This is a genomic window from Streptococcus sp. HMSC074B11, assembly GCF_001808705.1.
Classification (GTDB): domain Bacteria; phylum Bacillota; class Bacilli; order Lactobacillales; family Streptococcaceae; genus Streptococcus.
In genome coordinates, this window is the sequence record NZ_KV794225.1 from 1 (window position 1) to 46,740 (window position 46,740).

The 46,740-nt window shown below is 40.9% G+C and carries 45 protein-coding genes and 1 riboswitch; of the genes, 12 read left to right on the top strand and 33 right to left on the bottom strand.

Annotation, left to right across the window (positions count from 1 at the left end; all coding sequences use genetic code 11):
* Window positions 1-316 precede the first annotated feature (316 nt).
* The 8 genes from HMPREF2619_RS00820 to uvrA all read right to left on the bottom strand — a co-directional run bounded on the left by HMPREF2619_RS00820 (window position 317) and on the right by uvrA (window position 9,542).
* Window positions 317-622, bottom strand: a complete 306-nt coding sequence (locus HMPREF2619_RS00820) for a DUF1292 domain-containing protein (RefSeq protein WP_000017624.1) — start codon at window positions 620-622, stop codon at window positions 317-319.
* Window positions 623-637: 15 nt separating this feature from the next.
* Window positions 638-1,057, bottom strand: coding sequence for a Holliday junction resolvase RuvX (gene ruvX, locus HMPREF2619_RS00825; RefSeq protein ID WP_049502846.1), 420 nt, complete (start codon window positions 1,055-1,057; stop codon window positions 638-640).
* A 3-nt stretch (window positions 1,058-1,060) separates the two neighbouring features.
* Complete coding sequence (locus HMPREF2619_RS00830; protein ID WP_000507060.1) at window positions 1,061-1,327, bottom strand: IreB family regulatory phosphoprotein; 267 nt, start codon at window positions 1,325-1,327, stop codon at window positions 1,061-1,063.
* Window positions 1,328-1,423: 96 nt separating this feature from the next.
* The gene (locus HMPREF2619_RS00835) at window positions 1,424-1,996 is read right to left on the bottom strand and encodes an SP0191 family lipoprotein (RefSeq protein ID WP_000737513.1); all 573 of its coding nucleotides are present in this window, start codon (window positions 1,994-1,996) and stop codon (window positions 1,424-1,426) included.
* Window positions 1,997-2,062: 66 nt separating this feature from the next.
* The gene (spx, locus tag HMPREF2619_RS00840; protein WP_000591165.1) at window positions 2,063-2,461 is read right to left on the bottom strand and encodes a transcriptional regulator Spx; all 399 of its coding nucleotides are present in this window, start codon (window positions 2,459-2,461) and stop codon (window positions 2,063-2,065) included.
* A 135-nt stretch (window positions 2,462-2,596) separates the two neighbouring features.
* The gene (gene mgtA / locus HMPREF2619_RS00845; RefSeq protein ID WP_070458235.1) at window positions 2,597-5,257 is read right to left on the bottom strand and encodes a magnesium-translocating P-type ATPase; all 2,661 of its coding nucleotides are present in this window, start codon (window positions 5,255-5,257) and stop codon (window positions 2,597-2,599) included.
* A 192-nt stretch (window positions 5,258-5,449) separates the two neighbouring features.
* A riboswitch (M-box (ykoK) riboswitch) is annotated at window positions 5,450-5,603 on the bottom strand.
* A 53-nt stretch (window positions 5,604-5,656) separates the two neighbouring features.
* Complete coding sequence (locus HMPREF2619_RS00850; protein WP_070458236.1) at window positions 5,657-6,718, bottom strand: M24 family metallopeptidase; 1,062 nt, start codon at window positions 6,716-6,718, stop codon at window positions 5,657-5,659.
* The gene (gene uvrA / locus HMPREF2619_RS00855) at window positions 6,711-9,542 is read right to left on the bottom strand and encodes an excinuclease ABC subunit UvrA (protein WP_070458237.1); all 2,832 of its coding nucleotides are present in this window, start codon (window positions 9,540-9,542) and stop codon (window positions 6,711-6,713) included. The genes HMPREF2619_RS00850 and uvrA overlap by 8 nt, the downstream gene beginning before the upstream one ends.
* A gap of 142 nt (window positions 9,543-9,684) precedes the next feature.
* Here uvrA and HMPREF2619_RS00860 point away from each other — a divergent pair, with 142 nt between their 5' ends.
* The 4 genes from HMPREF2619_RS00860 to HMPREF2619_RS00875 all read left to right on the top strand — a co-directional run bounded on the left by HMPREF2619_RS00860 (window position 9,685) and on the right by HMPREF2619_RS00875 (window position 12,970).
* A complete protein-coding gene (locus tag HMPREF2619_RS00860) occupies window positions 9,685-10,629 on the top strand; it encodes a magnesium transporter CorA family protein (protein ID WP_070458240.1) in 945 nt (314 codons plus the stop codon).
* An 11-nt stretch (window positions 10,630-10,640) separates the two neighbouring features.
* The gene (locus HMPREF2619_RS00865) at window positions 10,641-11,315 is read left to right on the top strand and encodes a DUF1129 domain-containing protein (RefSeq protein ID WP_070458248.1); all 675 of its coding nucleotides are present in this window, start codon (window positions 10,641-10,643) and stop codon (window positions 11,313-11,315) included.
* Between the two features lie 200 nt (window positions 11,316-11,515).
* Complete coding sequence (locus HMPREF2619_RS00870) at window positions 11,516-11,779, top strand: SemiSWEET family transporter (protein ID WP_004250486.1); 264 nt, start codon at window positions 11,516-11,518, stop codon at window positions 11,777-11,779.
* A 153-nt stretch (window positions 11,780-11,932) separates the two neighbouring features.
* The gene (locus tag HMPREF2619_RS00875) at window positions 11,933-12,970 is read left to right on the top strand and encodes a S66 family peptidase (RefSeq protein ID WP_070458251.1); all 1,038 of its coding nucleotides are present in this window, start codon (window positions 11,933-11,935) and stop codon (window positions 12,968-12,970) included.
* Window positions 12,971-13,021: 51 nt separating this feature from the next.
* Here HMPREF2619_RS00875 and HMPREF2619_RS00880 read toward each other — a convergent pair whose 3' ends face one another.
* From HMPREF2619_RS00880 to mutL, 3 genes are all read right to left on the bottom strand, one after another.
* Window positions 13,022-13,588, bottom strand: coding sequence for a DNA-3-methyladenine glycosylase I (locus tag HMPREF2619_RS00880; protein WP_070458255.1), 567 nt, complete (start codon window positions 13,586-13,588; stop codon window positions 13,022-13,024).
* A gap of 9 nt (window positions 13,589-13,597) precedes the next feature.
* Window positions 13,598-14,191, bottom strand: coding sequence for a Holliday junction branch migration protein RuvA (ruvA, locus tag HMPREF2619_RS00885; RefSeq protein WP_000273405.1), 594 nt, complete (start codon window positions 14,189-14,191; stop codon window positions 13,598-13,600).
* 118 nt (window positions 14,192-14,309) lie between these two features.
* The gene (gene mutL, locus HMPREF2619_RS00890; RefSeq protein WP_000018153.1) at window positions 14,310-16,259 is read right to left on the bottom strand and encodes a DNA mismatch repair endonuclease MutL; all 1,950 of its coding nucleotides are present in this window, start codon (window positions 16,257-16,259) and stop codon (window positions 14,310-14,312) included.
* A 183-nt stretch (window positions 16,260-16,442) separates the two neighbouring features.
* Between mutL and tyrS the strand changes: the two genes are divergently transcribed.
* On the top strand, window positions 16,443-17,699 hold the full coding sequence (tyrS, locus tag HMPREF2619_RS00895; RefSeq protein ID WP_000546896.1) for a tyrosine--tRNA ligase: 1,257 nt from the start codon (window positions 16,443-16,445) through the stop codon (window positions 17,697-17,699).
* 77 nt (window positions 17,700-17,776) lie between these two features.
* Here tyrS and HMPREF2619_RS00900 read toward each other — a convergent pair whose 3' ends face one another.
* Both HMPREF2619_RS00900 and HMPREF2619_RS00905 read right to left on the bottom strand, forming a co-directional pair.
* The gene (locus tag HMPREF2619_RS00900; protein ID WP_000008777.1) at window positions 17,777-19,837 is read right to left on the bottom strand and encodes a heavy metal translocating P-type ATPase; all 2,061 of its coding nucleotides are present in this window, start codon (window positions 19,835-19,837) and stop codon (window positions 17,777-17,779) included.
* Between the two features lies 1 nt (window position 19,838).
* Window positions 19,839-20,117 (bottom strand): DUF6110 family protein, encoded by a 279-nt coding sequence (locus tag HMPREF2619_RS00905; RefSeq protein WP_000910910.1) that lies wholly within the window; start codon window positions 20,115-20,117, stop codon window positions 19,839-19,841.
* Between the two features lie 151 nt (window positions 20,118-20,268).
* On the opposite strand from HMPREF2619_RS00905, the gene HMPREF2619_RS00910 reads away from it, so the two are divergent.
* Entirely contained in the window at window positions 20,269-21,117 is an 849-nt protein-coding gene (locus HMPREF2619_RS00910; protein WP_001095499.1) for a putative RNA methyltransferase, read from the top strand.
* A gap of 108 nt (window positions 21,118-21,225) precedes the next feature.
* Here HMPREF2619_RS00910 and HMPREF2619_RS11730 read toward each other — a convergent pair whose 3' ends face one another.
* From HMPREF2619_RS11730 to malQ, 3 genes are all read right to left on the bottom strand, one after another.
* Window positions 21,226-21,432 carry a hypothetical protein gene (locus HMPREF2619_RS11730; RefSeq protein WP_033586337.1) on the bottom strand — a complete coding sequence of 69 codons (207 nt, stop codon included), beginning with the start codon at window positions 21,430-21,432 and terminating at the stop codon, window positions 21,226-21,228.
* Window positions 21,433-21,709: 277 nt separating this feature from the next.
* Window positions 21,710-23,968, bottom strand: a complete 2,259-nt coding sequence (glgP, locus tag HMPREF2619_RS00915) for a glycogen/starch/alpha-glucan family phosphorylase (protein ID WP_000937134.1) — start codon at window positions 23,966-23,968, stop codon at window positions 21,710-21,712.
* 22 nt (window positions 23,969-23,990) lie between these two features.
* Window positions 23,991-25,508 carry a 4-alpha-glucanotransferase gene (malQ, locus tag HMPREF2619_RS00920; protein WP_070458257.1) on the bottom strand — a complete coding sequence of 506 codons (1,518 nt, stop codon included), beginning with the start codon at window positions 25,506-25,508 and terminating at the stop codon, window positions 23,991-23,993.
* A gap of 418 nt (window positions 25,509-25,926) precedes the next feature.
* On the opposite strand from malQ, the gene HMPREF2619_RS00925 reads away from it, so the two are divergent.
* The 5 genes from HMPREF2619_RS00925 (at window position 25,927) to HMPREF2619_RS00945 (ending at window position 31,459) form a co-directional block, all read left to right on the top strand.
* A complete protein-coding gene (locus HMPREF2619_RS00925; RefSeq protein ID WP_070458259.1) occupies window positions 25,927-27,198 on the top strand; it encodes an extracellular solute-binding protein in 1,272 nt (423 codons plus the stop codon).
* Window positions 27,199-27,321: 123 nt separating this feature from the next.
* Window positions 27,322-28,611: a sugar ABC transporter permease gene (locus HMPREF2619_RS00930; RefSeq protein ID WP_315940620.1), complete on the top strand. Its 1,290-nt coding sequence runs from the start codon at window positions 27,322-27,324 to the stop codon at window positions 28,609-28,611.
* A 1-nt stretch (window position 28,612) separates the two neighbouring features.
* Window positions 28,613-29,455, top strand: a complete 843-nt coding sequence (locus HMPREF2619_RS00935; protein ID WP_049531176.1) for a sugar ABC transporter permease — start codon at window positions 28,613-28,615, stop codon at window positions 29,453-29,455.
* A 207-nt stretch (window positions 29,456-29,662) separates the two neighbouring features.
* Window positions 29,663-30,463, top strand: coding sequence for a DUF1189 domain-containing protein (locus tag HMPREF2619_RS00940; RefSeq protein WP_070458267.1), 801 nt, complete (start codon window positions 29,663-29,665; stop codon window positions 30,461-30,463).
* 9 nt (window positions 30,464-30,472) lie between these two features.
* A complete protein-coding gene (locus tag HMPREF2619_RS00945; RefSeq protein ID WP_070458271.1) occupies window positions 30,473-31,459 on the top strand; it encodes a LacI family DNA-binding transcriptional regulator in 987 nt (328 codons plus the stop codon).
* A gap of 62 nt (window positions 31,460-31,521) precedes the next feature.
* Here HMPREF2619_RS00945 and HMPREF2619_RS00950 read toward each other — a convergent pair whose 3' ends face one another.
* The 14 genes from HMPREF2619_RS00950 to HMPREF2619_RS01015 form a co-directional block, all read right to left on the bottom strand.
* Window positions 31,522-32,463, bottom strand: coding sequence for a YitT family protein (locus HMPREF2619_RS00950; protein ID WP_070458274.1), 942 nt, complete (start codon window positions 32,461-32,463; stop codon window positions 31,522-31,524).
* A complete protein-coding gene (gene aspS, locus HMPREF2619_RS00955) occupies window positions 32,441-34,204 on the bottom strand; it encodes an aspartate--tRNA ligase (protein WP_070458276.1) in 1,764 nt (587 codons plus the stop codon). The genes HMPREF2619_RS00950 and aspS overlap by 23 nt, the downstream gene beginning before the upstream one ends.
* A gap of 148 nt (window positions 34,205-34,352) precedes the next feature.
* Window positions 34,353-34,568: a hypothetical protein gene (locus HMPREF2619_RS00960; protein ID WP_060955102.1), complete on the bottom strand. Its 216-nt coding sequence runs from the start codon at window positions 34,566-34,568 to the stop codon at window positions 34,353-34,355.
* An 18-nt stretch (window positions 34,569-34,586) separates the two neighbouring features.
* A complete protein-coding gene (locus tag HMPREF2619_RS00965) occupies window positions 34,587-35,228 on the bottom strand; it encodes a CPBP family intramembrane glutamic endopeptidase (RefSeq protein WP_070458281.1) in 642 nt (213 codons plus the stop codon).
* A 9-nt stretch (window positions 35,229-35,237) separates the two neighbouring features.
* Window positions 35,238-35,936: an ABC transporter permease gene (locus HMPREF2619_RS00970; protein WP_070458284.1), complete on the bottom strand. Its 699-nt coding sequence runs from the start codon at window positions 35,934-35,936 to the stop codon at window positions 35,238-35,240.
* Window positions 35,929-36,753 carry an ABC transporter ATP-binding protein gene (locus tag HMPREF2619_RS00975; protein WP_070458292.1) on the bottom strand — a complete coding sequence of 275 codons (825 nt, stop codon included), beginning with the start codon at window positions 36,751-36,753 and terminating at the stop codon, window positions 35,929-35,931. The genes HMPREF2619_RS00970 and HMPREF2619_RS00975 overlap by 8 nt, the downstream gene beginning before the upstream one ends.
* A 10-nt stretch (window positions 36,754-36,763) precedes the next feature.
* Window positions 36,764-37,501, bottom strand: coding sequence for a DUF3169 family protein (locus tag HMPREF2619_RS00980; protein WP_070458296.1), 738 nt, complete (start codon window positions 37,499-37,501; stop codon window positions 36,764-36,766).
* 14 nt (window positions 37,502-37,515) lie between these two features.
* Entirely contained in the window at window positions 37,516-37,866 is a 351-nt protein-coding gene (locus tag HMPREF2619_RS00985; RefSeq protein ID WP_070458299.1) for a PspC domain-containing protein, read from the bottom strand.
* A complete protein-coding gene (locus tag HMPREF2619_RS00990; RefSeq protein ID WP_070458302.1) occupies window positions 37,863-38,066 on the bottom strand; it encodes a hypothetical protein in 204 nt (67 codons plus the stop codon). Before HMPREF2619_RS00990 ends, HMPREF2619_RS00985 begins: the two co-directional genes overlap by 4 nt.
* On the bottom strand, window positions 38,066-38,272 hold the full coding sequence (locus HMPREF2619_RS00995) for a helix-turn-helix transcriptional regulator (protein ID WP_049508780.1): 207 nt from the start codon (window positions 38,270-38,272) through the stop codon (window positions 38,066-38,068). The genes HMPREF2619_RS00990 and HMPREF2619_RS00995 overlap by 1 nt, the downstream gene beginning before the upstream one ends.
* A 9-nt stretch (window positions 38,273-38,281) precedes the next feature.
* On the bottom strand, window positions 38,282-38,746 hold the full coding sequence (locus tag HMPREF2619_RS01000; protein ID WP_070458305.1) for a hypothetical protein: 465 nt from the start codon (window positions 38,744-38,746) through the stop codon (window positions 38,282-38,284).
* Between the two features lie 96 nt (window positions 38,747-38,842).
* Window positions 38,843-40,132, bottom strand: coding sequence for a histidine--tRNA ligase (gene hisS / locus HMPREF2619_RS01005; protein ID WP_070458308.1), 1,290 nt, complete (start codon window positions 40,130-40,132; stop codon window positions 38,843-38,845).
* An 80-nt stretch (window positions 40,133-40,212) separates the two neighbouring features.
* The gene (locus HMPREF2619_RS01010) at window positions 40,213-41,460 is read right to left on the bottom strand and encodes an MFS transporter (protein ID WP_070458311.1); all 1,248 of its coding nucleotides are present in this window, start codon (window positions 41,458-41,460) and stop codon (window positions 40,213-40,215) included.
* Between the two features lie 189 nt (window positions 41,461-41,649).
* Window positions 41,650-42,501 carry an Rgg/GadR/MutR family transcriptional regulator gene (locus HMPREF2619_RS01015; RefSeq protein WP_070458314.1) on the bottom strand — a complete coding sequence of 284 codons (852 nt, stop codon included), beginning with the start codon at window positions 42,499-42,501 and terminating at the stop codon, window positions 41,650-41,652.
* A 131-nt stretch (window positions 42,502-42,632) separates the two neighbouring features.
* Here HMPREF2619_RS01015 and HMPREF2619_RS01020 point away from each other — a divergent pair, with 131 nt between their 5' ends.
* Window positions 42,633-43,205, top strand: coding sequence for an MptD family putative ECF transporter S component (locus tag HMPREF2619_RS01020; protein ID WP_070458317.1), 573 nt, complete (start codon window positions 42,633-42,635; stop codon window positions 43,203-43,205).
* A 307-nt stretch (window positions 43,206-43,512) separates the two neighbouring features.
* Here the strand turns inward: HMPREF2619_RS01020 and HMPREF2619_RS01025 are convergent, their stop codons facing one another.
* From HMPREF2619_RS01025 to HMPREF2619_RS01035, 3 genes are read right to left on the bottom strand one after another with little or no spacing between them, the layout of a single operon-like run.
* Entirely contained in the window at window positions 43,513-44,205 is a 693-nt protein-coding gene (locus HMPREF2619_RS01025) for a methionine ABC transporter permease (protein ID WP_070458320.1), read from the bottom strand.
* Between the two features lies 1 nt (window position 44,206).
* Complete coding sequence (locus HMPREF2619_RS01030) at window positions 44,207-45,268, bottom strand: methionine ABC transporter ATP-binding protein (RefSeq protein ID WP_070458324.1); 1,062 nt, start codon at window positions 45,266-45,268, stop codon at window positions 44,207-44,209.
* Window positions 45,261-46,634: a M20 family metallopeptidase gene (locus tag HMPREF2619_RS01035; protein ID WP_070458328.1), complete on the bottom strand. Its 1,374-nt coding sequence runs from the start codon at window positions 46,632-46,634 to the stop codon at window positions 45,261-45,263. The genes HMPREF2619_RS01030 and HMPREF2619_RS01035 overlap by 8 nt, the downstream gene beginning before the upstream one ends.
* Window positions 46,635-46,740 lie beyond the last annotated feature (106 nt).

Sequence of the window (46,740 nt, forward strand, 5' to 3'; positions counted from 1 at the left end):
ACGGAGCGAGACGGACTGAAAGTCGCATAACAAAAAAGCGAAGATTCTCTTCGCTTTTCACTGAATTAGCTAGTATTTAATTCTAGTATGGGAGAAAAATGCCCCCCGGAATTACCAGTTCTCTCTTATTTCAAGGAACTGGGCTGATACAGTCTCCCAGACTGCCTGCGTTTCCAATTTCTAGCGCAGAGCTAAAAACGTTCCCCGAACGTTCCTGCTTTTTCTTATTTCTAGAAGCAAGGGTAAAAACGTTCCCCGGATGATCCAACTCTCTCCAGTTTCTAGGAGTTGGGCTAAAAACATCCCCCGGATGTTTTTACTCCTCCATAAAGCTGTTGAAGACTTCTTCAATCATGTTCCATTCATCTTCTGAATCTTCAGGGATTGGTTGCAATTCGCCTTCTGTTCCATCTTCGTTTTCGATGAATGAGTATGCTTGGATTTCAACTTCGCCGTTTTCATCTTCTTCTGCATTAACTGGTACAAGAAGAACATAATTTTTACCAAATTCTTCTTTTCCGTCAATAGTCAAAAGGATTTCAAACAAGGTTTCGTTTCCTTGCTCATCTACAAGTGTAATAAGTTCACGTTCTTCGTGATCGTGGTTGTGATCGTGTGACATAGTTTCTCCTCTGTCTTAAAATTTTCTATCTAAATAATTTTGCAAAATCAATTGAGCAGCTAGTTTATCAATAACTTTTTTACGCTTATTACGACTAATATCCGCTTGCTCAATCAACATACGCTCTGCAGCGACCGTAGTTAGGCGTTCATCTTGATACTCTACCGGTAGACCAAAGAGTTCTTCCAGTTTGGCTCCATAGGCTTGACTGGCTTCCACGCGCGGTCCGCTGGTATTGTTCATGTTTTTAGGCAAACCAACAACAAAACGGTCTACCTTATAGGTTTCAACGAGTTCCTTGAGGCGTTCAAAACCAAACTGACCTTGATCTTCATTGATTTGGATGATTTCAAGTCCTTGTGCCGTAAAACCTAACGGATCGCTAATCGCTACTCCTACCGTTTTGGAACCAACGTCCAATCCCATAATTCTCATAGATTATAGATCGACTCCTTGTCCTTTAAGGTAGTAGCGAACCAGTTCTTCAACGATTTCATCTCGCTCATACTTACGGATTTGATTTCGTGCATTGTTATAACGAGGAACGTAAGCTGGGTCTCCACTGAGAACATAGCCCACGATCTGGTTAATAGGGTTATAGCCCTTTTCATTCAAAGAAGCATAGACATCTGTCAATGTTTCACTGATTTCTTTTTTATTGGAATCGTCCAATTTAAAACGTACGGTTTCTTCAGTAAATCCCATTCTAACACCCTCTTTCCTTAGAATAGTACTATTATAGCACATTCGCGGTCGTTCTACAAATCACACAGTCTGATTCTGCTGATTTTCTCTGACTTTTTACTGGACTGTTGCCCCATTTGCAACACGATTAGCAATATAGTCCTCTGGTTCGTTTTTCAATAGATTTTCCAGTCCAACATTCTTCAAGTATTCGTTTTCACTTGCTTTTTTGAGATCCAGTGTTTGGAAATCATAGCTAGTCTTGGTTTCCATTTCTTTCTCATTTAAAAGAGTCGTTTCAATGGTAAATCCTGAAATTTTTCGAGCCGCTTGAACAGACTCATCCTTATCCTCAGCTTCTTTAAGAGCTTTTTTAGCTTCATCTAATCCTCGCTCAGAAATATAATTTTTTAAATCTTCTGATACAGGACGCTTTTGCTGAATGGTCAAGCTCAAGAATTGATTGCCTTTGTAGGTAATGATTTGAGTTTGCTGTGCTCCACTCTCATCAGCTGGCAAAACCAAGGTCTTTGTAACAACTGTATTCTTGGTTGCATTTTCTAATACGGGCAAGGTAGACTGTAGAGCTTCTTGAGAACTCTCAGTAGTTGAAGCTGCTGTTTCTTTTTTCTGACCACATCCAACGAGCAAAAATAGTGCTGCGAATGTTCCAATGACTAACTTTTTCATAAATCCTCACATGTTATCCAATTTAAATATTAGAGAAGGCCAGGAGTCACTCCCAGCCTTGATGCTTTATAGAGCCGCACGTAAACGCGCCTCTGCATTTTCCACATTACGGACAGAGCGTGGCAAAAAGGCACGGATATCGTCTTCTTTATAGCCGACTTGTAGGCGTTTCTCATCTACAAGAATCGGACTTTTCAAGATACGTGGTGTTTCCATGATTAGGTTGAGTACTTCATTGACACTCAAATCTTCGATATCAACACCAAGGGCCTTTGCATAACGATTTTTCGATGATACGATACTTGCAATTCCATTGTCTGTTTTTGTCAAAATATCAAGTAGTTCTTCTCTCGTGATTCCTTCCTTACCGAGGTTTTGTTCTTTATAACTTAACTGGTGGGCATTGAGCCAGGTCTTCGCTTTTTTACAGCTAGTACAACTTGAGACTGTATAAATTTTGATCATGTACCTACCCCTTTCGCTACATGTTACTATCAGTTTAGACTATTATACCATAAAAAACATCGGACTTGCGACCTATTTTTAAAAAATTTTAACTTTTTTGGCAATTTTTGAACTTTTTTCTTGACAAAACACGAACTATAACCATTCTTTATATTTCTTAATGTAACATTTCTTAATAACTGTGACGCTAAACATATACAAGAAAATAATACAGATTAAGAACAGGAAGTAAGGAAGTCCTAAGGGTGCTAGACGAAGAATATTTACCAGTGGTCCATAAGGTAGACTGGTTACGAAAAAGGCTGCAAGCAGTGTCATCAAAATCACAAGCCAAGCTGGTCTGCTTTGTAGAAAAGGAACTTTTGCTGTACGAAGCATATGGATGACCATGGTTTGAGACCACATAGATTCGATGAACCATCCTGTTTGGAACAAGATAATAAACTGAAGGGCAGATTCAGATCCATGAACATAATGATGACCTGTCACCAAGGGAACAATGATAAAGTAGAGGAAGATAAAGGTCAAAATATCAAAGACAGATGAGATTGGACCCATCCAAACCATAAATCGCGTAATGGATTTTGCTTCCCATGTATGGGGTTGTTTAAGGAAGTCTTGATCCACATTATCAAATGGCAATGCCACACAAGACAAATCATAGACTAGGTTTAGGACAATGAGATGAACAGGAGCCATTGGTAAAAATGGTAAGAAAATGCTCGCAACAAGGAGTGAGAAGATATTCCCAAAGTTTGAACTGACGGTCATCTTGATGTACTTGGTCATGTTGGCGTAGACCTTACGGCCCTCAACGATACCAGTTTCAAGAACCATGAGATCCTTGTCTAGCAAAATAACATCCGCTGTTTCCTTAGCGATATCGACTGCTGTATCTACAGAAATTCCAACATCAGCCACCTTCATGGATGGAGCGTCGTTGATTCCATCTCCCATATAACCAACGGCATGACCATTTTTCTTTAACTGTAAAATGATACGAGCTTTTTGATCAGGAGACAATTTAGCAAATACTGTTACACTTTCAACCGCTTCTGCCAATTCTTGATCTGTCATTTGGTCAATGTCAGCCCCTAAGAGCATATGCTCAACGTCCAAACCAACCTTTTCACAAATGGCTTGGGTTACTTTTTCGTTATCCCCAGTTAAAATTTTTGTTTTAACACCATGCTCAAGCAGAGCTTGAATAGCGGGTGCTGCAGATGGTTTTGGCGGATCCAAGAAGGCAAGGTACCCCGTAAGGATCATGTCACTTTCATCAGTCACAGCATAGGCATAATCTTCACGTAGACCTGACTTGTAACCAACACCTAAAACACGCAAACCTTGACGGTTTAATTGACCAACTTCTGCTAATACTTCTTGGCGAATGTCTTCGGTTAGGGGAATGATCTCTCCGCGGTACTCCACGTGTGTCGAAATGTTCAACATTTCTTCTAAAGCGCCTTTGGTAACCATACTAACGACATTGCTATCATCTTTGACGATGACACTCATGCGTCTGCGTTCAAAGTCAAAAGGCAGTTCATCAATCTTTTGGAAGATTTTATCCAAATCTTGTAGAATAGCGTGTTCTTTAGCTTCTTTTTCAGTTCTACTGATAATGGCACGGTCCATCAAGTTTTTCAAACCGGTTTGGAAATGTGAATTTAGATAAGCTCTTCTTAAGACGGCCATATCCAAATCACCATGGATATCCAAGGGGTATTCTAAGACAATCTCATCTTGCGTTAGAGTTCCAGTTTTATCCGTACATAGGATATCAATTGCTCCTAGGTCTTGAATAGCATTAAGTTTTTTGATAACCACCTTTTCCTTGGCCATAATAATGGAACCTTTGGCCAAGCTGGCTGTGATAATCATTGGAAGCATTTCTGGTGTAAGTCCGACACCGACGCTCAAGGCAAAGACTCCAGCCTCTAGCCAGTCTCCATCAGTCAACCCATTTGCGAAAAACACGATCGGAACCATGACAAGCATCAAGCGGATCAAGAGCCAAGAAATGCTGTTCATTTCACGTTCAAAAGAAGTTGGCTCATCATAGGTGTTGAGAGTTTGCTCAATAGCTCCCATCATGGTGTCATCACCAACAGCGAGAACCATAGCTGTAGCACTTCCTGAGATAACGTTTGTCCCCATGAATGCCAAGGATTCTGCTTCTAAAAGACTCTCTACATTTTGATTAGTAGCTTTATTTAAAGCAAGCTTTTCGACTGCATCACTTTCTCCAGTCAAACCTGACTGTTGAACAAAAAAGTCGCGGGATTCAAATAAGATGACATCTGCTGGAATCATATCTCCCGCACTTAATTTCACGAGATCTCCCACAACCAACTCATCGATGGGTAACTCTTGTTCAAGACCACCACGAATAACAGTTGCAGTATTGACAATCATTTTTGAAAGATTGGTTGTTGCCTTGTCGCTCCGCAATTCTTGGACAAAACGGATGCCTCCTGAAATCAAAACCAAGACAACGATAATAATAGAGGTCGTAGGATCCTCTTGGCCAGGTTTGGCAAGCCAGACGTTTGTAACGAGAGAGATAAAGGCAATCACAAGCAAAATGATTGTGAAGGGATTGATAATGGACTCATAAATCTTTTTAAAGATAGAATCCTCTTGACCCTTGGTGATGGTGTTTTCACCATATAGGTCACGGTTTTCTTGAACTTGTTCTGAATCTAAGCCTTTTAGACTTGTATGATAAAAAGCTAGACTCTCTTTAAATGGAGTTTGAATAGCTGCTGCTAATCTTTCTTTTGTAGTTTTCATGGGTTTCTCCTATCTGTATGAATGGTAATTTCATACACAGGGACCAATCACTTTATAAGGACAAAACGACACAAATCAGCGATTGGCTGTGTATGTGCGGTTCTGGATGATCATCAATTTGCATCGTTTGTCTCCTTTCTTTGTTCTAAAACAGCAGAAAATCCTGCCATAAAATGGCAGGACTAAAAAACTTATTATCTGTTTTCGTTCAAGCTTTAACTCCATAGGGCGATGTAATGAGCTTAGTCTTGACCTTCGCGACCAGGACTGTTGACCAACGAGTAGTGTCTCCACTGCTTTGCGGTAGTCATCCGTATCCCTATGGTAGCCTCACCTACCGTTTTCGCCTTTCAGTATAAACCTTTAACTAGTAAAAGTCAACGATTTATCTCATTTTTCTTAGATTACGATTAATTCTTTTGGAGCAAGGGTTAATAACTCACAACCTGTATCTGTAATCAGGATATCATCTTCGATACGAACCCCGTATTTCCCTTCAATATAAATACCCGGTTCATCAGTCAAGACCATACCAGTTTTGATAACTTCTTTGGAAGTTTGACTAAAGTAAGGTTCTTCGTGGATATCAAGTCCGATACCATGCCCGATACCGTGTGTAAAGTATTCTCCATAGCCTGCTTCCACAATAATATCACGAGGGATTTTATCAAAGTCACGGAAACCTAAGCCAGCCTTAGCTTGGTCAATCAATGCTTGGTTAGCCTTCAAAACTGTGTTGTAGATTTCTGCTTGTTCATCACTGACATGACCCAGGTAGATAGTTCGTGTCATATCACTCACATAGTGGTCGTAAAGGCAACCGAAGTCCATGGTGATTGCTTCACCTAGTTCTACTGGCTTGTGCATTGGGTGGGCATGAGGTTTAGAAGAGTTGATCCCACTAGCTAGAATCGTGTCAAAAGACAAACCAGCGGCGCCTAATTCACGCATACGGAAGTCCAGGAAGTTGGCAATTTCAATTTCTGTCTTACCTGGCTTGATAAAGTCAAGAGCATCGTGGAAAGCTTGGTCTGAGATGGAACAAGCCTTACGAATAGTCGCAATTTCTGTCTCATCCTTAATCATGCGAAGGGCTTCAACAAACTGTGTCTGTGGAACTAGTTCTAAACCTTCAAAGGCGGTTTGCATGCGGTGGTAATAAGAAACTGAAATCTCATCTTCAAACCCGATACGAGAAAGGCCCGTGTCTTTTGCAATCTTTGCGATAGTTGCCAACTCGTCACGCTCTGCAAAAATCTCAAAACCAGTTACTTCTTGCTTAGCAGCGATGATATAGCGGGCATCTGTCACCAAGACCTGACGGTCACGACTGATGAAGACTGTTCCATTTGAACCCCAAAATCCTGTCAAATAGTAAACATTTTTAAGGTTATTGATAATGATTCCATCTAGTTCTTTTTCTTGCATTTTATCTAAAAATGCTTGCACACGTTTATTCATGATGTAACTTTCCTTTCAAATACTGTCCTGTATAGCTAGCTTCATTAGCAGCTACTTCCTCTGGTGTTCCTGTTGCGATAATAGTTCCGCCACCGACACCACCTTCTGGTCCTAAGTCGATAATATGGTCTGCTGTTTTGATGACATCCAGATTGTGCTCGATCACGAGAACTGTATTTCCATCATCGACAAAGCGAGACAAAACGGTGAGTAATCGAGCGATGTCCTCAGTATGCAAACCAGTTGTCGGCTCATCTAAAATGTAGAAAGACTTACCTGTCGAGCGCTTGTGGAGTTCGCTAGCCAGCTTCATACGCTGCGCTTCTCCCCCAGAAAGGGTTGTAGCTGGTTGTCCTAAGGTCACATAGCCTAGCCCTACATCCTTGATGGTCTGGAGTTTACGTTGAATTTTCGGAATGTGTTTGAAAAATTCTACCGCATCGTTGACGGTCATATCCAAGACTTGCGAAATATTCTTTTCCTTGTAGTGAACTTCAAGCGTTTCACTATTGTAGCGGGTTCCATGACAGACTTCACAAGCCACGTAAACATCTGGCAAGAAGTGCATTTCAATCTTGATAATCCCATCACCCGAGCAAGCCTCGCAGCGACCGCCTTTGACGTTAAAACTGAAACGACCCTTTTTGTAACCTCGAATCTTGGCCTCATTTGTCTGAGCGAATAGGTCCCGAATATCATCAAAGACACCTGTATAGGTAGCAGGATTGGATCTCGGTGTTCGTCCAATTGGACTCTGGTCAATATCTATCAGACGATCGATATGCTCAATTCCTGTAATAGTCTTAAACTTACCTGGCTTGTCTGAATTACGATTGAGTTTTTGAGCAATGGCTTTTTTGAGAATACTGTTAATGAGGGTCGACTTCCCTGAGCCAGAGACCCCTGTCACCGCGATAAATTTTCCTAGTGGGAAACGAGCAGTGATATTTTGTAGGTTGTTTTCACGCGCTCCTGTCACTTCGATAAAACGACCATTTCCGACACGACGCTCTTCTGGCACTGGAATGGCACGTTTGCCTGACAAGTACTGACCTGTGATAGACTTGCTGTTGCGAGCCACTTGCTTGGGCGTTCCTGCGGCAACAATTTCTCCACCAAAGACCCCTGCACCAGGGCCAACGTCAATCAAATAATCCGCTTCACGCATGGTATCTTCATCGTGTTCCACCACGATAAGAGTATTCCCTAAATCACGCATCTTTTTCAGACTGGCAATCAGGCGATCATTGTCCCTCTGGTGAAGACCGATGGACGGCTCATCAAGGATATAGAGGACTCCTGAGAGATTGGAACCAATCTGAGTAGCCAAGCGAATACGCTGACTTTCCCCTCCTGATAGGGTCCCTGCTGAACGAGACAGGGTCAGATAGTTAAGACCCACGTTATTAAGGAAGGTCAAACGGTCCTTGATTTCTTTGAGAATGGGACGAGCAATAATCGCTTCATTTTCAGACAAGGTCAGCTGGCTCACCAAGTCCAAGTGGTCTGCGATAGACAGGTCAGAAATTTCTCCGATATGTGGCCCTTGCTCGCCACCCACACGGACAGACAAGGCCTGGTCATTGAGACGATAACCATGACAGGTACCACAAGTTAGCTCATTCATATAAAGGCGCATCTGAGTGCGAGTGTAGTCGCTATTGGTTTCATGGTAACGGCGATTGATATTTCCAAGCACTCCTTCAAATGGAATGTCGATATCACGAACTCCGCCGAATTCATTCTCATAGTGGAAATGGAATTCTTTCCCATCTGAACCATAGAAAATGAGATGTTTATCCTCCTCAGACAAGTCCTCAAAAGGCCTATCCATATCCACTCCAAAGGCTGTCATGGCTTGTTCCAGCATATTTGGATAATAGTTAGAAGAGATCGGATTCCAGGGCGCTAAGGCTCCCTCACGAAGAGTCTTACTAGCATCTGGTACGACTAAGTCCGTATCAACCTCTAGCTTGATCCCCAAACCATCACACTCACTACAGGAGCCAAACGGTGCATTGAAAGAGAAGAGACGAGGTTCTAACTCTGGAACCGTAAATCCACATACTGGACAAGCATAGTGTTCTGAAAAGAGCAACTCTGAATCATCTATAGTATCAATAACGACATAACCTTCAGCGATACGGAGAGCTGCTTCAATCGAATCGAAGAGACGACTACGGATACCTTCTTTGATAATGATACGGTCTACCACCACATCAATGTTGTGTTGCTTATTCTTTTCAAGTTCAGGAACTTCAGTCACGTCGTAGACAACTCCATCGACACGGACACGGACGTAACCATCCTTTTGAATCTTTTCAATCAGCGTCTTATGCTGCCCCTTTTTCTTACGAACAACAGGAGCCAAAATCTGCAGACGCTGGCGCTCTGGCAATTCCAAAACCTTGTCTACGATCTGCTCTACAGACGAAGCCTTGATAGCCCCATGTCCATTGATACAATAGGGTGTCCCTACCCGAGCATAGAGAAGACGTAGATAGTCATTGATTTCCGTCGTTGTCCCAACCGTCGAACGTGGATTTTTACTAGTCGTTTTCTGGTCAATGGAAATGGCAGGGCTGAGACCATCGATAGAATCCACATCTGGCTTTTCCATATTGCCCAAGAACTGACGAGCATAGGCTGACAGACTTTCAACATAGCGGCGTTGCCCTTCTGCATAAAGGGTATCAAAGGCTAAACTAGACTTTCCTGATCCAGATAGTCCCGTCACCACAACTAGCTTGTCACGCGGAATTTCCACATCTATATTTTTTAAATTATGGGCGCGAGCCCCATGGATGACAATCTTATCTTGCATATTACTTCTTTCTAGTCCATTGTTGCTTTCCATTATACCAAAAAAAGTGAAATTCTATTACCAAAAAAGCCGATTTTGTAGTATAATAGTACGGTGTCAAAAATCACTGAAACACGGATTAGATTAGGAAAGGATCGGAGATATGAAACAAGTCTTTCTCTCAACAACAACTGAATTTAAAGAGATCGATACGCTCCAGCCGGGCACTTGGATCAATCTCGTCAATCCTACTCAAAGCGAATCGATGGAAATCGCCTCAGCCTTTGATATTGATATCGCCGATCTCCGTGCACCGCTCGATGCGGAAGAGATGTCACGTATCACCATCGAAGATGAGTACACCTTGATCATCGTGGACGTTCCCATTACTGAGGAAAGAAACAACCAGACCTACTACGTGACCATTCCCTTGGGGATTATCCTCACAGAAGAGGCTATTATTACCACTTGTTTGGAGCCTCTACCACTTCTTGATGTCTTTATCAATCGTAGGCTTCGAAATTTCTATACCTTCATGCGTTCGCGCTTCATCTTCCAAATCCTATACCGCAATGCGGAGATTTACCTAACTGCCCTCCGTTCGATTGAACGTAAGAGTGAGCAGATTGAGAGTCAACTTCACAAATCTACTCGAAACGAAGAATTGATTGAACTCATGGAGTTGGAAAAGACCATCGTCTACTTCAAAGCTTCACTTAAGACAAATGAGCGCGTGATTAAAAAATTGACCAGTGCGACTAGCAATATCAAGAAATACCTCGAAGATGAAGACTTACTGGAAGATACCTTGATTGAAACGCAACAGGCCATCGAGATGGCGGATATCTACGGAAACGTCCTTCACTCTATGACAGAGACCTTTGCTTCTATCATTTCAAACAACCAGAACAATATCATGAAAACCTTGGCCCTCGTGACCATCGTTATGTCCATCCCGACCATGATTTTCTCAGCCTACGGAATGAACTTTAAGGATAATGAAATTCCTTTAAACGGAGAGCCGCATGCTTTCTGGCTCATCGTCTTTATCGCCTTTGCTATGAGTGTTTCTCTCACTCTTTACCTCATCCATAAAAAATGGTTCTAACAGGAGTTATTATGTCACAGATTGATTTAAAAGAATTAACCAAGAAAAACCAAGAATTTATCCACATTGCAACCCAACAGTTTCTTAAAGATGGAAAAACCGACACTGAAATCAAGGCTATTCTTGAAGAAGTGATTCCTCACATCCTTGAAGAACAACCAAAAGGTGTGACCGCTCGTTCTATCTACGGAGCACCAACTCACTGGGCTCACAGCTTTAGCGAAAAAGAGCAATACGAGAAAGAACATCCAAAGGAAAATGACGATCCAAAATTGATGATGTTGGATTCAGCCCTTTTCATCACAGGACTGTTTGCAGTGGTTAGCGCCTTGATGAGCTTCTTCTCAAACCAACCCGTAGCTTACGGATTGGTAACACTTATCAGTGTAGGGGCCTTTGGTGGAGTTGCCTTCTACCTTCTCTATCACTTCATCTACCGCTACTACGGACCAGATACTGACCGTAGCCAACGCCCTCCATTCTGGAAATCACTTTTAGTCATGTTAGCGACTATGTTTGCTTGGGTCTTCATCCTCTTCTTGAGTAACTTCCTTCCACAAGCCATCAACATTAGTCTCCCACCACTTGTTTTGTTGGTAATCGGTGGAGCTCTCCTTGCCCTACGTTTCTACCTCAAAAAACGTTTCAACATCAAGAGTGCAAGTGCAGGACCTGCTAGATATTAAGATAAACAATAAAAGTAGTGTGTTTTGTAGACAGACTACTCTTTTTATAGTTCCAAATCATTTTTTGATTCTCCAAAGAAAAGTAGCTACATTTTCTAAAAATGTTCTAATGTAAAGTCTTTCCTTAGAATCCCGAGGTTTTTTCCTTGAATCCAAGCTGTTTTTCTGTTATACTAATAAAGCAATAAGGAGAAATATATATGACTAAACAGAGAATTAATCAAATTGTCGGTTCAATTGGTGCCTTTATCGGGATTATTGTATTTATAGCCTACATCCCCCAAATTTTTGCCAATTTACAAGGGAACAAAGCTCAACCATTCCAACCTTTATCAGCAGCTGTTTCTTGCTTAATCTGGGTCATTTATGGATGGACAAAAGAGCCTAAGAAAGACTGGATTCTAATCATTCCAAACTCGGCTGGGGTTATCCTTGGCGGACTGACCTTCCTTACTGCTCTATAAGAATGCAACTACTATAAAAAATGCAACCACATCGAGCGGTTGCTTTTTTGCTTACTTTTGTGATCTAAAAGCCTTTTTCTGATTCTAATTCTTGTTGTTTTCCCTCTTCTTTTGTGATACAATAGCATCAATTTATTTCTAGGAGGATGAGATATGATTTCTACTATTGGTATTGTTAGTTTGTCTAGTGGCATTATCGGAGAAGACTTTGTCAAACACGAAGTGGACTTGGGTATTCAACGTCTCAAGGATCTAGGACTCAATCCTATCTTTTTACCCCATTCGCTAAAAGGCTTAGACTTTATCAAGGACCATCCTGAAGCACGTGCAGAGGATTTGATTCAGGCCTTTTCTGATGATAGCATCGACATGATCCTATGCGCCATCGGTGGAGACGATACCTATCGTTTATTACCCTATCTTTTTGAAAATGACCAACTAGAAAAAGTTATCAAACAAAAGATTTTTCTTGGCTTCTCGGATACGACCATGAACCATCTAATGTTGCATAAACTAGAAATTAAGACTTTTTACGGCCAATCATTTCTAGCAGACATTTGTGAGTTAGACAAAGAAATGTTACCATATAGCTGCCACTACTTTAAAGAATTGATTGAGACTGGAAAAATCTCAGAAATCCGCCCTAGTAACGTTTGGTATGAGGAACGGACTGATTTTAGTCCCAAAGCCTTGGGAACACCTCGTATCAGCCATGCAAATACCGGTTTTGAATTATTGCAAGGAAATGCCCAGTTCGAGGGAGAAATCCTCGGTGGGTGTCTCGAATCCCTCTACGATATCTTTGACAATTCTCGATACGCAGATAGCACGGACCTCTGCCAAAAGTACAAACTCTTCCCTGACTTGTCAGACTGGGAAGGAAAAATCCTCTTGCTAGAAACAAGCGAAGAAAAGCCTGAGCCGGAAGACTTCAAAAAGATGTTGCGGACTTTAAAGAACACTGGTATATTCGAGGTCATCAGTGGACTCCTGGTCGGAAAACCTATGGATGAAACTTTCTATGACGACTATAAGAAGACTTTAATGGACACCATTGATAGCACTATCCCGATTGTCTATAATCTAAATGTTGGTCATGCAACTCCAAGAGCTATTGTCCCCTTTGGAGTCCACGCCCATGTAGATGCAACGGAGCAAGTTATTCGCTTTGACTACAACAAAGAAAGCTGAGATAGAAATCTCAGCTTTTTCTATATTCTCCTATGTTCTAGACATCTAACGTCACTTATTTCCACTTTTCCATTCACAATTATTCTCATGGTCATCAATTAATCCTGCCGCCTGTAAAAAGGACAAGACAGCGACTGGTCCAGTGAACTTAAAACCACGTTTTTTGAGATCCTTGGATATTTTCTCAGATAATGGCGTTTTAGCCGGTGCTTGACGATAGTCCGAGACATCATTGGTGATGGTTTTACCATCTACAAAAGACCAGAGATAGGTGTCAAAAGAATCATACTCCTTCTGAACTTGTAGAAATGCTTGAGCGTTGGTGCGCGTCGCAAATATCTTAGCACGATTGCGGATGATAGCTGGATTATCCATCAAAGCTTCCAATTCTTCATCAGTCATGTCCGCAACACCTTGAACTTGATAGTCATGAAAAGCTTGACGAAAAGCTTGGCGTTTATTGAGCACCGTTTCCCAAGACAGACCTGCCTGATAGGTCTCCATACAGAGCAACTCAAAAAGAGCCTGGTCATCATGAAGGGCCTGGCCCCACTCTTCATCGTGGTAGGCTACATATAGAGGGTTGTTCATTTTAACCCAGCCACAACGTTTTGGCATAGACTTCTCCTATTTCACCAACATCTTGAGGGCAGACTTGATATAGTTCTCAGCTGTATCTGTCGTTCCTTCAAAGAATTTCTTGATTTTCTTAAGCTCAGTTGCCTTGTAGCCCAAAGCCAACATGGCTTCCATAGCTTCTTCCAGTTCTTGGTTGTCACTGCTAGATGGAGCTGCAGTTTTAGCAGGGAGATCGTCTCCTGCCACAACAACTTTCCCTTCTAAGTCCAACACCATCTGTTGGGCTGTTTTCTTACCGATTTTAGGGAACTTGGTCAAGTAGGTGATGTTCTTAGTCTCAATAGCTTGAACGAGACCTGCATTGTCATCAGCTGCGATGATGGCAAGAGCGGAAACAGGACCAATGCCTGACACAGAGATCAAACTGAGAAAGAGCTTTTTCTCGTCTTCTGAGCGAAATCCATAAAGCAGATGGGCGTCCTCACGCACGACTTGATGCACATAAATTTGAGCTTCTTGGTTGACTTGTCCTGAGTAGGCATAGGGGTTAGCTACGTGTAGGATATAGCCGATTCCGTTTGCTTCTAGAACGATGTATTTAGCAGTAATTTTGGTAATAATACCCTTTAGATATTCGTACATAATTTTCCCTTCAATTATACTCAATGAAAATCAAATCTAAACTAGGAAGCTAACCGTAGGCATAACTTGAGTTAGGCAAGTTAAGGCTGACGCAGTTTAGAGAGATTTTCGAAGAGTATTAGTATTTTCCTAGCTCTCGGAGGCTGGTATGATTTTCCTGAATGCGACGGAACATCTTTTCCATGTCCGACTTGGTAAAGTGAACCAAAACAGGACGTCCGTGTGGACAGTTATAGGGGTTATCACATTGAGAGAGTTGATAGAGGAGTTGTCTAGCCGAGTGATCATCGATACGGTGGTTAGCCTTGATAGACCTCTTGCAGGACATCATAATGGCTAGTTCAGCTCGGTATTTCTTGATTGAAACTTCCTTGGTCAAGAGGAGCATGTCGCACATCTCATAGATTCCAGATTCAATTTCCTCCTCTGCCATCCAAATGGGATGTTCGCGCAAGATAAATTGATTCTCCCCGTACTCTGCTAGAAAGACGCCAACTTCCTCTAAAAGAGACATTCTTTCCTTGAGGCGAAGGGAATCATCCGCAGGAAATTCAAAGATATAGGGCACTAGGAGTTGCTGCTGGCTCTGGTCAACATTGCCAATACTTTCGCGATACTCCTCATACTTAACCCGCTCCTGAGCTGCGTGTTGGTCTATGATGTAAAGCCCATCTCTACCTTGGGCAAAGAGATAGGTTCCATGCATCTGACCGAAAAATTCCAACTCCGGGAAGCTTGAAGATTCTTCTCGCTCCAGCTTGTCATAAGCCTTATCCAAACTAGCCATATCTAACTCAGGATGATCCAGTTGGTCGTAACTGATAGACTTTCTCTCTGCAAAATGCAGTTTTGCTGGTTTGGTCAGCTGATCCAAGGTTTCCTTAGCGAAGAGGTTCAAATCCTGTCTTTCTTCAGTCAGATTCACCTGATGGTCTGCTACCTCAGCTTGAGGCGGTCTTGTCAGCTCCGTTTGCTCGTAGTAAAGATTATTTTCTTTAAGCGGGAGAATGGTTTGCTCTACTTTTTCACGATTGCGTACGGTAGACTTTGCCAGATTTTCCAAGGCATCTGGAATCAAGGTCTGTTCCTTGAGACTCTTTGCGATAGCTTCTGAAACCAGTGCCATCAGCTCTCTTTCCTTAGAAATACGCACCTCTTGCTTGGTCGGGTGCACATTGACATCTGCTAGATAAGGATCGATATGGATGTGAATAACAGCTAGCGGAAAACGCCCCACCATAAGCTTGCTGCCGTAACCATCTAAAATGGCACGATTGAGCAGGAAGTTTTTGATATAACGACCATTGATAAAGAGACTGATATAGTTACGATTAGCCCGTGTCAATTCCGGCAAGGACACAAAGCCTGAAATTTCAAAGTCTAGGTCAGAATTCTCAATCTCAACCATTTTTTTGGCACTGGCTAAACCATAAATCCCAGCAATGGCTTGACGCAGTTGACCCGTACCAGCTGTTCGTGTCATTTCCTTGCCATCACTAATCAGGCTAAAAGAAATCTCAGGATGGGCTAGCCCCAGACGGTTGACAATATCAATGATGTGAGACAACTCTGCCTGCTGACTCTTCATATACTTGAGACGAGCCGGTGTGTTGAAAAAGAGATCCTCCACACAAACCTTGGTCCCAACAGGACTGGTCGCTGGAATGATTTCCTCAACTTCTCCCCCACGAGCCACTAGCTTGGTCCCGTGACTGGCACCGTCCACCGCTGTCAACAAAGTCAAAACACTGACAGATGCGATAGAGGGCAGGGCTTCACCACGAAAGCCGAGGGTCCGAATCCGAAAGAGATCTGCCTGATTCTTTATCTTACTAGTGGCATGACGACGGAGGGCCAACTCTACTTCGTCGTGGGCAATCCCGTGACCATTATCTGTTATTTGGATTTTCTTAAGACCAGCTTCTTCAATCTCAACGATAATCTGGCTTGAGCCAGCATCGATAGCATTTTCAACTAATTCTTTGACAACGCTCGCAGGACGCTCGATAACTTCTCCTGCTGCAATCTGGTTGGCCAAGATTTCTGGCAATTCAATAATATGAGACATTTTCCAGCCCCTTTCTCAACTATTTTTATCTATTTCTCTGAAAATAAGCTAGTGCTATTATACCATATTTCACTCGTTTCCAAAAAAGTCCAAGTAGCAACTTTCTTCCCGATTTTACTAGGTTATTTACCAAGTTTGTGGTACAATAGGTAGAAACAATATTTTACAAAGGAGAAAAGACACATGCACATTTTTGATGAGCTAAAAGAGCGTGGTTTGATTTTTCAAACGACTGATGAGGAAGCTTTGCGTAAAGCCCTAGAAGAAGGTCAAGTTTCTTATTATACTGGCTACGATCCAACTGCTGACAGCCTTCACCTAGGCCACCTTGTCGCAATCTTGACAAGTCGTCGCCTGCAACTAGCAGGTCACAAACCTTATGCGCTCGTTGGCGGTGCTACAGGTCTCATCGGAGATCCGTCCTTCAAAGATGCTGAGCGTAGTCTCCAAACAAAAGACACAGTAGATGGCTGGGTCAAGTCTATCCAAGGACAACTTTCTCGCTTTCTTGACTTTGAAAATGGGGAAAATAAAGCTGTCATGGTCAACAACTACGACTGGTTTGGCAGCATCAGCTTCATTGATTTCCTCCGTGATATCGGAAAATACTTCACTGTCAACTACATGATGAGCAAGGAGTCTGTTAAAAAACGGATTGAAACAGGGATTTCTTACACAGAATTTGCCTACCAAATCATGCAAGGGTACGACTTTTTCGTCCTTAACCAAGAGCACAATGTAACCCTCCAAATCGGTGGATCTGACCAATGGGGAAATATGACAGCTGGTACAGAATTGCTTCGTCGTAAGGCTGACAAGACTGGTCACGTAATAACTGTTCCACTCATCACAGACGCAACTGGTAAGAAATTTGGTAAATCTGAAGGGAACGCTGTTTGGCTTAACCCTGAAAAGACTTCTCCATACGAAATGTACCAATTCTGGATGAATGTTATGGACGCTGACGCTGTTCGCTTCTTGAAAATCTTTACTTTCTTGTCACTTGATGAGATTGAAGACATCCGCAAACAATTTGAAGCAGCTCCACACGAACGCTTGGCTCAAAAAGTCCTCGCTCGTGAAGTCGTAACACTTGTTCACGGAGAAGAAGCTTACAAAGAAGCTCTTAACATCACTGAACAACTCTTTGCTGGAAATATCAAAAACCTTTCTGTCAAAGAACTCAAACAAGGACTTCGTGGTGTACCAAACTACCAAGTACAAGCAGACGAAAATCACAACATCGTTGAACTTCTCGTATCTTCTGGCGTGGTTAACTCAAAACGCCAAGCCCGTGAAGACGTACAAAACGGAGCCATCTACGTCAACGGCGACCGCATCCAAGACCTTGACTATGTCTTGAGCGATAGCGATAAATTAGAAAATGAATTGACCGTTATCCGTCGCGGTAAGAAAAAATATTTTGTATTGACTTACTAAATTGTTCAACATTTACCTATAAACAAAGGAGTTAACCTCGATAAAGGTAACTCCTTTTTGCTGTGAATAGTCCCCACCTATCCCTTAATAGACAGGCTACGCAGTACAATGCGTAAGGTTGTTAGATTATGTAAGATAGAAAGATTTGAAGGGCTGAGCCAGTTAAACAAGCCAAAGCCAATCAAACTACTATTTACGACAACGGTATCTTGAATATTCTTCTTGATGAGTGTTTGCAAAGATGATGATAGCGAATCCAACTCTTGGAAGAAATCCAAGCGATTATCTAACAATAAGATATCACTCATCTGCTTAGAAATATCTGCACTCTCATTCATCACCACACCGATATCTGATAGGGTTAGAGCCGCTGAGTCATTCAATCCATCTCCAACCATCAAAATAGTGTGACCTGCTTTCTGCAGTTCCTCTACTAACTCAAATTTCCCATCAGGTTTCAAGTCTGTATAGACCTGATCAAAGGGCAAATCTTTGACTAATTCCTCTGTCCTAACCAGGGTGTCCCCTGTTGCCAGAATCAATTTTTTCCCTTGTGCCTTAAGTTTCTCCAAGGCTGCTTTTGCTTCTTTTCTCAAAGGAGTATGAATACAGAACATTCCAATCAATTCATTCTGGTAGGCTAAGAATAAGAGATTGTAGTGACTCTTGTACTCTTCAATTAAAGCATTTTGTTCTGAACTGATATGAATCTGCTCATCCTGCATCAAGACATAATTCCCAATAAGAACTGGTTGGCCATCTATATGAGATTTGATCCCCTTACTTGCGATATATTGGAGTTTCCCATGCATTTCCTCATGTTCAATTCCCTCTATCTCGGCTTGCTTGACGATGGCATTAGCAATAGGATGATAAATGTGTTCCTCAAGACAGGCACTGATTCTGAGAATATCTTCCTCACTATTGTCTCCAAAAGGTAACACCTTTTCAACTATCGGATAGCTAGTTGTGATTGTTCCCGTCTTATCAAATAAGAAAGTATCAACTTCCAGATATTTCTCCAGAACAGCCCCATCCTTAATCACCATTTCACGGTTCAACCCCTCCTTGATAGCTGTCAAATAAGCTACAGGAGTAGAGATTTTCAAAGCGCAGGAGAAATCGACCAATAGGAAAGAAATAGCCTTAGAAAAAGAACCTGTTAATAGGTAAGTCAGACCAGCCCCCAAGAAATTATATTTGACGACCTTATCCGCCATTTTGATGAAATAGCGTTGTTTCGTTTTCTTGTTTTCTTCAGATTTCTTCATCAACTCAATCAGTTGTAAAATCCGGCTGTTCATCTGATTATCGGTTACACGAATGCGTAACTCTCCAGTTTCTAATACTGTATTTGCACAAACCAAATCAGACTCTCTTTTTTCAACTGGAAAACTCTCTCCCGTCAAGGAACTTTCGTTGACCATACCTAAACCTGAAACTACTTGTCCATCAAACAGAATTTCATTTCCTTGAGATAATACCAAGACATCTCCTATTTGAACATTGGAACTCTTGATACTAACGACCGTATCACCCTGTACTAGGAATACATCGCTCTCTTTTGCAAGAAGACTCTGTTCTAAATCTGTTGCAGTTTTTTTCAAGGACCACTGATCTAAATGATTCCCCAAATCAAGCATAAACATAATATTGCTAGCTGTCTTGGATTGGTTCATAAACAAGGACAATAAAATCGCCGAACAGTCCAAGACCTCCATCGTTAGTTCCTTACGCGCTAGTGTTTGATAGGCTTCTCTAATATAACCCAAAGCCTGATAACAAGTCCATATATAGCGAATAGGATACGGCACAAAACTACGAAAAAGTACACGCTTAATCGCTGCACCTGAAACAATAGAATAAGCACTCTCTTCTCTACGAATGGGAAGAGTCATCAACTCAGAAACTTTCCCTTTATCAATTCTTTTTAAAAAGGCTTCTGCATTATCTAATACAGAAAAGCCTTCTTTTATGCGTAGAGTAAAGTGCTGTTGATCCATGTAAAACTGGATAGACTCAATCCCCTTTTCATCTCTCGCCAAGGAACGAAGATAGTCTTGAATATCCAAGGTGAGTGAAAAAGAAGATGATAGTCGGATATGTTGGTATCCTCTATGTAGCACTTTAAAAGACATATTATTCTCCTATAAGGCTATCTAATTGCTCTTCTTTTTTCTCTTGCTCGTACAAATATTTGGCATCTTGCAAGACATCGTCTCCATGTTGTTTCACAACAGAAACAGATGCATCTAGCCCGTCTTTCAACTTGTAAGCCTTAGCCAAAGCTTTAGAATAACCTTTTTTAGCTTCCTTACTTGCTAAGATTTTCAAACCAAGGGTACCAAATGCGACACCACCCAAAAAGAGTGATGATTTTTTCGCAACTTTTGCAACGGTTAGTACTTCTTTTAACATACTTATTTCCTCCTTATCATTATTATATAGCAATTTAGATATAAAAGCAATTTCATTCTATAAATTGGAGAATTAGTTTTATTTCTACTGAATCTCCCATTTACTTATTCCTAAAGTTGCTTTCATTTGCCTCTTTTGATACACTTAAACTATGAATACAAACCTCAAACCCAAACTCCAGCGCTTTGCTTCTGCTAGTGCCTTTGCCTGCCCTATCTGCCAAGAAAATCTGACCTTGGTAGAGTCTAGTCTTAAATGTGAGAATCGGCATTCTTTTGACCTAGCAAAATTCGGCTATGTCAATCTTGCCCCTCAAATCAAACAATCCGCCAACTACGATAAAGAAAACTTTCAAAATCGCCAGCAAATCCTAGAAGCTGGCTTTTACCAAACTATTCTAGATGCCATCTCTGATTTAATTGCAAGTTCAAAAACTGCCAAAACAATTTTAGATATCGGCTGTGGCGAAGGCTTCTACTCTCGCAAACTTCAGGAAGTGCACCCTGACAAGATCTTCTATGCCTTTGATATTTCAAAAGATTCGGTCCAAATCGCTGCCAAGAGCGAACCTAACTGGGCAGTCAATTGGTTTGTTGGTGACTTAGCTCGCCTTCCTATAAAAGACGCCAGCATGGATATCCTACTTGATATCTTCTCACCTGCCAACTACGGAGAATTCCGACGAGTCTTATCAAAGGACGGCATCTTAATCAAGGTCATTCCTACTGAAAACCACATCAAGGAAATCCGTCAAATGGTACAGGACCAGCTGACAAAGAAGGATTATTCTAATCAAGATATTAAGGAACACTTCCAAGAACACTTCAGCATCCAATCAAGTCAGGTTGCTTCCTTGACCAAGTCTATCACCGTAGAGAAACGCCAAGCCTTGCTCAGCATGACGCCCCTGCTTTTTCATGTCGACCAGAGCAAGATTGATTGGAGCCAGTTAACTGAGATTACTATCGAAGCAGAGATTCTAGTCGGAAAAGCCCTGTAAACTAGTTTATGAGATAAAACCAAGCCCGCACCTCTTCTTGAGATGCGGGTTTAAAACACGATTTTTCACTGTCTTTCCGAAAAGTATAAAAAATTTTGACCTCTCCATTTATTTTCGATTTGAAATGACAAATTTATCAATAAATAGCAAGTGATATAAGGCAAGTGATGCCCCATAACAACATCCATGAAAAGAGATTTCTTGATGAGTCAGTGGAAACGAAGAACTATTACCCATATAAAGGCATGACCAAATTACAAGAAGAATCCAAAATAAATCAGTCCATTTATATTTTGAAAAATATTTTTTCCACATAAGAACACCTTCTTTCTTTACTATAATACTATTATAATACTGTTTGTAAACGAATACAAGAAATTTGAGGTAACAGCTAAGAAGAACCTTAGGCTTAAAGGTAGTACAACCAACCTTCTTAGTGTTCTCTAGGTCTGATTTTTAAATCTAGAGATTATTGACAAATTATTTTTTTTTGAGACCAGTCAACCTCAAATCCATAACATTCAAAAAAAGCGAATTTCAATTGAAACTCGCTTTTTTGCTAGATAGTGTAATAACTATTAAATTTTATATCTTAGTTCAAGTGCCAGATATCTTCATTATACTGAGCGATTGTACGGTCAGATGAGAAGAATCCTGCTTTAGAAATGTTAACGATAACTTTATCCAACCATGCGTCACGGTCTTCGTAGTCAGCAAGCATTTGCTCTTTCACTTTGATGTAATCTTCCAAGTCAAGAAGAGTCATGAACCAGTCTTTGTTGATTAATTCGTTATAAAGACGTTCCAAGCGTTCAATCTTACCAACTGCAAGAACAGCGTCGCTCACGATAAAGTCAACCAATGGTTTGATCGCTTTACGAGCGTAGAATTCGCTTGATTTGTATGCTGCTTTCGCGTAAAGGTCGATAACAGTTTCTGAATCTTCACCGAAGATGTAGATGTTTTCGTCGCCAACCAACTCAGCGATTTCCACGTTAGCACCGTCCATAGTACCAAGAGTCAAAGCTCCGTTCAACATGAATTTCATGTTACCAGTACCTGAAGCTTCTTTAGAAGCAAGTGAGATTTGTTCTGAGATGTCACATGCTGGGATCAAGAAGCTTGCTGCAGTAACGTTGTAGTTTTCAACCATAACCACTTGCAAGTGTGGTGCTACTTCTGGATCGTTGGCAATTACTTCTGACAAGCAAAGGATCAAGTGGATGATGTCTTGAGCGATTGTGTAGGCAGGAGCTGCTTTACCACCAAAGAATACTGTGATTGGACGAGCAGGGATGTTACCAGCCTTGATGTCAAGATATTTGTGGATCACATACAAAGCGTTCATTTGTTGACGTTTGTACTCGTGAAGACGTTTGATCTGGATATCAAAGATAGAGTTTGTATTGATTTCCACACCTTGGTGTTCTTTCAAGTGACGAGCCAATTTACGTTTGTTGTGAGCTTTGATGCTTTCCAATTTTTCTTTGACAGCAGCTTTGTCTTCGTATGAAAGAAGGTCTTCCAATTTAGAAGCTTCATGGTGCCATTCGCGTCCAAGGATTTCATCCAAGTAGTGAGACAAGCTTGGGTTAGCATGCATGAGCCAACGACGGAAAGTAATACCGTTTGTTTTGTTGTTGAATTTTTCTGGGTAAAGATCGTAGAAAGCTTTCAACTCAGAGTTCTTCAAAATTTCTGTGTGAAGAGCGGCAACTCCGTTTACGCTGTATCCATAGTGGATATCCATATGGGCCATGTGTACACGATCGTTTTCATCAATGATTTGAACAGCTGGATCTTTGTATTCTGCTTTAACACGGCGGTCCAATTCTTTGATGATTGGTACCAAGTGAGGAACCACTTCTTCCAAGAATTCAAGAGGCCATTTTTCAAGGGCTTCAGCAAGGATTGTGTGGTTTGTGTAGGCAGTCATGCTACGAACGATAGAGATTGCTTCATCAAGTTCGATACCACGTTCAGTCAAAAGACGGATCAATTCAGGGATAACCATTGATGGGTGAGTATCGTTGATTTGTACAACTGCATAGTCAGCAAGGTCATGCAAGTTGCTTCCTTTTTCGATTGCTTCATCGATGATCAATTGCGCACCGTTTGAAACCATGAAGTATTGTTGGAAGATACGGAGCAATTCACCTTGTTTATCGCTATCGTCTGGGTAAAGGAAAAGAGTCAAGTTGTGAGCGATATCTGTCTTGTCAAAGTTGATACCATCTTGGATGATTGAAGAATCAACTGAATCCAAGTCGAACAAACGCAAACGGTTTTTAGTAGCTGTTTTGTATCCAGGTACATCGATATCGTAAAGAGTAGATGTCAATGTGAAGTGTGCAAATGGTACTTGGTAGCTACGGCTTGAGCGAACCAACCAGTTTTGGTCAGTCAACCAAGCGTTAGGAATCGTTTCTTGTTGGTTGTTTTTAAGGACTTGTTGGAACAAACCGAAGTGGTAGTTCAAACCAACACCGTCACCATTCAAACCAAGTGTAGCGATTGAGTCGATAAAGCAGGCTGCCAAACGTCCCAAACCACCGTTACCAAGTGATGGTTCCAATTCTACTTCTTCAATTTCGATCAACTCTTTACCTGCGTCAGCAAGTTCTTTCTTAACTTCGTCATAAAGACCAAGGTTAATCAAGTTGTTTGACAAGAGTTTACCAATCAAGAACTCAGCTGAGATGTAGTAAACTTTTTTCTTACCAGTGTTCACTGGTTTTTGGCTGCTAGCAAGTTTGCTGTAGTTAAGAAGAGCAAGGTAAAGCTCCTCATTGCTACATTCTGCGATAGATTTATTGTAACGATTTTGTACAAATTCTTTTAATGGTAACATTTTTATGTCTCCTGATAATGTCTTATTTCTTTAATTCTACCAAATTTTCATTGATACGGCGATAAATTGTAGTCAAGTCAAGCAAAGTTTCTTCGACAGCAGGAGTCAATTGTTCCTCTGTCATACGCCATGACCAGTTTCCACCAAGAGTAGATGGGAAGTTCATACGAGCTGAACCATCCAACTCTAGCAAATCTTGCATAGTTGCAATCGTCATGAAACTTACTGATGCGAAGGCTGTACGAAGCATAGCATGCACCACTGTTTCGTACTCTTTACGGTTTGTGTAGCGTGCCATGTACTCACGAGTTGGATCATCAATCTCATCACGGTACCAACCAAGAACAGTGTTGTTATCATGTGTTCCTGTGTACATAACAGAGTTAGCTGGTGCCAAGTGTGGGCTGTCGATACTTTCGTCTTCTGGATTGAAGGCAAATTGAAGGACCTTCATTCCTGGGAATCCAGTGCGCTCACGAAGCTCGATGACTTCATCAGTCATGAAACCAAGGTCTTCAGCGATGATGTTCAAGTCACCAAGTTCTTCTTTAACCGCTGCAAAGAGTTTGTAGTCAGGTCCTTTCACCCATTTACCAGGTGCCGCTGTTTCAGAACCAGCTGGGATTTCCCAATACGACTCAAATCCACGGAAGTGGTCGATACGCACGATATCGTAGATTTTAAAGCTTTCACGCAAGCGTTCAATCCACCATTTGTAACCATCGCGATCCATTGCTTCCCAGTCATAGATTGGGTTACCCCAAAGCTGACCAGTAGCAGAGAATTCATCTGGTGGGCATCCTGCGATGCAAGTTGCTTTCCCGTTTTCATCTGTTTTAAAGAGATGCGGATTAGCCCACATATCGCTTGAATCTTCCGCTACATAGATTGGCATATCACCGACAATCTCGATGTGGTTTTCGTTAGCGTATGCTTTCAATTTCAACCATTGTTGGAAGAAAAGGTATTGGGTTACGCGGTGGTAAACAAGCTTGTCAGCTAATTTCTCACGGTAGCTTTCAAGAGTTGAAGCTTTACGAGCACGAGCATCTGCATCTGGCCACTCTGTCCAAGCCAAGTTATCAAAATGCTCTTTAATAGCCATATACTCTGCAAAAAGTTCAAGCCATGATTGGTTGTCTTGAGCAAATCTTTCGAAGTCTTTCACATCTCCAACTTCAAGGAAACGTTTGACTGCTTTTTCTAGAAGGGGACGACGTGCATAGTAAATTTTAGCGTAGTCGACTTCAGTTGGGTTGCTACCGAAGTCTACTCCCTCAAGATCACCTGCTTCTAATAAGCCTTGCTCTACCAAAATATCCAGATCGATAAAATGAGTGTTTCCAGCAAAGGCTGAGAAAGATTGATAAGGAGAATCTCCGTAGCTGGTTGTTCCTAAAGGAAGGATTTGCCAGTAACGTTGCTTTGTACGAACCAAGAAGTCAACGAAATCATAGGCGCTTTGACCAAATGATCCGATTCCGTAAGCTCCTGGAAGTGATGAGATGTGCATCAACACACCACTTTGACGTTTCTTCATAATAGCACCTCAAGTGTTTTTTTAATTAATTGTTCAAATTTGTGCGCAAACGTTTGCGCTATGTAAAGTATAACCCATTTCTAAAATAAATGCAAGCGTTTTTAAAAAAACTTTTTATTGTTTAATCTTTCTTGACAAACTTTCAAGTTACTATATTCTTATTTTTAATACCCTTTTAATCACCATCCTAATCATGCAATCGTTTCCCTTCAATTATTTTTGAATCGAAATTTACACGATTACATCTTTCTCTTCTATTATACAAACAATTTTAGGAATTAGCCAGTAACAAGCTTTTTAATTTTTTTTCAAAAAAATACTTGCAACCGTTTTCTGTTTGTGCTATACTAAGGTCATAAGGGAAAACGTTTGCGTTCCCTAGACTATAAAATTTGTTATTCTTTAGGAGGAATACACTATGTCAACTAAATTCATGAAGAGCGCAGCTGTACTTGGTACTGCTACTCTTGCTAGCTTGCTTTTGGTAGCTTGCGGAAGCAAAACTGCTGATAAAGCGGCTGATTCTGGTTCATCTGAAGGTAAAGAACTTACTTTATACGTTGAAGACCAATATAAAGCATTTGCTGAATCAGCTGCACAAGCTTACGAAAAAGAAGCTGGAGTAAAAGTTACTATCAAAACAGGAGACCAAATGGGTGGTCTCGATAACCTTTCTCTAGATAACCAATCTGGTAAAGCTGCTGACGTTATGATGGCACCATACGACCGAGTAGGTAGCCTTGGTAAAGACGGACAACTTTCAGAAGTGAAATTGAGCGACGGTGCTAAAACAGATGATAAAACTAAATCTCTTGTAACAGCTGCTGACGGTAAAGTTTACGGTGCTCCTGCTGTTATCGAGTCACTTGTTTTGTACTATAATAAAGACTTGATTAAAGAAGCTCCAAAAACTTTTGCTGACTTGGAAAACCTTGCTAAAGATAGCAAATATGCCTTCGCTGGTGAAGATGGTAAAACAACTGCCTTCCTTGCTGACTGGACAAACTTCTACTATGCATACGGACTTCTTGCTGGTAACGGCGCTTACGTATTTGGTGACAACGGTAAAGATCCTAAAGATATCGGACTTGCAAACGAAGGAGCTATCACTGCTATCAACTACGCTAAAACTTGGTACGAAAAATGGCCTAAAGGTATGCAAGATACGGAAGGAGCTCCAAACCTAATCCAAACTCAATTCCAAGAAGGTAAAACAGCTGCTATCATTGATGGTCCTTGGAAAGCTCAGGCCTTCAAAGATGCTAAAGTAAACTACAGTGTTGCGACTATCCCAACTCTTCCAAACGGTAAAAACTATGAAACATTCGGTGGTGGTAAAGCTTGGATCATCCCATCAAGTACTAAGAACCTTGAAGCTGCTCAAAAATTTGTAGACTTCCTTGTTTCAACTGAAGAACAAAAAGCCTTCTATGATAAAACTAACGAAATCCCAGCTAACATTGAGGCTCGTTCATATGCTGAAGGTAAAAACGATGAGTTGACAACAGCTGTTATCAAACAGTTCCAAAACGCTCAACCAATGCCAAACATCCCTCAAATGTCAGCTGTTTGGGACCCAGCTAAAACAATGCTATTTGAAGCTGTAAGTGGTAAGAAAGATGCTAAAACAGCTGCTAATGATGCTGTAACATTGATCAAAGAAACAATCCAACAAAAATTTGGTAACTAATTGATTGCTTCAAGGGAGATAATTCAAACATCTCCCTTGATTTTTAGATACACTGACAATGTTTTCAGTAGTTTTACTGATTAGCATCGAGCTCAACGCTCGTATCTTATGAAAGGAGCACTCATGGAACAACAACCAAAAAAAGCAGCCTTGCTTTCATTGATTCCTGGGTTGGGGCAAATCTATAATAAACAAAAAGCTAAAGGTTTTATCTTCCTTGCTGTAACAGTAGTTTTTGTCCTCTATTTTATAGCACTTGCAGCACCTGAATTGAGCAACTTGATCACACTTGGGGAAAAACCTGGCCGTGACAACTCTCTCTTCATGTTGATTCGTGGTGCATTTCACTCTATTTTTGTAATTGTTTATCTAGCCTTTTATATTCTCAATATTAAAGACGCTCACACTATTGCAAAACGTATCAATAATGGCATCCCTGTCCCATTGACACTTAAGGATATGATTAAAGGTATCTATGAAAATGGATTCCCATACTTACTCATTATCCCATCTTACGTTGCCATGACATTTGCCATTATCTTCCCGGTTATTGTAACCTTGATGATTGCCTTTACTAACTACGATTTCCAACACTTACCACCAAACAAATTGTTAGACTGGGTTGGTTTGACTAACTTCACAAATATCTGGAGCTTGAGTACCTTCCGTTCAGCCTTCGGTTCTGTTCTTTCTTGGACTATTATCTGGGCTTTGTCTGCATCAACTTTACAGATTGTAATCGGTATCTTCACAGCTATTATTGCCAACCAACCATTCATCAAGGGGAAACGTATCTTTGGTGTTATCTTCCTTCTGCCTTGGGCGGTTCCAGCCTTCATCACTATCTTGACATTCTCAAACATGTTCAACGATAGTGTTGGTGCTATCAATACCCAAGTTTTGCCACTTTTTGCTAAGATTCTTCCATTCCTTGACGGGGCACTCATCCCTTGGAAAACAGACCCTACTTGGACTAAGGTTGCCTTGATTATGATGCAAGGTTGGCTTGGATTCCCTTATATCTATGTCCTTACTCTCGGTATCCTACAGTCTATTCCAAACGACTTGTATGAAGCAGCTTATATCGACGGTGCAAACGCTTGGCAAAAATTCCGCAACATCACTTTCCCAATGATCTTGGCTGTTGCGGCACCTACTTTGATCAGCCAATACACCTTCAACTTCAACAACTTCTCTATCATGTACCTCTTCAATGGCGGTGGTCCTGGTAGTGTCGGTGGTGGAGCTGGTTCAACCGATATCTTGATCTCATGGATCTACCGTTTGACAACGGGTACATCTCCTCAATACTCTATGGCGGCAGCTGTTACCTTGATTATCTCTATCATTGTCATCTCAATCTCTATGATTGCATTCAAGAAACTACACGCATTTGATATGGAGGACGTCTAAGATGAATAACTCAATCAAACTCAAACGTAGACTGACTCAAACCCTTACTTACCTCTACTTGATTGGCCTTTCAATCGTGATTATCTATCCACTGTTGATTACTATCATGTCAGCCTTCAAGGCAGGTAACGTCGCAGCCTTTAAACTCGATACTAACATCGACTTCAATTTTGATAACTTCAAAGGGCTCTTTACAGAAACCTTGTACGGTACATGGTACCTCAACACTTTGATCATCGCTTTGATCACTATGGTTGTACAAACAAGTATTATCGTACTTGCTGGTTATGCCTATAGCCGTTACAACTTCTTGGCTCGTAAACAAAGTTTGGTCTTCTTCTTGATTATCCAAATGGTGCCTACAATGGCTGCTTTGACTGCCTTCTTCGTTATGGCCCTCATGTTGAATGCCCTTAACCATAGCTGGTTCCTCATCTTCCTCTACGTTGGTGGAGGTATCCCTATGAATGCTTGGTTGATGAAAGGTTACTTTGACACCGTGCCAATGTCTCTTGATGAGTCTGCAAAACTTGATGGTGCAGGACATTTCCGCCGCTTCTGGCAAATCGTTCTCCCTCTTGTTCGTCCAATGGTTGCTGTACAAGCACTCTGGGCCTTCATGGGACCTTTCGGAGACTATATCCTCTCTAGTTTCTTGCTTCGTGAAAAAGAATACTTTACAGTTGCCGTTGGTCTACAGACCTTCGTTAGCAATGTGAAGAACATGAAGATTGCCTACTTCTCAGCAGGTGCTATCCTCATCGCCCTTCCAATCTGTACACTTTTCTTCTTCTTGCAAAAGAACTTCGTTTCAGGACTTACAAGCGGTGGCGACAAGGGGTAATATACCCCCCCGCCACCCTTTTTCATTTTTGACCTTGTACATCGATTGTCTGGTGAGAAACAAGAGCTTGCTGAGATTACCTTGTTAGTTAGTGGACGAATCATAACAAACATTCACTTTTACCAAGGATTCTACTATCCCCGCTTGAAATAAAAAACATTTCTCTATATAATACTCGTATAGAAAAGTGCCTATAGAAAGAGATTTATGTTACCATATCCATTTTCTTATTTTAATAGTATTTGGGGATTTCGTAAGCCCCTATCTCAACGTTTTGGTCTCAACTGGTTTCAACTGATTTTTACCAGTATTTTCCTGATTAGCTTGTCTATGGTCCCTATTGCCATCCAGAACAGTTCTCAGGAAACTTATCCTTTAGAAACTTTCATCGATGATGTCTACACTCCTTTGACGGATAGTGTGGTTCAGGATTTGGTTGCCAATGCAAAGATTGTAGATGGTAAGTTGAGCTATACAGGTTCATCTCCTCATCAAGCTTCTATCCAAATCGGAGACGCTTCTAGTTCAAACTTCCCTGAAGAATTACTTCTGAACTTTGAACCTGAGAAACTCATCATCAGCAAGCAAGGAAAAGAATTGACCAGCATTCGCTATCACGCGATAACGACTGAGAGCTTCCAAAGCAAGGAAAGCTTAACACAAGCCATTTCTAAAGACTGGTATCAACAGAATCGCGTCTATATTAGTCTCTTTCTTGTGCTTGGTTCTAGCTTCCTCTTTGGACTTAATTTTTTTATTGTTGCTTTAGGTGCTAGCCTCTTGCTCTACTTCACGAAAAAATCGCGTCTCTTTTCATTTAAAAGCTACAAAGAGTGCTATCATTTCATTTTGAACTGTTTAGGATTACCAACCTTACTTGCCATGATTCTCGGTCTCTTGGGGCAAAACATGGCAACTTTGATTACTGTTCAAAATATTTTATTTGTTCTATACCTGGTCACTATCTTTTACAAAACGCATTTCCGTGATCCAGACTACCATAAGTAGGAGATTATTATGCCTGTTACGATTAAAGACGTGGCCAAGGCTGCAGGGGTCTCACCCTCAACCGTAACCCGTGTTATTCAAAACAAATCAACCATTAGCGATGAAACCAAAAAACGAGTTCGAAAGGCTATGAAGGAACTCAACTACCATCCTAACCTCAATGCCCGAAGCCTGGTTAGTAGTTATACGCAGGTTATCGGCTTGGTTCTTCCAGATGATTCAGACATTTTCTATCAAAATCCTTTCTTCCCTTCTGTCCTTAGAGGGATTGCACAAGTTGCTTCAGAAAATCACTATGCTATCCAGATTGCAACTGGAAAAGACGAAAAAGAGCGCTTAAATGCAATTTCACAGATGGTTTATGGAAAGCGTGTAGACGGTCTTATCTTCTTGTATGCCCAAGAAAATGACCCCTTGGTTAAACTCGTTACTGAAGAACAATTTCCCTTCCTCATCCTTGGGAAATCACTATCACCCTTCATTTCACTTGTTGACAATGATAATATTCAAGCTGGTTTTGATGCGACAGAATACTTCATCAAAAAAGGATGCAGCCGCATTGCTTTCATCGGTGGTACCAAGAAACTCTACGTTACCCAAGATCGTCTAACAGGTTACGAGCAAGCTCTTCAAGAACACAAACTATCTCTTGATAGTCATCGTACCTTTTTCGCTGATGGATTTCTTGAAGAAAAGGGATATAAATTTAGCAAACAACTTTTTGAATACGATCCAAAAACCGATGCTGTTATCACAACAGATAGCCTCTTAGCTGAAGGTGTTTGTAACTACCTCAACGAACATCAGCTGAATGTCCCTGTTCTTAGCTTTGACTCTGTAAATCCAAAATTAAACCTAGCAGCCTATGTCAATATTAATAGTCTGGCTCTCGGACGCACTTCATTTGAGACTATTCTTCAAATCATCAATGATGTCAAAGAAAATCGTCAAATCTGCTATCGTCAAGTCATTGCGCATGAAATCATTGAAAAATAAGAAAAACCAGCTCTAACATTTTTGCTTAGAGTTGGTTTTTTGTAATCTATTTTTATAATTGATTAGTTTTCGACTTCGACAAATCGGCCTAAGATATGAACATTTTCTGAAACAGAAACAAAGGCTGTTGGATCAACTTGCTTCATGATCAGTTTAAAATCATTGAACTCTGCACGAGTGATAACCGTAATCAAAACAGCCTTACGTTCGTGGTTATAAGTTCCTTCAGCATCATGGATCATAGTGGCTCCACGGTGCAATTTATTATGGATCTTCTCAATCACTGCATCTGGATTACTAGTAACAATCATGGCCTGCATGCGTTTTTGCTTGGTGAAAACTGCATCTGTCACACGACTTGAGACAAAGATGGTAATCATGGAATAAAGGGCATATTTCCAACCAAAGGTCACTCCAGCAATCAGCATAATTGTACCGTTCACCAAGAAAGAGATACTTCCGACGTTACGACCTGTCTTCTTACGAATGGTTAGGCTGACAATATCTGTTCCGCCACTGGAGATGTTATGACGTAGCGCAAATCCGATTCCAAGCCCCATGACAACACCCCCAAAAAGGGCATTGATGATTGGATCTTCTGTCAAGACCACCACCGGCACAAACTGGATAAAGAGAGAGCTCATGGATACCGTGATAAAGGTAAAAATCGTGAACTTATGTCCAATTTGATACCAAGCCAAAATCATGAGAGGAATATTGATGGCATAAAATGCTACTGAGATTGGGAAATGAAACCCAAACCAGTGGTTACTTAGAGCAGATATAATCTGGGCCAAACCTGTCGCACCACTTGAATAAACGTGCCCTGGTTGGAAAAAGAAATTGACAGCTACTGCTGATAGAAAACCATATACCAGAGAAGCTGAGATCTTTTCATCGTATTTTTCTCGGGAGATACTTTGCAAAACACGTAAAAGCTTCACCCGATAAGCAAAGCGGCGCAGATAATGGTACCACTTTTTAGTTAGTTTCGTTTGTTTCATCTTGTTCTACTTGTAGATTGAGTTCCTCTAGTTGTTTAAGAGCTACTGTTGATGGTGCTTGCGTCATTGGGTCGCTGGCCTTGTTGTTCTTAGGGAAGGCAATGACTTCGCGAATGTTTTCTTCTCCAGCGAGCAACATGACAAAACGGTCAAGACCGATAGCCAAACCACCGTGTGGTGGGAAGCCATAGTCCATAGCTTCCAAAAGGAAACCAAACTGGTCATTGGCTTCTTCTGCTGAGAATCCAAGAGCTTTGAACATACGTTCTTGAAGTTCTTTTTGGTTGATACGAAGGCTACCACCGCCAAGCTCATAACCGTTCAAGACGATGTCGTAGGCAATAGCACGAACCTTAGCCAATTCACCTTCGAGTTCATGAGCAGTATCTGCTTGAGGAAGGGTAAATGGATGGTGGGCGCTCATATAACGGCCTTCTTCTTCAGACCATTCAAACATTGGCCAGTCAACAACCCAAAGGAAGTTAAATTTGTCGTTATCAATCAAGCCAAGCTCTTTGGCAATACGTCCACGAAGGGCCCCAAGTGTTGCATTTGCAACTTCAAGCGTATCAGCCACAAAGAGAACCAAGTCTTTATCTTCAAGACCAAGTGCTGCTGTCAAGTCTGCTTGAATGCCAGTCAAGAATTTAGCAACTGGTCCGTTCAATTCCCCATCAACAACTTTAACCCAAGCAAGACCCTTAGCACCATACTGTTTAGCTACTTCTGTCATCTTGTCGATGTCTTTACGTGAATAGTTATCCGCAGCTCCTTTGACAACAATAGCTTTAACTGCAGGAGCTTCCGAGAAGACTTTAAAGTCTACACCTTTGACCACTTCTGTCAAGTCCTGAAGCAACATCTCAAAACGAGTATCAGGTTTGTCAGAACCATAAAGAGCCATGGCATCATCATACTTCATACGAGGGAATGGCAGCGTTACTTCGATCCCTTTTGTTTCCTTCATTACGCGCGCAATCAAGCCTTCTGTGATATCTTGGATTTCTTGCTCAGTCAAGAATGAAGTTTCCAAGTCGACCTGGGTAAATTCAGGTTGGCGGTCACCACGCAAATCTTCATCGCGGAAACATTTGACGATTTGGTAATAACGGTCAAATCCAGCATTCATCAACAACTGTTTTGTGATCTGCGGACTTTGAGGAAGAGCGTAAAAATGCCCTTTATTAACACGAGATGGCACCAAATAGTCACGCGCTCCTTCTGGTGTTGACTTAGAAAGGAATGGTGTTTCTACGTCGATAAATTCCAACTCATCCAAGTAGTTACGGATAGAATGAGTTACCTTGGCACGAAGTTTAAGGTTTTCCAACATTTCTGGGCGACGAAGGTCAAGGTAACGGTAACGTAGACGCGTATCATCGTTCGCTTCAATGCCATCCTTGATTTCAAATGGTGTTGTTTTGGCTGTGTTAAGTACAGAAAGAGCCGTTACGTTCAATTCAACTGCACCAGTCGCCAATTTATCATTGGCTTGCTCACGTGCAGCAACTTGACCAGTCACCTCGATGACAAATTCACTACGAAGGCTTTCAGCTGTTGCCATCACCTCTGCAGATACTTTTTCTGGGTTGATAACCAACTGCATAATCCCTTCACGGTCACGAAGGTCGATAAAGATCAATCCACCCAAGTCACGACGACGGGCAACCCATCCTTTCAAGGTAATTTCTTGTCCGATGTGCTCCTCACGAACACGACCAGCATACATACTACGTTTCATGTTTTCTCTCCTCTTTTATTCTGTTACTATTTTACCATAAAAGCGCAGGCTCTTCATGAAAATCATCAGAAAAGTTGAGAAGAATCCTGCTATAAATGAAAAAATCCAGCAAAGTCATTCGCTGGATCTTATTTTACTTGGTATTTCTTTATTTTTTACGCTTTTCAGCAATCTCTGCAGCCTTTTTAGGGAGAACAATCTCCGTTGCATAGGCTGTCGCAAATCGCATAATACCTGCGATTGGTGCAAAGATAACTGCTAGATGGTTATAAAAGAAATCCCCTTTAAAAGCATAGGCAAGCGCTCCAATAATAAAGAAGAGTACAACTGCCTGAATTACTGCTAATAATATCACTCGTTTCATGACTTCCTCCTGAGTCTATTATAGCATGAGAATCATTAAAAATCCGATTAAATTATTTAAAGCATGTAAAGCAATGCTATATGCCAAACCACCTTTGCTGACATAAGCTAAGCCCAAGCTCAAACCGAGGGAACCATACACTAGGAATTGTTGAGGAGTGCCAGGGAAATGAACGAGGGCAAAAATGATACTACTTACAAGTAGAAAGAGAGCTGTCTGCTTGACATTATCCTGTTGAGGGAAGACATAGCGGGCCAACATACCTCTAAAGGTTAACTCTTCTGTAAGTGGCGCAAAGACCACTATCATAAAGAAAGAGAAGAGAGGTTGACTATGAGTCAATTGTTCTGCCGTCTGTTGATTGACTGATGGATCATTTGGCAAAAAGAATTGAGCAACAATGACAAGGGCCCATACCAAGGCAGGCAACCAGATGTATTTGTTAAGGGCTGTTTTTTCAATCGTAACGGTTCCTGTCTTATACCACTTGTAGGTAACGAAGGTGAAAATTCCTGCTAATAAGACATAAATTGGGACAGCAACATATTCAGGCGCACCCATTTTCATGGCTTCTAAGCCTACGCCCTGAATAAAACTATAGACCATAATAAATGATAAGAAAGTAAGACTATACCAACCGATATTTTGAAGTGTTTTCATAATGTTCTCCTATTTGCCTTTATAACTATTTTTCAATACAAAGAGACATGCTAGGCCTAGAACAAGGACCCATGACAATAAAAGACCAAGATTTCCCAGAGACAATTCACCTCCACCTTCTTTTAATAGACCTACAAAAGGACCGATAAAAGAATAGTCCAACAGTTTTTGAACCGTATCATTTTGAGAAGCAATCGTGGGTAAAAAAGAGACAATTAACATAGGAAAGATACTATAGACTTGCGCTTTAGATTGAGTATCTGATACTGCACCGATTAGAAGGTTGAGAAAAATAATACAAATAGTTGCTAGGAGCAAATAGATAGCATAGGCAAATAAATAACCAGATACATCTACTTTAAGATAGATGGGAAGTACAATCATAGCAAGTAACATTATCAAAATAGGAAGAACGAGCATACTGAAAGTATATTCTGTTGCTGTCACACCACTTAGAATGAGTGATTTGAGATTTCGTTTTTCCTTATCTTCTGCCATCATTATCGATACTATGTAACCACTTCCCATGCTCAAGACCATCGTCAAGCTAGCAGATAGTAAAAATAGGCTCACTTCTCCATTCTTATTTAAAAATTCATTTAATAAAACAGCAATACCAAAAGGCATCAATAAAGTTGCTAACAAAGTTGAATTGCTAATAAGAACTTGTAGTCTTAACCATAGTAGGGCATTTAATTTTCTAAACATCTAACTTTTCTCCTGTTAATCTGATAAAGATCTCTTCTAAAGTTGGCTCACAAGAGTGAACGACCATCAAATCTGTCGTGTCTAAATGCGGCAATTCTTCAAACAGAACTATTTGTTCTCTTCCATTTTTATAACCTACACGTACTTTCTTATCCACATGGTATTTTTGAATAATCTCTTGTGGACTTCCATACTCTATTAAATTACCCTTATTTAAAAGAGATAAGCGATCACAAAGCAAAGTTGCTTCATTCATATCATGCGTGGTCAGAAAGATAGTTGTCCCAGCTTGCTTTAATTCTTGAAGTAGGGTATGAATCATCTTAGATGTTGTAGGATCTAGCCCACTGGTTGGCTCATCTAGAAAGAGAATCTTAGGAGCATTAAGAAGGGCACGAGCCAAGAACATTCGTTGTTTCATTCCTGTAGACAGTTTTTCTGCGATAACATCTTTAGCATCTACCAAACCAACCTGTTGGAGCACCTGATCTACTCTATCTGACTTGAGACCATATAACTTAGCATAGATGAGAAGATTTTTATAAAGACTCATCTTTTCATAAAAACCACTGCCATCACTAACAATACCAATTTGTTCCAAATCATTTGAGGTTAAATCCTGAGAATTCTTGCCTAACAAAACTGTTTTACCTTGATCTGCAGCCAACTGACCTGTTAAGACATTGATCATGGTTGTTTTACCTGAGCCAGAAGGACCAAGAAAACCAAAGATTTCACCCTCCTTAATCTCAAAAGAAATCTGATGAAGAGCTTTTTTGCTCCCAAAACTTTTGCTTACATTTTCAACACGTATCATAGAAACTCCTTTATTTAAAATAACGTTTCACCATAGGTAACTGCATCACATTGATATAAATATGGATTGCTCCGACAAGCAAGAAGGCTAGTAACTGAATCTCTCCTGTCAGTAAAGAAAAGAGAGCAATCAGAAAGTACAAAGCTGGCAAGACATACTGATGTAATTGGAATAAAATCCGAAAACTCTGTTCCAAATTAGCCTGGCGCTCCCCTTCATCGTAAGAATTGACATAATCTAAGATATCCTTTGGCATAGAGAAAAATACCATATCAAACTGACGCACAATCGCAATGGTTTTATAAAAATATTTTTGAGCATTAAAAATCAACACTAATCCCAAAAAAGAAAGAGATAAGGTTAGATTGCTTCTATTTAGTATAACCACTTCACTTGCTGAAATGAAGAGAGCCAATAAAATCGCTACGTTTGTAATATTAAAAGCAATGTTACCAAACTCAAGATTCCGGTACATTTGCACATAATAGGTTTCATTCAGGTCATCATCCATATCCTCTTGATACAAGGAATGAAATTTTCTGCTTTTCTTTAAGAAATTGAACGTCAAAAGAATGCTAATGAAACCTAACAGTAAACAAATAGTTGATATCCAGGGTATCAAGACTTTTACATCTAAAATAACTTCGTAGGATTCGGCACCGGCCTTAAACATCCCTACAAACATGCCCAAGAAACCTCCAAAGACAACAGCTGCTAAAAATAATAATAATCCACGTTTCTTTTCCATCTTTTAACCTCTTTCTAAAACAATCCAGCCAACCACTGACCAAAGGCTTTACCTGATTCAAAAATAGCGGTCAAGCCTTCTGTTCCAAGTGACACCAAAATCAAACAAACAGCAAGTAAGAGAATAGCTTGGTTTCTAGCTTTTTTTGCTCCATCCCCCAGGGGCTCATCCCCAAGCCAACCTGCTAGATAAGCATAGAGGGTCACTGTTATAATCCCCATCTCCGTCGAAGAGAGAAACAAGAAGAGCGTCACCAAACGAACGATGTTGGTTTGGATGTTAAAATAATTTCCTAAACCTGCACAAACACCTGCAAGTGCTTTGTCTTCAGTATCTACTTGAAAACCTGCTAAAAACTCTTTCATAACTTTTCTCCTTTTACGAGCTCTTTAAACTTTATTTTTTTCTCTACCCATCTAAAGACTAATAGTAGCACTAAATTTATCCAGAAGAGATATTTACTTTCAACGACAGTAAACCAACCAAATAAGGTTCCAATCATAGCCAAAAGATTAACGATAAACACAACTATACATAGATAATAAATCACTTTATACTTGTTCATCACTCATCCTCCTCCAAGCGAAAGACTGACTCGACTGGCTCATGGAATATCTGAGCAATCTTCAGGGCAATGACGATAGATGGCGTGTACTCATCTCGCTCCAGTAGACTAATGGTCTGCCTGGACACGCCTGCTAGCTTGGCCAGTTCAGTTTGATTAAGGCCATCGCGAGCCCGAAGCTCTTTTAGACGATTTTTTAGTTGCATGTCACACACCTACTTTCCGTCAAATTCAACGGTTTGGATATCCTCAATGCGTTGTAGTTTGAATTTTTCTTTTCCTTTTTTATTTACACGGCGTAGCTTGACCCACTCCTCATCAACATCTACAACTTCCCAATTGTCTGTCCCAAAAACTTGTCCAAAGATTGTTGGTTTTTTCCCAATCAATTCTTTTAATAATCTTGACATTTCTTTATTTCCTTTCTGTTTTTGCTCAATTCTTTTGATTTTATTCTCTAGTTTCTTGACCCTTTGGGTATGATAGAGATAAAACATAAACACAAGAGGTACAAATCCTAATGCCCACATAATTGTTCCTTTCTCCTTTTCTCTTAACTTGATTATATTGTAACACATCTTTTTCTTTTTGACAAGCATATTTGTCAAAAAGTTTATGATTTTTGTCATTTTGCAAAAGAAAACGGTCAGGAGTAAGATCCTGACCAGTTTATCTGTTATTAATACTCTTCGAAAATCAAATTCAAACCACGTCAGCGTCGCCTTACCGTACTCAAGTACAGTCTGCGGCTAGCTTCCTAGTTTGCTCTTTGATTTTCATTGAGTATAAAATCCTAATTTTGCAAAGATTTCTGAGAAGTTTTGGCTGATATCACCAAGCGAAACTTGAACTTCTTCTCGAGTTTGGTTGTTCTTGACTGTCACTTGTCCGCTTTCGACTTCGCTCTCTCCAAGAGTGATAAGAGTCTTAGCAGCAAAAACATCGGCTGACTTGAATTGCGCTTTGAGTTTACGGTTGAGGTAATCACGCTCTGCTTTGAAACCTTGTAGGCGAAGAGCTTGTACCAACTCCAAGGCTTTAAGATTTGCTCCTTCACCGAGAACGGCGATATAGACGTCTAGGGCGTTTTCGATAGGGAGAGACACACCTTGCTTTTCAAGGATGAGAAGCAGACGCTCAACACCAAGTCCAAAACCAAATCCAGCAGTCTCAGGACCACCAAAGTAAGCAACCAAGCCATCATAGCGACCACCTGCACAAACTGTCAAGTCATTGCCCTCAATCTCTGTGATAAACTCAAAGATGGTGTGGTTGTAGTAGTCCAGACCACGTACCATATTGGTATCGATGATATAGGCTACTCCGAGATTTTCCAACATCTGACGAACAGCATCAAAGTGAGCTTGGCTTTCTGCATCCAGATAATCCAAGATAGATGGTGCATTCTCTACTGCCACCTTGTCTTCTTTTTCCTTAGAGTCCAAGACACGGAGAGGATTTTCCTCCAAGCGACGTTGGCTATCCTTAGACAAGGTCTCCTTGAGCGGTGTTAAGTAGTCAATCAAGGCTTGACGGTAGGCCGCACGGCTTTCAGGATTTCCAAGAGTGTTGAGGTGTAGTTTGACACCTTGAATTCCGATTGCTTTCAAGAAGTGGGCTGCCATAGCGATCGTTTCTACATCGGTAGCTGGATTGCTAGAGCCAAAGCACTCCACACCAATCTGGTGGAATTGGCGCAAACGACCTGCTTGTGGGCGCTCATAGCGGAACATAGGTCCCATGTAGTAGAACTTGCTTGGTTTTTGAACTTCTGGTGCAAAGAGTTTGTTTTCCACATAAGAACGAACGACTGGAGCAGTTCCTTCTGGACGGAGGGTAATATGACGATCTCCCTTGTCGTAAAAATCGTACATTTCCTTGGTTACAATATCAGTTGTATCTCCCACAGAACGACTGATGACTTCGTAGTGCTCAAATATTGGGGTACGTACTTCTGCGTAGTTGTAGCGTTTGAAAATTTCACGCGCAAAGCCTTCAACGTACTGCCATTTGGCAGACTCAGCAGGTAAAATATCCTGCGTTCCTTTTGGTTTTTGTAATTTCATAGGGAATCCTCTTTATAACTTAATAGTCCTATTTTACCATAAATGAGAAGATTGGGACAGTGTGAAAAGAAGACTAACACCTAAATTTCATTTTTGAGATTAAGACTAGCTAGGAGAATCGCAAGCAAAGAAAGACCAACAAACAGAGCCCATGTTAACTGTATATCCCATACTGCCACCAGTGAAAAACAGGCCGTCCCCACTGGTATAGATAGAGTAAACAACAAACCTAAAAAATTACTGGTACGAGAGAGAACCTCTGGAGCAAGATTTTTCATGAGCAGAGCACTAATCTTTGGAGAAATTTTCCCAGAAACATACATGGTAAAAAAGACGAAAAGCATCCCTAGCAAGACTTGGTTTAACAAATTAGATAGACCAACTAGACTGGCTCCTAATGTAACCCACATCATCAATCTAGGCAGAGATTGCTTCCCAAAATAATCATTGCCAGTAAGGCTACTGATGATAACTGCTAATAAGGTAATCAATTGTAAGATAAACAATGCATCCTTGTAGGAAAAATTCAGTAAGGAATGATTTAAAAGGAAGATGTTATAGATACCACCTAAGGCACCACCCAAAGCATTGATAATCAAGATAGCAAAGAGCATAAAACCAAAGTTTTTATGTCCACTTTTAAGAAAAACGAGACGTAAGTTTCGGTAAATCGTTAAAAATTGATCTTTGATAGAAAGTTTCTCATTTTTCAGTGATTTACTATCAACAAGTGGAGTTGATAAGCTTAATTCAGCCCTTCCTAAAAAGAGAATGAGAGCTGACACTAGGAAAAATATGGCATTGATTCCCGCTACGAGCGAAAAGTTCTGTGTTGACACCCCTAATAGCCAAACTCCAAAAGCTTGGCCGCCAATCGCAGAGATGTAGGTAATAAACTGAGAAAAGGAATAGCCCTCCATCAGATCTGACTCTGCTACCTTTTCTTTAACGAGAGGCATTCGCAAGCCACCAGCAAAATCACTGGCTACATCACTAAGGACATTGATGAGGCAAAGGGTCGAAAAGGCAAAGAAACTAGCTTGCTGAACAACTAGGGCTGCTAGAAAAAATAAAACCGCCTGAAATAAACCGACATAGGTCATCCATTTGACCTTGTCCTTGGTATAGTCTGCCCGAATTCCCACAAAAACTGTAAAAAGAGTTGGAAGCATCATCACAACATTCGCCATGGCAACGGAAACAGAAGCCTCTGGTAAAGTCGAAGCGTAGACCACAAACACTAAATTAAAAATGGAAGCTCCAAAAGCATTGAAAAATCGTGATAAGCTCAAAACTCTGTATGCTTGATTTCTTAGTAATAGTTTCATATAGATTCCTCTCTTTCTCATATACTACTTTTATGGTAGTTCTAGTATAGCATCAAGAATCCCTCGAGAAGACATTTTTGAATATATGCAACAGACTAAACTGATAACGAAAACGCTAGAATTTGTCTAATGCTAATAAGTATCTTCACAGTCCTATCGTTTCAAGTTATTTTATCTAGTTGCAGATATTCAACACTTCATGGCGCTTCTATAATAGTCAGCAGATCTGCTACAACCAATCATCTCAAAAATACGAATAGCATCCTCCATCTTTCTCTGCCCTTCCTCTACTCTTCCTTGCTTACTATCAAGCAAACCTTCTGCCCAGAGGTAGACTATTCGAAAATAGGTTTCATTTTCTTCAAAGAAGTTCTTTTCAATGTGTTTTTTAAAATAGAGGGCATTGGTAAAATCATCAATTTCAATACAGGCCATAAAAGCATTGAGGAGCAAGGTATGCATTATATTTCGATTTTTCCCAACTCCTTGCAAGAAATCTGACTTCCGCAACATTTCTCGAGTGTACTTTGTCAAAAGCTGGACTGATAAAAGAGGAGAGCAGGAAGAAAAGAACAACAGTTCATAGTGCCCCCAAATTTCGACAGAAAATAGATAATCATGTAGGACTCTTTCTTCCTCAGCGGTCAATGTAACCGTCTCATCAATAGCTTTCATATAGGATTTTATTAAAATCGCATTGAGAATGTGTTGTTGTCTATCTTTTGAAAAAGGAAGTTGTTGATATTCTCTCTGGTAGAGAGTGCGCAAGGATGTCAAATCTTGAGGGTCAATAGCCTCAACTATTCTGTTTCTAAATTCAGAATAGGCATCCTGATGAAAACCTCTCGCCAAAAATAACAATTCTTCCATACTCGCATGAATATTCTCCAAAGCTGTGATTAACTTTGGAGCAGATATTTCACTCTGACCATTTTCAAAACGCGACAATAAGGATGCTGAAAAGCGTCCACCTGTTGCTTTTCTCAAGGAAATTTTTCTTGATTCTCGTAGCTCTTTAAAAACTTTTCCTAAATTCTTCATCCTCTTACCACTCGTCTTTTATTTTTTCCTATTTTACCACATTTCCTAATAAATACTAGTTCCAAGCTAGCATTTACAATCTGAGCTAGGCATGATACAATGAATAACATCAGATATACGAAGGAGAACTTATGAAAAAGAATATCTTGACAACCCTTGTAGCTGCTCTTGTCTACTTTCTCTGTATCGGAGTGGGGGTTCTACTAGGGAACCTTGTCGACCACACTGGAAATATGTTTTACGCCCCTGCCTTTTCTGCTCTTGTGGGTGGTAGCGTCTATATGATCCTTTTAGCAAAAGTGCCTCGTTTTGGAGCGATTACTACGATTGGACTTGTAATTTCTCTATTTTTCCTCGGGAGCAAGCATGGTGCTGGAGCCTTTCTGCCAGGAATTATCTGCGGTCTTGCAGCAGATGGCATCGCTCACCTAGGCCACTACAAAGATAAGGTCAAGAACCTTCTTTCCTTCCTAGTTTTTGCTTTTGGTACTACTGGTCCCATTCTACTCATGTGGTTGACCCCTCAAGCCTATATCGCAACTCTAGTCGCTCGTGGAAAATCTCAGGACTATATCGATCGCATTATGGTTGCACCGAATCCTGCTAATATCCTCCTCTTTATCACAAGTGTTCTCATCGGCGCTTTGCTTGGCGCCTTGATCGGACAAAAACTTAGTAAAAAATTTGCAGATAAAATGTGTTAGAAAAAGAGCTACTAAGCTCTAAGAAGGTAGACAAACCCTTTCGGTAATTAAAGAAGCTTGGTTACTACATCTTGAAAACTCTTAGAAATGCAGATATAATGCTATTTTTACTCAATGAAAATCAAAGAGCAAACTAGGAAGCTAGCCGCAGGCTGTACTTGAGTACGGCAATGTGATGTTGACGTGGTTTGAAGAGATTTTCGAAGAGTATTAAGAGTTTTTTTATTTTCTCTAATAATAGAAAAAGATTGAAGAAAATTGTCCACAACGAACTTTTTCTTCAATCTAAGAGCCAGCTGGCTCTTTTTTATTTATGACTTAATTTCTTGGTCAAGAAGTCTCCCAAGAATTGGATTGTAAAGATAATAAAAATGATAATGATGGTTGCCAAGATAGTCACATCGTGATTGTAGCGGTTAAATCCATAGGCGATAGCTACGTTACCAATACCACCTGCTCCGACCGCTCCCGCCATGGCTGTTTCACCGACTAGTGAAATCAAGGTTACAGTCGTCACACGGATTAAATCTGGAAGTCCTTCTGATAGGTAAACACCCACGATATCCCAGAATGTTGCTCCGCTAGCTTGAGCCGCCTCAATGACACCACCATCTAGCTCAGCCAATACCACCTGTACTTGACGGGCAAAGAAGGCAAAGACTGCAAAAGATAGGGGTACGATAGCCGCATTTGGACCAATGCTTGTTCCTACGATTAGATGAGAGAAGGGTGACAAGACTGCCAAGAGAATGATAAATGGTACCGCACGGAAAATAGAGGTAATCTTATCCAAAATCCAGAAAACAACTTTATTTTCCAAGACACCACCTGGAGCTGTCAAGACAAGGAAAAGCCCTGCAACCAGTCCTAGGAAACCTCCGATGATAAAGGAAAGAACCGTCATATAAAGAGTCAAGTAGATAGCTGTTCCCCAGCCAGCTTGACCAGACCAACCCATCTTGTAGACGTTTGGTAAGTATGATTTAATTAATTCTGCCATCTTACTGTCCTCCCTTCAATACTTTTAGTTGCACACCTGCCTGACGGATGGCCTCTTGAGCGCTTACCAAGGCTTCTTTTTCCCCTGACAAGACAACCACAAGCTCACCAACAGGAGTACCATCCAAAATTTCGATGTTTCCATAGAGAATATTTGCTGTTACTTGGTAGTGCTTATACAATTCATTTAAAAGTGGCTCATCTGTAGAAGCTCCTGCATACTTGAGTTGTACCAGAATACTATTGTCAGATAAGTGCTCTACGATTTCTTGTTTCTCAATCTTGACCATAGCTTCGTCAATACCTGTCGCAGTCGAGATGAAGTCCTGAGTCAATGGTTGCTTAGGATCTGAGAAGATTTCAAGAACGCTACCTTCTTCAATCAAGCGACCGTCTTGCATAACGGCTACACGGTTAGCAATGTCTTTGACAATCTGCATCTCGTGTGTAATCAAGACAACGGTCAAACCTAGTTTTTGGTTCAAATCTTGCAGCAAAGCTAAGATTTGCTTGGTTGTCTTAGGGTCAAGGGCAGAAGTTGATTCATCTGAAATCAAGATTTTTGGATCATTTGCCAAGGCACGCGCAATAGCCACACGTTGTTTTTGACCTCCAGAAAGCTGTGAAGGGTAGTTTTCGGCACGGTCCGCAAGACCAACCAAGTCAAGCAGTTTAGCTACTTTAGCCTTCTTTTCTTCCTTGCTGAGTCCAGAGTGTTTAAGGGCAAAGGCTACATTCTCCTCTGCTGTCTTCTGGCTCATCAGGTTGAAATGCTGGAAAATCATCCCGATATCCTGACGTTTACGACGCAACTGCTCTGCCGTCAAGGTAACCTTGCCATCAAAAATCACATCGTCGTCAATAGTAATTTTCCCTGCAGATGGTTTTTGCAAGAGGTTAATAACACGAACTAGGGTTGATTTCCCTGCTCCAGAATATCCAACGATTCCGTAGATATCCCCTTCTTGAATGTGAATGGTCACATCCTTGACCGCTGTAATGGTTCTTTTCTTTTGGTGAAAAGTCACATCGATCTGATCTAACTTAATAATATCTCTACTCATAGCTTCTAATCAGCTCCTCTACTAATTCAATATGGGTATAATAATCGGCGATTCGCACATTTTCATCTCCACCATGGTCTCGGCTATTAGCATTTCCAAGTCCAAAGGCAATCATGGGTACTTCTAAGGCATCAAAAACCGTATGCATAGGTCCTGTCCCAGCTGTAGTCGGCAAGACTGAAACGCCCTGTGGATAGAATTTCTTGGCCAACTCGATTACATTGAGAATGGCTGGCGCACTCATATCGCTCCGATAGCTCATCTCACCCAAGGTATAGTACAATTCTACCTTATCAAAGCCGTTTTTGTCTAGTTGTTTCCGGATTTTATCCAAAACATCATGTGGTTCCAAGCCTGGAACCAATCTAACTTCTAGCTTGGCACTAGCCTCAGCCGGTAGAATCGTTTTAACTCCTTGCCCCTGATAACCAGACTGGATCCCTTCGATATTGAGTGCTGGTTCAAAGAAGAAACGTTTGAGAAAGGCTGTACGTTCCTCTTGTAAAAGTGGCAATTCCAAGCCATAAATCTGGCTGATTTCCTCTGGATTGCGTTGGGCATAGGTTTCAACCAAGGCTAACTCACGTTCGTTCGGTTCCTGCACATCATCGTACAAACCTTCTACCAAAATACGCCCATCAGCAGCACGAAGACTGGTCAAGGCTTGGATCAGGTACCAGGGAGCTGACTCCACAATACCACCATAGCTAGAATGGATATCGACGTCTGCACTCTTGACCTTGGCATCAAAGGTCACAATTCCCTTGTTTCCACCAGAGATTTCTAACTGTTCTAAGGCATTCTTGGTCCCTTGCTCCCAGATCAATAAATCTGCCCCACGGAGTTTATCTGCATGTTTTTCTAGATATTTATCTAAGTCCATAGAGGCAGACTCTTCAGCTCCTTCCATGATGAAGCTGATATTGACAGGCAGATCATCATGATGTTGCATATATTTTCTCAAAGCACTCAAACGAGCTGTGATATGCCCCTTGTCATCATCAACCCCGCGTCCATACATGATGCCATCACGCACAGAAAGCGTAAATGGATCCTCTGTCCAGACTTGGTCGCTATCCGCAGGTACTGTGTCATAGTGGTTGTAGAAAATGATAGTCTTGGCATTTGGACGTGAACTTTTAAAATGCGCCATGACAAAGGGTGCCGTATAACTCTCATCAATCTCGACCTCTGCACCTACACGCTTGAAGATCTCGCCTAGATAACGAGCCACCTCTTTAAGGCCGACTTGTTGGGCAAAGACTGATTTTTTAGAAATCAGGGTACGCAAAACTTCAAAGTAATGTTGCGCTACATGATCCTTTTCAAACTTTTCAATTTGTTCTTCTTGGCTAGGGAAAACCATTTTCTCTCTACCTTTCTACTAGGACTTGTACCTTTGGAATCAATACAAGTGGATATTCCTTTTCTTTAGTCTCTATATAAAAGCAAGAGGTGGAAAAATCTCTCCC

What these genes read in the sequence shown, in the direction of transcription:
- HMPREF2619_RS00820 (WP_000017624.1), bottom strand. Translation starts at nt 622, where the DNA reads ATGTCACACGATCACAACCACGATCACGAAGAACGTGAACTTATTACA.
- ruvX (WP_049502846.1), bottom strand. Translation starts at nt 1,057, where the DNA reads ATGAGAATTATGGGATTGGACGTTGGTTCCAAAACGGTAGGAGTAGCG.
- HMPREF2619_RS00830 (WP_000507060.1), bottom strand. Translation starts at nt 1,327, where the DNA reads ATGGGATTTACTGAAGAAACCGTACGTTTTAAATTGGACGATTCCAAT.
- HMPREF2619_RS00835 (WP_000737513.1), bottom strand. Translation starts at nt 1,996, where the DNA reads ATGAAAAAGTTAGTCATTGGAACATTCGCAGCACTATTTTTGCTCGTT.
- spx (WP_000591165.1), bottom strand. Translation starts at nt 2,461, where the DNA reads ATGATCAAAATTTATACAGTCTCAAGTTGTACTAGCTGTAAAAAAGCG.
- mgtA (WP_070458235.1), bottom strand. Translation starts at nt 5,257, where the DNA reads ATGAAAACTACAAAAGAAAGATTAGCAGCAGCTATTCAAACTCCATTT.
- HMPREF2619_RS00850 (WP_070458236.1), bottom strand. Translation starts at nt 6,718, where the DNA reads ATGAATAAACGTGTGCAAGCATTTTTAGATAAAATGCAAGAAAAAGAA.
- uvrA (WP_070458237.1), bottom strand. Translation starts at nt 9,542, where the DNA reads ATGCAAGATAAGATTGTCATCCATGGGGCTCGCGCCCATAATTTAAAA.
- HMPREF2619_RS00860 (WP_070458240.1), top strand. Translation starts at nt 9,685, where the DNA reads ATGAAACAAGTCTTTCTCTCAACAACAACTGAATTTAAAGAGATCGAT.
- HMPREF2619_RS00865 (WP_070458248.1), top strand. Translation starts at nt 10,641, where the DNA reads ATGTCACAGATTGATTTAAAAGAATTAACCAAGAAAAACCAAGAATTT.
- HMPREF2619_RS00870 (WP_004250486.1), top strand. Translation starts at nt 11,516, where the DNA reads ATGACTAAACAGAGAATTAATCAAATTGTCGGTTCAATTGGTGCCTTT.
- HMPREF2619_RS00875 (WP_070458251.1), top strand. Translation starts at nt 11,933, where the DNA reads ATGATTTCTACTATTGGTATTGTTAGTTTGTCTAGTGGCATTATCGGA.
- HMPREF2619_RS00880 (WP_070458255.1), bottom strand. Translation starts at nt 13,588, where the DNA reads ATGCCAAAACGTTGTGGCTGGGTTAAAATGAACAACCCTCTATATGTA.
- ruvA (WP_000273405.1), bottom strand. Translation starts at nt 14,191, where the DNA reads ATGTACGAATATCTAAAGGGTATTATTACCAAAATTACTGCTAAATAC.
- mutL (WP_000018153.1), bottom strand. Translation starts at nt 16,259, where the DNA reads ATGTCTCATATTATTGAATTGCCAGAAATCTTGGCCAACCAGATTGCA.
- tyrS (WP_000546896.1), top strand. Translation starts at nt 16,443, where the DNA reads ATGCACATTTTTGATGAGCTAAAAGAGCGTGGTTTGATTTTTCAAACG.
- HMPREF2619_RS00900 (WP_000008777.1), bottom strand. Translation starts at nt 19,837, where the DNA reads ATGTCTTTTAAAGTGCTACATAGAGGATACCAACATATCCGACTATCA.
- HMPREF2619_RS00905 (WP_000910910.1), bottom strand. Translation starts at nt 20,117, where the DNA reads ATGTTAAAAGAAGTACTAACCGTTGCAAAAGTTGCGAAAAAATCATCA.
- HMPREF2619_RS00910 (WP_001095499.1), top strand. Translation starts at nt 20,269, where the DNA reads ATGAATACAAACCTCAAACCCAAACTCCAGCGCTTTGCTTCTGCTAGT.
- HMPREF2619_RS11730 (WP_033586337.1), bottom strand. Translation starts at nt 21,432, where the DNA reads ATGTGGAAAAAATATTTTTCAAAATATAAATGGACTGATTTATTTTGG.
- glgP (WP_000937134.1), bottom strand. Translation starts at nt 23,968, where the DNA reads ATGTTACCATTAAAAGAATTTGTACAAAATCGTTACAATAAATCTATC.
- malQ (WP_070458257.1), bottom strand. Translation starts at nt 25,508, where the DNA reads ATGAAGAAACGTCAAAGTGGTGTGTTGATGCACATCTCATCACTTCCA.
- HMPREF2619_RS00925 (WP_070458259.1), top strand. Translation starts at nt 25,927, where the DNA reads ATGTCAACTAAATTCATGAAGAGCGCAGCTGTACTTGGTACTGCTACT.
- HMPREF2619_RS00930 (WP_315940620.1), top strand. Translation starts at nt 27,322, where the DNA reads ATGGAACAACAACCAAAAAAAGCAGCCTTGCTTTCATTGATTCCTGGG.
- HMPREF2619_RS00935 (WP_049531176.1), top strand. Translation starts at nt 28,613, where the DNA reads ATGAATAACTCAATCAAACTCAAACGTAGACTGACTCAAACCCTTACT.
- HMPREF2619_RS00940 (WP_070458267.1), top strand. Translation starts at nt 29,663, where the DNA reads ATGTTACCATATCCATTTTCTTATTTTAATAGTATTTGGGGATTTCGT.
- HMPREF2619_RS00945 (WP_070458271.1), top strand. Translation starts at nt 30,473, where the DNA reads ATGCCTGTTACGATTAAAGACGTGGCCAAGGCTGCAGGGGTCTCACCC.
- HMPREF2619_RS00950 (WP_070458274.1), bottom strand. Translation starts at nt 32,463, where the DNA reads ATGAAACAAACGAAACTAACTAAAAAGTGGTACCATTATCTGCGCCGC.
- aspS (WP_070458276.1), bottom strand. Translation starts at nt 34,204, where the DNA reads ATGAAACGTAGTATGTATGCTGGTCGTGTTCGTGAGGAGCACATCGGA.
- HMPREF2619_RS00960 (WP_060955102.1), bottom strand. Translation starts at nt 34,568, where the DNA reads ATGAAACGAGTGATATTATTAGCAGTAATTCAGGCAGTTGTACTCTTC.
- HMPREF2619_RS00965 (WP_070458281.1), bottom strand. Translation starts at nt 35,228, where the DNA reads ATGAAAACACTTCAAAATATCGGTTGGTATAGTCTTACTTTCTTATCA.
- HMPREF2619_RS00970 (WP_070458284.1), bottom strand. Translation starts at nt 35,936, where the DNA reads ATGTTTAGAAAATTAAATGCCCTACTATGGTTAAGACTACAAGTTCTT.
- HMPREF2619_RS00975 (WP_070458292.1), bottom strand. Translation starts at nt 36,753, where the DNA reads ATGATACGTGTTGAAAATGTAAGCAAAAGTTTTGGGAGCAAAAAAGCT.
- HMPREF2619_RS00980 (WP_070458296.1), bottom strand. Translation starts at nt 37,501, where the DNA reads ATGGAAAAGAAACGTGGATTATTATTATTTTTAGCAGCTGTTGTCTTT.
- HMPREF2619_RS00985 (WP_070458299.1), bottom strand. Translation starts at nt 37,866, where the DNA reads ATGAAAGAGTTTTTAGCAGGTTTTCAAGTAGATACTGAAGACAAAGCA.
- HMPREF2619_RS00990 (WP_070458302.1), bottom strand. Translation starts at nt 38,066, where the DNA reads ATGAACAAGTATAAAGTGATTTATTATCTATGTATAGTTGTGTTTATC.
- HMPREF2619_RS00995 (WP_049508780.1), bottom strand. Translation starts at nt 38,272, where the DNA reads ATGCAACTAAAAAATCGTCTAAAAGAGCTTCGGGCTCGCGATGGCCTT.
- hisS (WP_070458308.1), bottom strand. Translation starts at nt 40,132, where the DNA reads ATGAAATTACAAAAACCAAAAGGAACGCAGGATATTTTACCTGCTGAG.
- HMPREF2619_RS01010 (WP_070458311.1), bottom strand. Translation starts at nt 41,460, where the DNA reads ATGAAACTATTACTAAGAAATCAAGCATACAGAGTTTTGAGCTTATCA.
- HMPREF2619_RS01015 (WP_070458314.1), bottom strand. Translation starts at nt 42,501, where the DNA reads ATGAAGAATTTAGGAAAAGTTTTTAAAGAGCTACGAGAATCAAGAAAA.
- HMPREF2619_RS01020 (WP_070458317.1), top strand. Translation starts at nt 42,633, where the DNA reads ATGAAAAAGAATATCTTGACAACCCTTGTAGCTGCTCTTGTCTACTTT.
- HMPREF2619_RS01025 (WP_070458320.1), bottom strand. Translation starts at nt 44,205, where the DNA reads ATGGCAGAATTAATTAAATCATACTTACCAAACGTCTACAAGATGGGT.
- HMPREF2619_RS01030 (WP_070458324.1), bottom strand. Translation starts at nt 45,268, where the DNA reads ATGAGTAGAGATATTATTAAGTTAGATCAGATCGATGTGACTTTTCAC.
- HMPREF2619_RS01035 (WP_070458328.1), bottom strand. Translation starts at nt 46,634, where the DNA reads ATGGTTTTCCCTAGCCAAGAAGAACAAATTGAAAAGTTTGAAAAGGAT.